The following is a 57671-nucleotide window of genomic DNA, read 5'->3' on the forward strand; positions in this document are numbered from 1 at the left end:
GCCTGGTTCATCGAGCCCTACGGGAAGACCGCAGAGCCCGGCGGGAATCCGCTCGCCGGACTGCGGGTCATGACCTCCAACGTGGAGTTCGGACGGGGGACCGCTTCACTCATCGACTCCGTACGGCGGCACAGGCCCGACATCCTGTTCGTCGAGGAGTGCGAGTACAGGTGTTCACGGGCGCTGGAGGACGCCTTCGGGGGCAGCGGGGGCGTCTATCCGTACCGGGAGGCCGTCGAGGGGGCCGGGTCCGACGGGTCGGTCGTCATGAGCCGGTTCCCGCTGAAGGGCGCCGACGGAGTACGCGGAACCATGGGGATGCCGGGCGCCGTCGCCGACGTACGGGGCCACGCCGTACGGCTGCAGCTCGCCCACCCGATGCCCCCGCTCCCGGGTCAACTGGGCGTCTGGCGGCGCGAACTGGGCGAACTGCGCGACTACGCCGCGAAGTCCCGCGAAACCACCGTTCTCGCCGGGGACTTCAACGCCTCCCAGGACCACGCCGCCTTCCGCCGCATCCTCGACACAGGACTGCGTGACAGCGCCCGGCTGGCAGGTTCCCCGCGCACCCCGAGCTGGCCCGCCCCGACCACACCGGCGTTCGGCGCGCAGATCGACCACGTCCTCGTCTCCGCCGACTTCTCCGCCGAGCGGGCCGCCTTCCTGCGGATCGGCGGCAGCGACCACCGCGCGCTCGTCGTCGATCTCACCCTCCACCAACGGGAATGATCTGGGAGCCGTCCGCGGAAACCGTCATACTCGGGACATGTCCCGCGAGTTCCCCATCGGCCTCACCCCTCCCGACTGGCTGGTCAGGAACCTCCAACCGCAGCGGGCACCCGTCAACCGGCCCGCCGCCGCACGCGCCGCCGTCGCCCTCTCGCTCCCCCTCGCCATCGGCCTCGCCTACGACCAGCCCGCGTACGGCGCCCTCGCCTCCATGGGCGCGCTGTCCGGAGTCATCGGCGACACCGCGGACGCGTACCGCATGCGGATCTTCAACATCGCCGTCCCGCAGTTCTTCGGCGCGATCGGCGTCACGATCGGCGCCGCGGTCTTCGGGCACGGCTGGGAGGCCGTCGTCGCCGTGACCGGGGTCGCCCTGATCTCCGGGATGATCTCGTCGATCGGCGCCGTCGCCTCCGTCACCGGACTGCTGCTGCTCCTCAACTGCGTGATCGGCGCCGGACTTCCCCTGCCCGGCGCCTGGTGGCTCGCCCCGCTGCTGATGTCCGGCGGCGGGCTCCTGGTCCTCGCCCTGACCCTGCTCGCCTGGCCGCTGCGCTCGGGAATGCCGGAGCGGTCCGCCGTCGCGAGCACCTACCGGACGGTCGCCGACCTGCTCGCCGCGAGCGGCACCGACGACTACGAACGCCTCCGCTTCGCCGTCACCCAGTCCCTGAACGAGTCGTACGACGTCGTCCTCGCCCGGCGCGCGTTCCACCACGGCCGCAGCCCCGACCTCGTCAGGCTCCTCGCCCAACTGAACGCCGTCACCCCCGTCGTCGAGGCCGCCCCCGCCGCCCACCAGCGGGGCGAGCCGCTGCCCGCCGAGATCCCCGCCGCCGTACGCCGGCTCGCCGAGACCGTCGAGACGGGCGGTACCGGTCCCCTGGAACTGCGCCTGCCCACCCCGGCCGACGAGACCGCGCGGGCCGTCGACCACGCCCTGCGGCACGCCGCCGATGTCGTGACGGACCGGTCGCCCGACGCGCGCGCCCTCGACGACCGCCTCGGCCGGCCCGCCGCGCTCCGTGTCCGCGCCGCCCGCGCCACCCGCAACGTCCTGCTCTCAGGGGCCTCCTGGCGCTACGGCACCCGGCTCGCCCTGTGCATCGGCCTCGGCCAGGTGCTGGTCTCGACCGTCGCGGTGCCGCGCTCGTACTGGGTCGCGCTCACCATCACCTTCGTCATGAAGCCCGACTACGGCTCCGTCTTCTCCCGGGCGCTGCTCCGCGCGATCGGCACGGTCGTCGGCCTGGTGGTCGCGGCGGCCGTCCTGACCGTGGTGCCGCGCGGCTGGTGGGACGTGCCCGTGATGATGCTGCTCGGCCCGCTCATCCCGGCCCTGACCCCCCGCGGCTACGGCTATCAGACCGCCGCCATCACCCCGGTGATCCTTCTGCTGTCCGACATCCTCAACCACCAGGGCACCGGACTCATCGTCCCCCGTCTCGTCGACTCCCTCATCGGCTGCGCGATCGCCCTGGTGGCCGGGTACCTCCTCTGGCCCGAGAGCTGGCACGCCCGCGTCGGCGACCGGCTCGCGGACGCGGTCGCCGACACCGCCGGCTATGTCGAGCTGGCCTTCGGGGACGCCGCCGAGCCCGCAGCCCGCGCCCGCAGCCGACGCCGCCTGTACCGCGACCTCTCCTCCATCCGTACGGAGTTCCAGCGCGCCCTGACCGAACCGCCGCCCAACGGGCGCCGCGCCGCCGCCTGGATGCCGCTCGTCGTCGCCGTCGAACGGATCGTGGACGCGACGACCGCCGCCCGGGTCCGTGTGAAACAGGGCGCCGCCGAGCCGTCGTCGGTCGAGATCTCCACCATCGCGCTCCAGCTGCGGGAGCTGTCCGAGGGACTGCGCGAGACGGACGTGCTCGTGGCCGTCCGTACCGACCTCACGGGCCCCTCGGGCAGCGTGCTGGAGCCGGTACGGCAGGAGGTCGCGGCGGCCAGAGCGATCGCCTCACCGCACTGACGCGCTTTACCCTCCCCTTGCGATCCCTTCACACAAGCGTGATACGAGGGAGGACGCGCGACGGAACGCAGAATTCCGACAAATGCCCGTGGTAGGAAAGTGAACCCGTGGGCGCCGTAAGGGGGTTGACGTGACCGTCGTCCGGTGTGCCGCCCCTGCCGAAGATCACCTTCTGTGGCCGCTAACCTTACGTGTCCGTCCTGGCCAGGGATTGACGGGATCAACTCACGCGAAGGGTTGCGCACATGGGCATTCTCACTCTCCTGCGGAATGCGATCGGCCGCTCACGCAAGGGTCGTGACGCCGACGCGGAGACCTCGCGAGAGGCCACCTCGACCGCGACGGTCCCGGCTCCCGCCGCGGAGCCGACGCTTTCCCCCGAGGCCGGGTCGGCCTCCACCCCCGTGCCGGAGGCCGAGCCGACCATCCCGGCTCCCGCGTCCGAGCCCAAGCCCTCCGTGGTCGACGAGCTGGTTTCGGCCGCCTTCGACAACGTGTCGGTACCGAAGCAGACCTCGTCTCCTTCCGAGGAAGAGACGCCCGCGGCGGAAAGCCCGGCCGAAGAAGCCCCGGAACCGGCCGCGGAGGCGAAGCCGGAAGCCGAGCCTGTCGCCGAGGCCGAGCCCACCGCTGAGGTCGAGGCGGAGCCGGTCGCCGAGGCGGAGCCCGTGGCCGAGGCCGAGCCCGCGGCTGAGGTCGAGGCGGAGCCGGAGCCGGTCGCCGAGGCCGAGCCCGCCGCTGAGGTCGAGGCGGAGCCGGTCGCCGAGCCCGTCGCCGAGGCGGAGCCGGAGCCGGTCGTCGAGGCCGAGCCCGTCGCCGAGGCTGAGGCTGCGGTCGAGCCCGTGGCCGAGGCCCAGGCTGAAGCTGAAGCGGAGCCCGTCGTAGAGCCGGAGCCCGTGGCCGAGGCTGAGCCTGTTACTGAGCCGGAGGCCGAGCCCGTCACCGAGGCGGAGCCTGTTGCTGAGCCGGAGCCCGTCGCCGAGGCGGAGCCGGTCGTCGAGGCCGAGCCCGTCGCCGAGGCTCAGGCTGAGGCTGACGCTACGGTCGAGCCCGAGCCGGAGGCGGAGCCCGTCGTAGAGGCCGAGCCGGTCGCCGAGCCCGAGCCCGTCGCTGAGAGAGCGGCCGAGCCGACCACCGAGGCGGAGGCGGAACCCGTCGCCGAGACGGAGCCCGAGCCGGCGCCCGTCGCCGAGGCCGACCCCGTGGTCGAGCCCGAGGCCGAGCCGGTCGCCGAGGTCGAGGCGGAGCCCGTTGCCGAGGAGGTCACTCCTGTGGCCGCGCAGGTGGACGAGCCCGCTGCCGCCGAGGACGAGGCCGATGGCGGCGTCGCCGAGGCCGCGGCCCCCGGCGAGTCCGCCGTTCCGCTGAGCCGCGTCAAGACCGAGGCTCCGGCCCTGGTCACGGCGTACAACGAAGCGGGTACCGCGCTCCAGAAGCGGGACCTCACCGGAACCCGCGCGAAGGTCTACCTCGTCCTCGACCGCTCCGCGTCGATGCGCGCGTACTACAAGGACGGCTCCGCCCAGGCCCTCGGCGAGCAGGCCCTCGCGCTCGCCGCCCACCTGGACCCGAACGCGGCCGTCCACGTCGTCTTCTTCTCCACGGAGCTGGACGGCACCGGCGTTCTCACGCTCACCGAGCACGAGAACAAGGTCGACGACCTGCACGCCGGCCTCGGCCGCATGGGTCGTACGAGCTACCACGCCGCGGTGGAGGAAGTCGTCAGCCACTACCAGAAGTCGGACACCACCGACCCGGCCCTGGTGATCTTCCAGACGGACGGCGCCCCCGACGCCAAGACCCCCGCCACCCAGTCCCTCACGGACGCGGCGAAGGACCACCCGGGCGTCTTCTTCTCCTTCGTCGCCTTCGGCGAGCTCGACAACAAGGCCTTCGACTACCTGCGGAAGCTGAAGACCGGCAACACGGCCTTCTTCCACGCGGGCCCGGCCCCGCGCGAGCTGACGGACGTCGAGGTCTACGACGGCGTCCTGGAGAACTGGCGCCCGTAACCCCCCGCACGACCGACACCCCGGCCGCCCGCTTCCCACCCCTTAAAACGGGAAGCGGGCGGCCCACCCATGTCGGCTACGATTTCAAGGTTCACCGACGACGACCCGCCGACCGCACAACGGACGCGATCGTCGCCCCACGTAGCGACCTGGGAGCAGCCCGCAATGGCTCGACACCTCATCACCAGCGCCCTTCCGTACATCAACGGGATCAAGCACCTGGGCAACATGGTGGGGTCCATGCTCCCGGCGGACGTGTACTCCCGGTACCTCCGCCAGCGCGGCCACGACGTCCTGTACATCTGCGCGACGGACGAGCACGGCACCCCTGCCGAGCTGGCGGCCAAGGAGCGCGGCCTGCCGGTCGACGAGTTCTGCGCGCAGGCGCACGACGCGCAGAAGGCCGTGTACGACGGGTTCGAGCTGGCCTTCGACTACTTCGGCCGCAGCTCCAGCCCGGAGAACCGTGAGATCACCCAGCACTTCGCGCGCCGCCTGAACGAGAACGGCTTCATCGAGGAGCGCGCGATCCGCCAGGTGTACTCGCCCACCGACGGCCGTTTCCTGCCGGACCGCTATGTCGAGGGCACCTGCCCGCACTGCGGTTACGACAAGGCCCGCGGCGACCAGTGCGAGAACTGCACGCGCGTGCTCGACCCCACGGACCTGATCAACCCGCGCTCGGCGATCTCCGGCTCGACGGACCTGGAGGTCCGCGAGACGAAGCACCTCTTCCTCCTCCAGTCGAAGCTCCAGCACGAGGTCGAGGAGTGGGTGGCCCGCCACGAGTCCGAGTGGCCGCAGCTCGCCTCCTCCATCGCCCGCAAGTGGCTGACCGAGGGCCTGCACGACCGCGCGATCACCCGTGACCTGGACTGGGGCGTCCCCGTCCCGGCCGACACCTGGCCGGAGCTGGCGGCGGAGGGCAAGGTCTTCTACGTCTGGTTCGACGCCCCGATCGAGTACATCGGCGCGACGAAGGAGTGGGCCGACCAGAACACAGAGAACCGCGACTGGAAGTCCTGGTGGTACGACGCGGACTCCGGCGAGAACCCGGTCCGCTACACGCAGTTCATGGCGAAGGACAACGTGCCCTTCCACACCGTGATGTTCCCGGCCACCGAACTGGGCGTGCGCGAGCCGTGGAAGAAGGTCGACTACGTCAAGGCCTTCAACTGGCTGACGTACTACGGCGGGAAGTTCTCCACGTCCCAGAAGCGCGGCGTCTTCACGGACCACGCCCTGGACATCCTGCCCGCCGACTACTGGCGCTACTTCCTCATCGCCAACGCCCCCGAGTCGGACGACTCGTCGTTCACCTGGGAGCACTTCACGGCCACGGTCAACAAGGACCTGGCCGACACCCTCGGCAACTTCGTCAACCGCGTCCTGTCCTTCTCCAAGAAGCGCTTCGGCGAGGAGGTCCCGGCGGGCTCGGAGGCCGGCGAGGCCGAGGCGAAGCTGGGCGAGGAGATCACGGGCCTGCTCGCGGAGTACGAGACCCAGATGGAGGCGCTCCAGTTCCGCAAGGCGGCCGCCGCGCTGCGCGCCCTGTGGTCGGCGGGCAACTCCTACCTGGAGGAGAAGGCCCCCTGGCTGGAGATCAAGACCAGCCCCGAGGGCGCGGCGCTGACGCTCCGTACGGCGATGAACCTGATCCACCTCTACTCGGTGGTCTCGGAACCCTTCATCCCGGCGTCCGCCCGCGCGATGCGCTCGGCCTTCGCCCTGGCCGACGACACGGCGACCTGGGTGACGCAGGACGAGGTCCGTGCCCTGGCCTTCGTCCCCTCCGGCACCCCCTTCACCGTTCCCCCGGTCCTCTTCGCCAAGATCACGGACGAGGACCTGGAGTCGTACAAGGAGCGCTTCGGCGGCGCGCCCGAGTAACACCCACCGCTCGACAGGAGCCCGGGAACGAACCGTTCCCGGGCTCTTCTCTGTGCACCCCCTTTCGGGCGGTATACATTGCGAAGATCATGTGAAGCCGTTGGCTTCCTGGGACACGAGTGGACCAGCGAGTCCACTGAGTGGGGGGTACATCCATGGCGCTCTTCGGAAACGCGCACACCGTCGACCCGGCCTCGGCGCAGCAGGACTTCGCTCGCCTGCTGGGCCAGAACGAGCAGGTCCACGCCGCGTACCAACTGATACGTGACACCATCCTGTTCACCGACCGCCGTCTGATCCTGGTCGACAAGCAGGGCATCACCGGCAAGAAGGTGGAGTACCACTCCATCCCGTACCGGAGCATCACCCACTTCGCGGTGGAGACGGCCGGCACCTTCGACCTCGACGCCGAGCTGAAGATCTGGGTCTCCGGCGCCTCCCTCCCCATCCAGAAGACCTTCACCAAGGGCGTCGACATCTACGAGGTCCAGGCGATCCTCACCCAGTACGTGGCGAAGTAGCCCCGCCCGCCGCAGGCCGGCCCGACCCGGCTCACCTGCGGCGATACGGCACCCTCCCCGCCAGGCCCCCTGTCAACCCCTGCTAGCATCCGCGCACTTGTGCGAGGGCGGGGGCCCTCGCGGGGAGGGACAGTTCACGTGGGCAGACACGCCCCGAGACGGCGCGGCCTTGCCGCGGCCGTCTCCGCCATAGCGGTCGCCGTGGCGGCCGCCACCATCGCCGTTCTGCCGCAGAACGGCGCCTCGGCGGACCCTGCCGCACCGGCCGGGTCCACCTCCGAGATCACCCTGACCGACCCCGCCGACACACAACCGCGCGCCGACCGCCCGCTGGTGGCCGGCGCGAGCGGCTTCCTGCACCGGCAGCTCGGGATCACCGGGCTGCTGTGGACGGACTACGCCGCCGGCACGAGCACGGTCGTCCGGACCGCCGACGGCGTGTACGCACCCACGGGCGCCTGCGCGAGTCTCGGCTCGTCGACCTGCCCCACCGCCTGGTACGGCAGCGACGCCGACCTGGTCGCGCTGCCGTCGTCCGGCTCCGTAGCCCTGTGGGACCCGGCGACCCGGACGACGACGTCGTTCACCTCGGACGAGGGCTACCGGGGGCTCGCCGGACGGACGGTCCTCACCGAGTGGTCGGTGCACGACCTCGTCGACGGCGCCTGGCGCTCCCGCGCCATCACACCGGCCGACACCCGGATCACCTCGGGCTCCGTCACCGCCGCCGACGCGCACGGCGCGCTGTTCAAGGTCGGCGGCAACCTGTACTACCTCGACCTGGCCACGGCCACCGCCACCAGGGTCTTCTCCGGCATGGACGCGCGTCCGTACACCGTCCTCAGTGACGACCGGATCGGCTGGTACGACCCGGCCGGCGGCGACCTGCGAGTCAAACCCCGCACGGACCCCGAAGCCGCCGAGCAGGTGATCGCCCTGCCCGCGCCCGGTGCCCAGCTCGACGGCGGCCCGGTGCTCTCCGGCGACTGGCTGCTGCTCCCGCTGCACACCGGCACCGGCACCAGCGAGCTGCGGGCCGTCTCCCTGAAGGACGGCTCCTCACGCACCCTGGCGGCCAAGGCGGGGGCGTACGTGCTCCGCGCGTCCGGCAGCGCCGCCCTCGTCACCGGCGGCACCGGCGCGAGCGACTGGTGGGTGGGGCGCTTCGCCGTGGCCGCCGACGGCACGCCCGGCCTGGAGCAGCTCGCCCAGATCCCGGCGACGGAGAACGCGAAGACCGGCCTGGCGCTCAGCCGCGGCAGCCTGCGCCTCGCCGAGGACGACCCGAGCGGCACCATGGACACCACCTCGCTGCGCACGCTCGCCGTGGTCGGCGGGCAGCTCAGCGCCTCCGCGCCGGAGGCAGGGGACAAGGTGCTCACGCGCTGCGCGTACACGGGCGTGGCCTGCTCGACGCTCTGGGGAAACCTCGGCAACAGCCCGCGGGACGCCTTCCTCGGCACCACCGGCACCGGTCTGACCGGTAAGGACCGGCTGGTCGCCATGCTGGACGGCTCCTCGGACTGGACCCTGGAGTTCGGCACCACGGGCGGCCACATCGTCGACGTCTCGGACAACTACGCGGTCTACGACTCCGGGGGTGCCTCACCGGAGCAATACATCGGCGAGTTCGGTCAGGGACAGAAGCTGAAGCGGTCGGTGCGCGCCGCCGCGCTGAACGGCTCGACCCTCTGGAGCGCCTCGACGACAGGCAAGCTCACCTCGTACAGCCTGACCGAGGACAAGACCCTCGCGACGGTGACCGTTCCGGGCATGTCCTGCGTGCCGGGCGAACTCCAGGCGGCGGGCCGCTGGGTGTACTGGGCGTGCGGCGACGGCTCGGCCGGCGTGTACGACTCCAAGGCCGCCACCTCCCGCACGGTGAACGGCGGCGACGTGCTGCTCGGCGACGGCTTCACCGTCCGCCACGACCGTGCCGCGGGCACCCTGGTGCTGACGGACGCGGCGACCGGCACCGGCCGTGTGCTCGCCACCGATGTCGCGGACACCGGCCTCGCCATGGACCGCCGCTTCAAGTGGACCGTGGACGAGTACACGGGCCTGGTGGCCTGGACCGACCTGTACGAGCGGACGCACATCGCCAGGACCGGTGTCACGCCGTCGGCCGTGACGGCCTTCAAGACCGAGGCAACGGACTTCGTCGGCTCCGGCACCCCCTTCCACGGCTCCTGGCTGCTGTCCCGCCCGGTCACCTCCTGGTCGGTGACCTTCACCTCCGTCCAGAGCGGCGCGCGGGGCAAGGCGACCCGCACGGTCACCGGGGGCGCGTCCACCGTCCGGGTGGCCACGGACTGGTACGGCACGACGGTCGACAACGCCCGCTTCCCCAACGGGCACTTCACCTGGACCCTCAAGGCCACCGGCACCGGCACCGCCTCGGCGGTCACCGTCGCGACCGGCAAGGGCTTCCTGCAGGGAGGCGCACCGGTCCGGCACGACTTCTCCAGCGCGGAAGGACCGGACGGCCGCGGCGACCTCCTCACCCTGAACTCGTCCGGCGACCTGACCTTCCAGTCGGGCACCGGCACCGGAAAGTTCGGCGACAAGATCAGCGGTTCCGGCTGGGCCACCAGCGTCAAGGCCGTGCCGTTCGGCGACCTCGACGGCGACCGCTGCAACGACGTCCTCGTCCGGCTGGGCAGCGGCGCCCTGCGGGCGTACAAGCCGCACTGCGGCGCCGCGGTCACCCCGAAGACGTCGTACACCACGCTCGCGAGCAGCGGCTGGACGCAGTACGACGTCCTGACCTCGCCCGGCGACGTGAGCGGTGACGGCCGTCCCGACCTGATCGCGCGCGTCGCGGCCGGCGGAACCGTCTACCTCTACAAGGGAACGAGCACGGGCACGCTGTCCGCCCGCGTGAAGCTCTACGACAGCTGGAAGAGCTACAAGAAGATCGTCGGCGCCGGTGATCTCGACGGCGACGGCATCGGCGACCTGCTCGCCCAGGACACCTCCAACACCCTCTACCGCTACCACGGCAAGGGGGACGGGACCTTCGCCGCCCGCGTGAAGGTGTTCGGCGACTGGGGCGGCTCCTACAACGCCGTCGTAGGCGTCGGTGACATCACCGACGACGGCAGGGCCGACCTGGTCTGCCGCGACAGCGGCGGCAACCTCTACCGCAACAGCGGGGACGGCAAGGGATCGTTCGGTTCGCGCACGAAGATCGCGACCGGCTGGAGCGGATACCGGTCACTCTCCTGAGGCTCCGCACCTGAAACGCATCACCTGAGGAGGGGCCCGGGACCACACGTCCCGGGCCCCTCTTCGGCGTAGCCGGGCCGCGCCCACGGAGGCCGCCGACGAGGCACCGCAGACCGGCTGGAGACCTGGTGAGGGCCCTGTGACCCCCCGCCGACGAACCGGCGACGAACCGGCGAAGAGCAGGCGACGCGCCGGGAAAAACCCCCTCTGTCCGGTCCCGCCGATCCGGAGTGGACCCCGGCTCCACAAGGCCCTCGATCACCCGTATGGTTTCCGCCATGGCAGTCCCCGAGGTCATTCCGATCGCCTACGAACCGAAGCACCGCACCGAGACAATCGGCCGGTACGCGGACGGTCAGTTTCTGGCGTCGATCACGTACGCCTTCCCCGAAGGGTTCCGTCCCGACGACGGCTGGGAAGAGCACAAACGTCTGTACACAGTGCTCCACACCTTCGACTCCGAGGGCCGCTACCGCGACTCGGAGGTCTGGTGCGCCGGCACCTGGGCCGAACAGCAACGGGACCCGCACGGCGACGACTCGGTGCTCTCGCATGCCCGTGTCCACCTGGCGAAGCTGCTGCGCAGCCTGCCCCGGCGCTCGTACACGGACATAGCGATCCGGCCGTTCCAGCTCACCGTCGACGGCGTGCTGTTCGGCCTGCTGACCGGCGTCGACGAGGGCGAGGCCTGGGCCGAGCTGTACCCGGACCGCCTCGGCTTCTCCGAACCGTGGGACGGCACGTACGACACCTGAGCAGGTGCCGCGACCGCACGATCTCGGACGTGGACCTGAACGCCCACCTCCGCATCAGCGAGCGATCATCCGGTACGGCCCACCCGGAGCCGGCACAGAAGCGCGGCCAGACCCTGCCGGGTGACGGAGACTCCGACCCGTACGGCGCGTCCCGCTGCGCGGTGTCCAACGCGGTGAACTTGCCTGCGCCCCCGGGGTCTCTCTGCCCTCGCTCACGCCCACAGCCACGACATCGACGCCATGCTGGAAGCGCTGGGCCGCGCCCTGCAAGGGATGGACCGGCAAGCCTCCGACTACTTCTACGAGTTCCTGGACGTCAATCTCGGCGAAACCCCCGCCGGAGGCCAAGGGGATTCTGCGGGTTCTGGAGGTGCGCGGGCTGGCCATCTCCGAGGACGTCCGTACGCGGATCACCACCTGCACCGACCTCGACCGGCTCGGCGACTGGCTCGACCGGGCCGGCACCGTCGCGCACGCCGAAGAACTGTTCGGCGAAGCCCCGCGCGGCCCGCAGGGCACCTCGGAACAGGGCTGATCAGGTCCCGAACGGAAAGGGGCCCGGAACCAGCGTGTTCCGGGCCCCTGCCTGTCAGGGAGTCACGAGCCCGGAACCCGTGGCGTTCCGGGCCTCTGTGGGTCAGGGGGTCACGAAGCCGAGGCCGACGCGTTCGGCTGGGTGTCCGAGCTGTCGTGGGTCTCGTCCGGGGCGACGCCCATCGTCAGGTGGGCGTGGACGCCCTTGGCGATGTGCTTCTTGGTGTACGAGAGGTACAGGAGCCCGCCCGCGTGACCGTTGTCCGGGTAGATCGTGTCCTCGTCCAGCGTCGTGCGGGTGGTCGTGTTCGTGGAGTACGGGGCCACCTCCGCCGACGCCAGGACAGACTTCTCGTCGAAGAAGAGCTGGCCGGTGTGGCAGGTGTGGCCGCCCTCGTAGCCCGCGTCGGTCCACGTGCCGTCCACATGGACCTTCACGTGGATATGGACGCAGCGACCCTGGTACCAGCCGGGGAAGACCGTCTTGAAGGTGACGTAGCCGTGCTTGTCGGTCTTCCAGGTGCCGCGCAGATACCGCTCGTCGTCGGTGGGCTCGGAGTGTCCGCCACCGGTGCCTCCGGAGGGCCCGCCGGACGGGGGTTCGCCGGTCGGCGTGCCCGAGGGGGTGCCGGACGGGACATCCGTGGGCCCGCCCGACGGACCGCCCCCGCCACCGCCGTTGCTCATCGCCTCGTAGCCGGAGTACACACCCAGCGCCGAGCAGTGCCAGATGTCCACCGCGGCGTTGCGGACCGGCTTGCAGGTCTCCGCGTCGATCACCTTGAGCTTGAGGGTCAGGGGGATGCCCTCCTCGTCCTCGGTGATGTCCTGACGGATCTTGTCCGCGTCGATGTAGTAGGGACCCTCGGTGGTCTCCGAGGTCAGCGTGTAACAGGTCTCCGCGCTCGACGCGGCCGCCGCGGCGCTGTCGGCCGTGACCTCGCCCGCAGACGCTGTCACGGCGATACCGCCGCCCACGCCCACGGCCGCCACGGCCGCTCCACCTGCGATGACGACCTTGCGCCGGGTCATGTTCCGTTTGTGCGCGGGTCCTTGGGTCTCAGTCATGTGCCGGACAGTAGGGAGCCCACCTGTCAACAGCGTGGGTGCCGACTGTGGTTTCGCACCGCACGCGAAAGTGGCCCGGAACCGTCGTCGGTTCCGGGCCACTTCAGCGTGCGAGGCCTACCTCGGCGTGCGAGGCCTACTTCGGCTGCGGCTTGCGCACCGAGAGGTGCAGCTCGCGCAGGCGGGTCTCGTCCAGCTCCGTGGGCGCGCCCATCATCAGGTCCTGCGCGTTGCCGTTGAGCGGGAACGCGATCGTCTCGCGGATGTTCGGCTCGTCCGCGAGCAGCATGACGATGCGGTCGACGCCCGGGGCGATGCCGCCGTGCGGCGGGGCGCCGAAGCGGAAGGCGCGCAGCATGCCGGCGAACTGCTCCTCGACGGTCTCCCGGTCGTAGCCCGCGATCTCGAAGGCCTTGAGCATGATCTCGGGCTCGTGGTTCCGGATCGCGCCGGAGGAGAGCTCGACGCCGTTGCAGACGATGTCGTACTGCCAGCCCAGGATGTCCAGCGGGTCCTGGGTCTCCAGGGCCTCCAGACCGCCCTGCGGCATCGAGAAGGGGTTGTGCGAGAAGTCGATCTTGCCGGTGTCCTCGTCCTTCTCGTACATCGGGAAGTCGACGATCCAGCAGAAGCGGAAGACGTTCTCCTCGAAGTTGCCCGAGCGCTTCGCGGCCTCGACCCGCACCGCGCCCATGATCTTCGAGACCTCGTCGAACTCGCCCGCGCCGAAGAACACCGCGTGACCGGCGGCCAGGGAGAGGCGCTTGGTCAGCTCGGCGACGTTCTCCTCGGTGAGGAACTTGGCGATCGGGCCGGTCAGCGAGCCGTCCTCGCCCACGCGCACCCAGGCCAGGCCCTTCGCGCCCTGCTCGACCGCGTAGTCACCGAGGCCGTCGAAGAACTTCCGCGTCTGACCGGCCACGTCCGGCACCGCCAGGGCGCGCACGTGCTTGCCCGCGAAGGCCTTGAACTCGGAGCTCTCGAAGATGTCGGTGATGTCGGTGAGCTCCAGCTGGGCCCGCAGGTCCGGCTTGTCGGAGCCGTACTTCAGCATCGACTCGCGGAACGGGATGCGCGGGAAGGGGGAGGTGACGTGACGGTCACCGCCGAACTCCTCGAACAGCTCCGTCATGAGCTTCTCGATGGGCTGGAACACGTCCTCCTGCTCGACGAAGGACATCTCGACGTCGAGCTGGTAGAACTCGCCCGGCGAACGGTCCGCGCGGGCGTCCTCGTCGCGGAAGCAGGGCGCGATCTGGAAGTAGCGGTCGAAGCCGGAGATCATCAGCAGCTGCTTGAACTGCTGCGGCGCCTGCGGGAGCGCGTAGAACTTGCCGGGGTTCAGCCGGGAGGGGACCACGAAGTCGCGCGCGCCCTCGGGGGAGGTGGCGCTGAGGATCGGGGTCGCCATCTCGTTGAAGCCCAGCGCCGTCATCTTGTGACGGATCGCGGAGATCACGGCCGTACGCAGCAGGATGTTGCGGTGCATGCGCTCGCGGCGCAGGTCGAGGAAGCGGTACTCCAGGCGCCGCTCCTCGTTGACCCCGTCCTCGGCGTTGATCGTGAACGGCAGCGGCGCGGCGGCGCCGAGCAGCTCGACCTCGCTCACCTCGACCTCGACCTCGCCGGTCGGCAGGTCCGGGTTCACGTTCTCCGTGCCGCGCGAGACGACCTTGCCGTCGACGCGGACGGTCGACTCCTTGGAGACCTTGTCCAGGGCCTCGTAGGCGGGTGTGCCGGGGCGGGCGACGAGCTGCGTGATGCCGTAGTGGTCGCGCAGATCGATGAAGAGGATGCCACCCAGGTCTCGGCGATTGTGCAGCCAGCCGCTCAGCCGGACGTCGCTGTCGACGTCAGAGGCGCGGAGCTCGCCGCAGGTGTGGGACCTGTACCGATGCATCGTCGTTCATCCAGTCTTCGCGGATTGAGGGCCTGTTTCACGTGAAACACCCCCAGGGTACCGGGCAGCCCAGGATCGCCTCCCCATCATTAACCGCTCGGCCGCCGCTCGGCGCCCTGGACAGCATCAGTGGCAAGCACCGATCACCTGTTCCTACAGTGGGCCCATGCGCACTGGTGAGCCCCTGCCCGCCGTGGGGGATGTCCTGGCCACTCTCGTGACCGGCGTGTGGCGCTGGGACAACGCCGCGGGCCTCGTCACCTTCGACGCGGAGGCCGCACGGCTCATCGGCATGCCCGCGGAGCTGACGACGCTCTCCGAGGCGGGCGCCCGCTCCCATGTCCACCCCGTCGACTGGAACGAGCTGGACGGGGTGGTGCAGCTCGCGGTCGCCGAGGGCACGCTCGCCGAGGCCCGGATGCGGATCATGGACGGACATGGCCGGGTGCTCCGCACGGTCCGCAGCCGCTCCAAGCCGCTCATCGACCCCGAGACCGGGCAGTACGAGCTGATCGGCACCCTCCAGGAGGTCAGCGAGCAGCCTCCGGGCGCCGCCGCGCGCACCCCCGTCACCGGGGACTGGCGCCGCTCGCGGGAGGCCTTCCTCCTGGACGCGGGACGGGCACTGGCCGAGGCGCGGTCCACCGCGGAGGTACTGCGGGTGGCGGCGGGGCTGTCGATGCCCGGCTTCTCACCGGACGGACTAGCCGTCTTCGGCGCGGAGGGCGACCGGCTGACGATCATCGGCCATCACGGGCACCAGCCGGGCGACGAGGGCCCCTTCAGCCATATGTCGCTGGTCACGGACTATCCGGCCGCCGAGGTCGTCCGTACCGGCCGTGCGGTCTACCTCTCCTCCCCCGAGGACTACAAGGAGCGCTACCCGGCCTCCTGGCCGCTCGCTCAGCACTTCGGGCGGCAGTCCTGGGCGTTCCTGCCGCTCACCGTCGCCGGCAGCACCATGGGCGCGTGGATGGCGGCCTTCACCTATCCCGTCACGTTCACGCCCGACGAGCGGTCGGTCCTCACGACCGTCGCCCGCATGCTCGCGCAGGCCCTCTCCCGCGCCGGGGCCGCCGAGACCGCGCGGGAGCTGACCGACGGCCTCCAGCGCTCGATGATGCCGACGCTCGGCCCGCAGATACCGGGCATGAGCGTCGCCGCACGCTACGTCCCGACCGGCGGCGGCCTCCAGGTCGGCGGCGACTGGTACGACATGATCCCGCTGCCGGCCGGCCGGTTCGCCCTGGTCATCGGCGATGTGCAGGGCCACGACGTCCGCGCCGCGGGTCTGATGGGCCAGCTCCGGATAGCCCTGCGCGCGTATGCCTCCGAGGGCCACCGCCCGGACGCGGTGCTGTCCCGGGCCTCGCGCTTTCTGTACGGGGTCACGGACTCGGTGACCTACGGATCGAGCGGCGGCGCCGACGACGGCGACGACCCGGCGGACCCGGGCGACGTGCGTTTCGCGACCTGCCTGTACGTCGAGGTCGACCCGGCGACCGGGACGCTCGACATCGCCCGCGCCGGGCATCCCGACCCCGCGATACGCATGGCGGACGGGACGGTACTGATGCGGCCCACGGCGGGCGGGCTGCCGCTCGGCATCGACCCGGACGCCGACTACCCGACCACCCGGCTCGTGCTGGAGCCGGGCGAGACCATGCTGGTCTGCACCGACGGGCTCATCGAGACCGGCGGGCACGACCTCGACACCGGCTGGCGCCGAATCCGCCGGACGCTCGAGTCCCACGACGGCGACATGGAGGGCCTCGCCGACGCGCTCGTCCAGGCCGTGCACGGGCCCTCCTCCCACCACACCACCGGTCCGCTGGCCGACCGGCGCGAGGACGACATAGCGGTGCTGCTGCTGTCCCGGCTGGAGGTGGAGGGCGGCTACGACGACACGGCCCCGACCGTACGGCCGATGGTGCGCCGCACGATGCTGACCGTGGCGCAGGCCGAGCCCGAGCGGATCGCGGACGCCCGTCAGCAGTTGCGGGAGCTCCTGCACGACTGGGCCTCCGCCGACCAGCTCGACTCCGCGGTGCTGCTCGTCTCCGAGATGGTCACCAACGTCCTCGTGCACACCGACGCCGACGCGCTGCTCGTCGCCGGGGTGACGGGTGAGCCGGGCAAGCGGCGGCTGCGGGTCGAGGTCACCGACTGCAGCGACGATCTGCCGCACCGGCGCCATCCCGGGGAGCTGGCGTCGTCCGGGCGCGGTCTGGTGCTCGTCGAAATGCTCGCGGACGCCTGGGGAGTGGACCCGCGGGGCGAGGGCAAGAGCATCTGGTTCGAGTTCTCCGAGGCGTCCGACAAGGATGCCGATGAGCCCGGGACCTCGAAGGACTCCGCGATCCAGGAGGCCTTCGACGCCTTCGGCGAGGCCGCGGACTTCGCCTAGGAGTCCTCGGAGGGACCCGGCGCCCCCGGCACTCCGGGGAATCCCGGCGCAGGCGGCCCCTCCGGAGCTTGTGGCCCTTCCGGCCCCTGTGGTCCCTGTGGCTCTTCCGGCGCGTAGCGCGCACGGAGTTCGTGCAGGACGCCGAACGCCGCCGCCGTCAGCGGTACGGCGAGCAGCATGCCGAGGACGCCCGCGACGGACGCACCCGCCGTGATCGCCAGCAGCACCACCGCCGGATGCATCTGCACCTGCCGGCTCTGGATCATCGGCTGGAGGCCGTACCCCTCCAGGAGCTGTACGGCGAGAACGACGCCGAGCACCCACAGGGCGATGACGAACCCGCGGTCCGCGAGCGCGACCAGCACGGCCACCGTTCCGGAGATGAACGCGCCGAGGTACGGGATGTACGCCCCGACGAAGACGAGCGCGCCGAGCCCCACCGCACCCGGGACACGCAGGATCAGGAGTCCGACGGTGATGCAGAGGGCGTCGATGAGCGCGATGATCGTCGTCCCGCGCATGAACCCCTCGACGGCCTCGAAGGCGCGCCGGGCCATGGCCTCGACGATGTCGGCGGTCCCCCGGGGCGCGAGCGACCGCAGGGTTCCGGCCACGCGGTGCGAATCCCGCAGGAAGAAGAAGACCAGCAGCAGGGCGAGGAAGGCCATGGCGATGGTCTCGGCCACGACGCTGACGCCACTGACGACATTGGAGGCGGCCGTGCTGCCGAACTCGGTCAGCAGATCCTTGGAGTTGGCGGCGAGGTCGTCGAGCGAGGTGCCCGCCGCGCCGAAGTGCTCGGCGACGGACCTCGCGGCCAGCCGGAGCGAGTCCACGATCTGCGCGCCGGTGTGGACGAGCGCGGCGACGACGATGTAGGCGGCGCCGCCGACCACTACGGCCACCGCGACACAGGTGAGGGCGGCGGCCGGCGACCGGTTGACCCGCGCCTTCAGCAACCGCCGGTACAGCGGCCCGAGCAGGGCGGTCCCGAGCAGCGCGAGCAGCACCGGCACCACCGCCGTACGGAACTTCCCGCACAGCAGGATTCCCACCCATCCCACGCCTGCCGCCAGCAGGATCACGGCGCACCAGGCCGCCAACCGCCGGGCACCCTCGGGGAGTAGCTGCACCCTCCCAGCTGACCATGCGTCAGCCGAACCGGCGCCCAGGAGAGGCCGAACGGGGGAGAGGCCCGCGGAGGCGTCGCTCGCCGGGCACAGCGAGAAGCCCCGTCCGGTACGGCGGACGGGGCTTCTCCGTGTTCTAGTCCGTGCTCTTCTCCGTGCTCAATCGCTCACGACGGCCTCGGAAGGCTCGGGAGGCCCCGGGGAGGGCCTACAGCCCGCCCTCGGACATCCCGTGCACCGCCGGGATCGTCCCCAGGCGGCCCTTCTGGAAGTCCTCGAAGGCCTGCTGCAGCTCGTCGCGGGTGTTCATCACGAAGGGGCCGTAGTGGGCCATCGGTTCACGGATCGGCTGACCTCCGAGGAGGACGACCTCCAGCTCCGGCGTGTTGGAGTCCTGCTTCTCGTCCGCGCGGACGGTCAGCGAGGAACCCGCGCCGAAGACGGCGGTCTGGCCGGTGTGGACCGGGCGGCGGTCCGCGCCCACGCTGCCGCGTCCCGCGAGGACGTACGCGAGACCGTTGAAGTCCTCGCGCCACGGCAGAGTGATCTCGGCGCCGGGCCGCAGCGTCGCGTGGACCATGGTGATCGGCGTGTGCGTGATGCCCGGGCCCTGGTGACCGTCGAGCTCACCGGCGATGACACGCAGGAGCGCGCCGCCGTCCGGGGTGCTGAGCAGCTGCACCGTGCCACCGCGGATGTCCTGGTACCTCGGGGCCATCATCTTGTCCTTGGCGGGCAGGTTCACCCACAGCTGGAGGCCGTGGAAGAGTCCGCCGGACATGACGAGGTGCTCCGGCGGCGCCTCGATGTGGAGCAGGCCGGACCCGGCCGTCATCCACTGGGTGTCACCGTTGGTGATCGTGCCGCCGCCACCGTTGGAGTCATGGTGGTCGAAGATGCCGTCGATGATGTAGGTCACGGTCTCGAAGCCGCGGTGGGGGTGCCAGGGGGTGCCCTTCGGCTCGCCCGGCGCGTACTCCACCTCACCCATCTGGTCCATCATGATGAACGGGTCGAGGTACTTGTAATTGATCCCGGCGAACGCGCGCCGGACCGGGAAACCCTCGCCCTCGAAGCCACCGGGCGCGGTCGTCACGGCCAGCACGGGACGCTCCACGGCGTCGGCCGACGCGGCCACTCGGGGCAGGGCCAGCGGGTTCTCGACAGTCACTGCGGGCATGTCGGTACCTCCTTGTGCTTCGAGTTTAGTTGAGGATTGAACTTTCTGCTACCCGTAACGACGGAAGCCCGGAGGGCATTCCCTCCGGGCGAAAAACATCGGTGAGGCACATCGGCCGTGCGGACGGCGGAGCACCGGCACGTCCACGGCGGCACGTCCACGGCGGCACGTCCACGGCGGCACGTCCACGGCGGCACGTCCACGGCGGCCTGTCAGCCGCCCGTCCCCTCAGCCGGACCCGCCGTACGCCTCTCAGCCGTACATACGGCGCATCGCGAAGTCCACCATCTGCTCCACGGCCTTCGCGTCGAAGACCATCCGGTGCTCGCCCTCCATGTCGATCACGAAGCCGTAGCCGGTGGGCAGCAGGTCGATCACCTCGGCGCCGGTGATCACGAAGTACTTGGACTCCTTGCCCGCGTACCGGCGCAGCTCCTTGAGCGAGGTGAACATAGGGATGACAGGCTGCTGGGTGTTGTGCAGCGCCAGGAATCCGGGGTTGTCACCGCGCGGGCAGTACACCTTCGACGTGGCGAAGACCTGCTGGAAGTCCTCGGCGGCCAGGGACCCCGTGGTGAACGCGCGGACCGCGTCCGGAAGGGACGGCGGGGACGGCTCGGGATACAGGGGCGGCTGCTGGCCGTAGCCGCCGGGCATCTGCCCGCCCGGCATCTGCCCGGGCATCTGCTGCTGCGGCGGGACGTACCCCTGCTGGGCGCCTGCGTTCTGCTCGTAGCCGTACATGCGTCAAAGAGTAGTGGGCCACATATGGCCCAATCGGGGTTGCTTCTTATTACTGGCGGGTAGCATCATCGTAGCTACTTGCTGGTACGTGAACTGGTGCGAGGAGTCAGTGCCTCGCCGATCCCTTTAACGGAGCCGTCGCCATGGGGCACTACAAGTCGAATCTCCGCGACATCGAGTTCAACCTCTTCGAGGTACTCGGGCGCGACAAGCTGTACGGCACCGGCCCGTTCGCGGAGATGGACACGGACACCGCCAAGAGCATCCTGGAGGAGCTGACCCGCCTCTCGGAGAACGAGCTGGCCGAATCCTTCACGGACGCCGACCGCAACCCGCCGGTCTTCGACCCGGAGACCAACACCGCTCCGGTCCCGGCCTCCTTCAAGAAGTCGTACCAGGCGTTCATGGACTCCGAGTACTGGCGTCTGGGCCTGCCCGAGGAGATCGGCGGCTCCACCTCGCCCCGCTCCCTGATCTGGGCGTACGCGGAGCTGATCCTCGGCGCGAACCCGGCGGTCTGGATGTACTCCTCCGGCCCCGCCTTCGCGGGCATCCTCTTCGAGGAGGGCACCGAGGTCCAGAAGCACATCGCGAAGATCGCCGTGGACAAGCAGTGGGGCTCCACCATGGTGCTCACCGAGCCGGACGCCGGCTCCGACGTGGGCGCGGGCCGCACCAAGGCGATCCAGCAGGAGGACGGCTCCTGGCACATCGAGGGCGTGAAGCGCTTCATCACGTCCGGTGAGCACGACATGTCGGAGAACATCCTTCACTACGTGCTCGCCCGTCCCGAGGGCGCCGGCCCCGGCACCAAGGGCCTGTCCCTGTTCCTCGTCCCGAAGTACCAGTTCGACTTCGAGACCGGCGAGCTGGGCGAGCGCAACGGCGCGTACGCGACGAACGTCGAGCACAAGATGGGCCTCAAGGCCTCCAACACGTGCGAGATGACCTTCGGCGACCGCCACCCCGCCAAGGGCTGGCTGATCGGCGACAAGCACGACGGCATCCGCCAGATGTTCCGCATCATCGAGTTCGCCCGCATGATGGTCGGCACGAAGGCGATCTCCACGCTGTCGACGGGCTACCTGAACGCGCTGGAGTACGCCAAGGAGCGCGTCCAGGGTCCCGACCTCGCGAACTTCATGGACAAGACCGCGCCCAAGGTCACCATCACGCACCACCCCGACGTGCGCCGCTCGCTCATGACGCAGAAGGCGTACGCGGAGGGCATGCGCGCCCTGGTGCTGCACACCGCCGCGATCCAGGACGAGATCCAGGTCAAGGAGGCCGCGGGCGAGGACGCCGCCGCCCTGGAGGCCCTGAACGACCTGCTCCTGCCGATCGTGAAGGGGTACGGCTCCGAGAAGGGCTACGAGCAGCTCGCCCAGTCGCTCCAGACCTTCGGCGGCTCCGGCTTCCTGCAGGAGTACCCGATCGAGCAGTACATCCGCGACGCCAAGATCGACACCCTGTACGAGGGCACCACCGCGATCCAGGGCCAGGACTTCTTCTTCCGGAAGATCGTCCGCAACCAGGGCGCGGCGCTGAACTCCCTCGCCGAGGACATCAAGAAGTTCCTGGCGCTCGGCACCGGCGGCGAGGAGCTGTCCGCCGCCCGCGAGCAGCTCGCGAAGGCGGCCGTCGAGCTGGAGGCCATCGTCGGCCTGATGCTGACCGACCTCGCGGCCACCGAGCAGGACGTCAAGAACATCTACAAGGTGGGCCTCAACACCACCCGCCTCCTGATGGCCTCCGGTGACGTGGTCGTCGGCTACCTGCTGCTGCGCGGTGCCGCCGTCGCCGCCGAGAAGCTGGTGACGGCCTCCGCCAAGGACAAGGCGTTCTACACCGGCAAGATCGCGGCCGCGAAGTTCTTCGCCGCGAACGTGCTGCCGGGTGTCACCGGCGCCCGCAAGCTCGCCGCGGCCGTCGAGCTGGACCTGATGGAGCTGGACGAGGCCGCCTTCTAGAGGCCGCCTCCCCGGGGTCCGCCGAAGGCCTCCACCCAAGGGGCCACCGACCCCCGCGAAGCCGGACGGACCCGGACAGACACCGATTCGGAACCTGTCCATCCAGTCAGGTGTCCCAGGTGTCCGCCCTTCACATCCCCCTTACGAAGGCCCGCTCCCATCCCCGGGAGCGGGCCCTCGTGCGTCGTTAAGGTGAACCCATGAGTGCACCCTCCCGCTTCGACCGCGGCCACACCGACGACCTCATGTCCTTCCTCGCGGCGAGCCCGACGCCGTACCACGCCGTGGCGACCGCCGCCGAGCGGCTGGAGAAGGCCGGATTCCGTCAGGTCGCCGAGACCGACGCGTGGGAGGGCACCAGCGGCGGGAAGTACGTGCTGCGCGGAGGTGCGATCGTCGCCTGGTACGTGCCGGAGGGCGCCGAGCCGCACACACCGTTCCGGATCGTGGGCGCGCACACCGACTCCCCGAACCTGCGGGTCAAGCCGCTGCCGGACACCGGGGCGCACGGCTGGCGGCAGGTGGCCGTGGAGATCTACGGCGGACCGCTGCTGAACTCCTGGCTCGACCGGGACCTGGGCCTGGCCGGACGCCTCTCGCTGCGGGACGGCTCGACCCGCCTGGTCAACATCGACCGCCCGCTGCTGCGCGTACCCCAGCTCGCCATCCACCTGGACCGCTCCGTCAGCGCCGACGGGCTCCAGCTCGACAAGCAGCGGCACCTCCAGCCCGTCTGGGGACTCGGCGATCCCCGCGAGGGCGGTCTGATCTCCTTCCTGGAGGAGGAGTCGGGGCTGCCCGCGGGCGAGGTCACCGGCTGGGACCTGATGACCCACTCCATCGAGCGACCCGCCTATCTGGGCCGCGACAAGGAACTGCTGGCGGGACCGCGCATGGACAACCTGCTGTCCGTGCACGCCGGCACGGCCGCGCTGGCCGCGGTCGCGGCGGCCGACTCCGGGCTCTCGTACATCCCGGTCCTCGCCGCCTTCGACCACGAGGAGAACGGTTCGCAGAGCGACACCGGCGCCGACGGACCGCTGCTCGGCGGTGTGCTGGAACGTTCTGTCTTCGCCCGCGGCGGCTCCTACGAGGACCGGGCGCGCGCCTTCGCCGGCACCATCTGCCTGTCCTCCGACACCGGCCACGCCGTGCACCCCAACTACGCCGAGCGGCACGACCCGACGCACCACCCGCGCGCCAACGGCGGCCCCATCCTCAAGGTGAACGTCAACAACCGCTACGCCACCGACGGTTCGGGCCGCGCGGTGTTCGCCGCCGCCTGCGACAAGGCCGGCGTTCCCGTCCAGACCTTCGTCTCCAACAACGCGATGCCCTGCGGCACCACCATCGGCCCCATCACGGCGGCCCGGCACGGCATCAAGACGATCGACATCGGCGTCGCCATCCTCTCCATGCACAGCGCCCGCGAACTCTGCGGCGCCGACGACCCGTTCCTGCTGACGAACGCGTTGGTGGCGTTTTTGGAGGGATAGTCCTCCGCCCCCTCCGGCCGTTTCCCCACGGGACGGAAACCAATGTTTTTGAACCTGTTCAAGACCGGCCCGGCCGTCGTACGATGCGGGCCGATCTTGAGTCTCGTGGGGGGACCTCGCATGAAACGCCATGTCAGAAGACAATCCCTGGTGCTCGCCTGCGCGTCGGTCGCGGCCGGGCTCCTGCTCGGGCCGGTCCCGACGGCGCACGCCGCGACGGCGCCCGTGCTCACCTACGCGACCAGCGGCGGCCCGTCGAGCGGACTCGTCGCGGTCAGCGCGCAGTCCGACAGCGCGATCACCTCGATCACCGCGCACCTGTACGCTCCCGACGCCCCGGCAGGGGCCGCCGAGGTCGCCCGCGTCACCGACTTCACCAGGACCTCTGGAAGCGACCGACAAGGCATCTGGAAGACCAGCACGCCCCTGCGCCTCGCCGACCTGGGCATCTACCGCCTCGTGCTCGACCTGACCGACGAGGACGGGGACACGACAACGGCGGAGAGCCGCTACGGCTTCGACTACTACCTCACGGCGGGCCTGACCGACTTCGAGGTCACGCCCGACCACCCGGACTATGCCCACCGGCAGGTGTCCGTCTCGGGCCGGTACACGATCACCGACCCTCGGACGGGTGACACGAGGCCCGCCCACGGCCAGGTCGACGTCCACACCGCCAATTGGGACGAGACCAAGACCGTGGACATGGACGCCGAGGGGCGCTTCGCCACGACCTACACGCATACGGACGGCTTCGGCTCCGTCAGCAGCTGGCTGCGGCTCTCGTCCCCGGAACCGATGTACCAGAACGGACCGAGCTTCCCGGTCTCACCCGTGCGGTCCGACACCCGCGTCACCCTCGACAGCACCGCCCTGAGCGTCAAGGAGGGCGAGCCGGTGAAGGTCTCCGGCCTCGCCGAGGTGCTCGTCGACGGCGCCTGGCGACCGCTCGACGGTGCGACGGTGACCGAGATGTGGTCGAGCGACATGGGCGGGGCCACGAGCCGGCCCGTCACCGGCGCGAACGGCCGTTTCACCGGCGAGCTGAAGATGTCGCGGTCGGGGACGGTGTACGTCTCGGTCGTCGACGGCACGTACCTCAACACGAGCCCGGAGCGGTCGGTCAAGGTCCAGGTCGCCCGCAAGACGTCGATCAGCGGCTTCACCGTCAGCCTCAACAAGTACGCCGAACTGACCGCGGGCGGCTACCTGCACACCGGATCGAGCACCCCCGGCGACGCGGACAACCACGTACGGCTGCAGTACTCGGCCGACGGGAAGACCGGCTGGACCACGCTGAAGACGGTCACTCCGAGCAGTGGCGACCCGGAGACCGGCAGCCACTTCAAGGGCACCTTCGACGCACCCGCGAAGGGCTACTACCGGGCCTACTTCGCCGCCACCGCCAACTGGCAGGCCTCGTACAGCAACGTGCTCCACGCCGAACGGACGAAAACGCGCATCACCGACGCGAACGCGTCGCCCGAGCCCGTCACCAAGGGCCGGACCATCACCGTCCAGGGCACCCTGCAGCACTACACGTCGTCGGCGTGGAGGACGTACTCCAGCCAGAAGGTGAAGATCCTCTTCCGACCCAAGGGCTCCAGTACCTGGTACGACAAGGGCGACACCACCACGCGCTCCAACGGCTCCTTCAGCAAGGGATTCACAGCCCAGACGGACGGCACCTGGGTCGCCGTGCTGCTCTACCCGAACAGCACCCACCTGGTGAGCTCCGGACGCGAGGACTACGTCGACGTGAGGTGACACCAGGCCGTGAGGGATCGCCTCCGCATGGCTCGCGGGGTCCCGGGTACCCGGAACGGGCCCGGAATGACTCCGCATTGCTACTTCAAGGAGGCGACACCCATGGGCCTGGGCGGATGCATCATCCTGATCGCCGCAGGGGCGATTCTCACGTTCGCGACCGACTGGGACATGCAGGGGGTCAACCTCCACGTGGTCGGCGTGATCCTCATGATCGCCGGACTGATCGGCGTGGCGACCTTCGGCAGCGTCGCCCGCCGCCGGCGGGTGGTCGTACCGCCGACGGCGACCGTCGTCGAGGCGGACCGGCCCCAGCGGAACGGCTACTCCGACGGCTACGGCGTCTGAGCCGACTCAGCCGTCCCTGCCCGCGAGGACCAGGGGCAGCCGGTCCGCACCGCCTTCGGTGAGGCGGACCGGCACACCCCAGTCCTGCTGGTGGACATGGCAGGCCGGGTGCTCTCCCCCGGTCTTCGACCGGGAGATGCCCCCAGCCGGATCGTCGTCGCAGGAGGCGGCCGTCGCGGACACATGCAGCACGCCCTCCCCGACGGCCGGGTCCAGCTCGACGGTCCGCGAGAGATGAGTGCCCGCGCCCTCCCCCGCGAGCAGCAGGCCGGGCGGAGTGGCGGAGACGAGAAGCCGGGTCGAGGGGCCGCCGTACCGGGAGTCCAGCTTCTGCCCGGCCGGGGCCCGGAAGATGACGTCCAACCGCACGGAGCCCGGGGCGACATCGATGACCGCGCGCTGGGTGCGATGGGCGGCCGACTCCCCCCGTACGACCTCCTCGGGCAACCGCAGCCGGGTCAGCCGGTGGCGGGCGGACTCCACCACCACGATGTCGTCCCCGACGAGCACGGCATCGCTCGGCTCCCGCAGATCCGTGGCCAGCGTGGTCACTTCACCCGTCGCCGGGTCGTAACGACGCAGCGCGTGGTTGTACGTGTCGCTGACCGCGACCGACCCGTCGGGCAGCGCGGTGACACCCAACGGGTGCTGGAGCAGCGCCTGTTCGGCGGCCCCGTCACGGTGTCCGAAGTCGAAGAGCCCGGTGCCGACGGCGGTGTGCACGGTCCCGTCCGGGTCGACCCAGCGCAGCGCCGAGGTCTCGGAGTCGGCCAGCCAGAGCCGGTCGGCGGTGGCGGCGAGCCCCGACGGCTGCGCGAACCAGGCCTCGGGCCCCGGCCCGTCGACCAGCCCCTCGTTGGTCGTGCCCGCGGCGACCGCGACGGTCTCCGACTCCGGGTCGCACGTCCACAGCTGGTGCACACCGGCCATGGCGATCCAGACCTTCCCGCCGAAGAGGGCCACGTCCCACGGCGAGGACAGATCGACCTCACGCGCCGGACCGGTCGTCGGCGACCCCCGCCACCACTGACGGCCGGTACCCGCGAGGGTGCCGACCGCGCCGGTCGCGAGATCGACCCGGCGCAGGGCGTGGTTCACGGTGTCCGCGACGACGACGGTGCCCTCGTCGAGCAGGGCGAGCCCCTGCGGCTCGCTGAACCCCGCCGCTTCGGCGGTGCCGTCCACACATCCCCGAACGCCGGATCCGATCCGTCGTACGACCGTCTCGGCGTCCTCCGCCAGCTCCACCAGTTGATGCCGGGTCGTGTCGCTGACCAGGAGATTGCCGTTCGGCAGGGCGAGCGCCCTGCCCGGGAAGCGCAACACGGTCGGCTCGGGCTCGGGCGCCACGTACGGCCCGTCGCCGCGCCGCAGGGTGCCCTTCGCCGCGTGCTCGGCCTCCAGCTCCTCGACCAGCCGCTCGATGGCGTGAGCATGTCCCTCACCCGAGTGCTGCGCGACGACGTACCCCTCGGGGTCGATCACCACGAGCGTCGGCCAGGCGCGTACGGCGTACTGCTTCCAGGTCGCGAGCTCAGGGTCGTCGAGGACCGGATGCTCCACCCCGTACCGCTCCACGGCGTCGACGACCGCCCGGTGGTCCGCCTCGTGCGCGAACTTCGGCGAGTGGACGCCGACGACAACCACGGTGTCCCGGTGCCTCTCCTCCAACTCCCGCAGCTCGTCGAGGACGTGCAGGCAGTTGATGCAGCAGAAGGTCCAAAAATCTACAACGACACACATACCTCGCAAGTCCGCAAGCGTCAGGGCCTTGCCGCCTGTGTTGAGCCATCCGCCCTTGCCGATGAGCTCGGGAGCACGGACGCGGACACGGCGTGGGACACGAGGAGCAGCGTTCATGTGATCGAGGGTGCCACCACGGAGGAACGCCCACCCAAGGTGGCACGACAGACGCCGCAGCCAGCGCCCTGCGACACGCCGCGCAGGATGCTCGGTCATACGCGGACACCCGCGCCGTTTACGCGGAAAGCCTGGCCCACTGGATCTGAATACGCTGCTCAGGGATGATCCGCCGACCACGCTTGCCCTTGCTGATTTCCACACGGTCGATGGCGAGCGAAAGCCGGTCACGCCGGTCGTCGTCCGTGCCGTCCTTCCACGCTTGCCTCAGGAGGAGACTGTCGAGCATGGGCGACACGTCCATGGAGGGCACCGAGAGTTTGCCGAGATCACCACGCAGACCGTCGATGCGGCCCCGCAGCCGCTCCGTCAGTTGGTTGTAGCGGCCGATCGCGGCAGCCCCGTTGAACTCACCGCGCACATATCGGGCGTCTTCAAGATCGGCCAACCGGGCCTCCTCATCGCGGATTTCGGAATCGATGGCGTCACGCTTCGCGAACGTCTCCGGATCGGCACGGTGCGCCCAACGATCCGTGATCGTGACAAGCAGCGGGTCGCCAGGTTCCAGCGCTGGAAGCTTGGTAAGGAACCTCTCGGCCACGTAGGCATCCACGGCATCGGACAGCGCGGACGCGCCGACGCACGTATTGCCCGAGCGGTGTGACGCGCATTGGTAGCTGACGCCCACGCGATGCATACGGCTTCCGCACCCCGGCACCCCGCAGAACACCAGGCCCGTGAGCAGTGCCGTGCCCTGTGTCTTCGGCCGGCGTTTGCCCGCGTACGCAAAAGTACGTGCCTCGAATTGGCGGATGATGCCGTCTCGTTCGGCAACCGTAATGATGCCCTCGCCGATCTCCACAGTGTCGAGCGTCGCGGGATCGCGATAAGGAAAGACCCGCCCCGTGTACTTCTTTTCCCCGTCGTCCGTCTCAACGGTTTCCGTCTCCGGCATGAGACCGGCGAAGGCCGGAGAACGCAGAAGCTGCATGATGCTCGCCGCGTTCCACTGGCCACCGCGCGACGAAGGGATCTCGTACTCGTTGAGCAACCGTGCGATCTTGACAAGGGAGGTGCCCGTCAGCGCCTCGTCCGCGATCAGTCGGGCGTACACGGCGCACTCAGGATCATGGACGAGCTTCTTGGACGTCGGGTCCACCCTGAGCCCGTAAGGCGGCTGTCCGCCGATCCACCGGCCTTTGCTACGAAGGTACTTCTTCGCGTGGCCCACACGCGTGCCAAGATCCTTGGACTCCGATCGCGCAAGTTCCGCGAGCGTGGCGACGATCATGCGGGCGGAGTCGTTCGAAGTGTCCAGCCCTTCGATGACGGACACGAGACGACCACCCACCGCCTCGATGCCGTCGAGCACCTTACCGACCTGGCCGATGCCTTTGCGGGAGAGTCGGTCCAGCTTCCAGACGATCAGCGTGCCGACGACTCCGGCGGTGACCGCTGCGAGCGCGGCGTCGAATCCCTTGCGCTCAACCGTCTTGTAGCCAGAACGCCCCCTGTCTATGTGGACCTTGCGGACAGTGAGTCCGTTGCTCTGGGCCCACGCACGGCAGTCGGTGAACTTCCTGAAATCCAGGATCAACATGTGGCCTCACAAGTCGGCGACACGCAGTTCCTCGCCGCCCTTGGCGGTCTGACCGGGCGCCTGACAGGGGCTCGGCAGTGGGCGGGTGTCAGTCCAGGGCGTGTCCCGTCGTGGCGTCCACGTGGGCCGGGATCTCATCGTGCCGGTCGCCGACGGTGAGGGTGCCGGTGGGTTCGAAGAGGAGGATCGCGGCGCCGCCGGGGGCGAAGGGCTTGTGCTCGGTTCCGCGCGGGACGGTGTAGACGGAGCCCTTGGGGAGAACGACGGTCCGCTCGCCGGCCGGCTCCCGGAGCGCGATGGTCAGCTCGCCCTCCAGGACCAGGAAGAACTCGTCCGTGTGGTCGTGCACGTGCCAGACGTGCTCGCCCTCGACCTTCGCGACGCGCACGTCGTAGTCGTTGACGGCCGTCACGATGCGGGGACTCCACAGGTCGGTGAAGGAGGCGAGGGCGGCGGAGAGGGAGACGGGTTCGCCGCGTCGGGCGGATGCGCTGGTCATGCGCTCATCGTCGGCGCTCCGCGGAACGCCCGCGAGTGCTAGAAATCGCGTATGCCGCAAGGATCCTCGCATCTACCGCCCGCTCAGGAGCCCAGCACCGTGACCGGGCGGCGGGAACCGCCGTCGCCCCGGCCGCATCGCGTCGCCGTGATCGTCGACGAAGGGACGAATCCCTTCGAGGTCGGCGTCGCGACGGAGCTGTTCGGACTTCCCCGGCCCGAGCTGGGGCGAGCGGAGCCGCTCTACGAACTGACCCTGTGCACCCCCACGCCCGGCGTCCGGATGAACCACGGGTTCTTCACCCTGAGCGGAGTGCCCGGCCTCGACGCGGTGGACGACGCCGACACCCTCGTCGTCCCCGGCCGCCCCGACAACGTCGTACCGCGCCGGGCCGCCGTCCGGGACGCCATCCGGCGCGGTCACGCGCGCGGGGCCCGTGTGGTGAGCTTCTGCACCGGAGCCTTCGCGCTCGCCGAGGCGGGGCTGCTCGACGGGCGGCGGGCCACCACCCACTGGCGCTGGGCGGACACCTTCCGCGAGCTGCATCCGAAGGTCCTGCTGGAGCCGGACGTGCTCTTCGTGGACGAGGGGGACGTGCTGACGGCGGCGGGCAGTGCGGCCGCGCTCGATCTCGGGCTGCACCTAGTGCGGCGCGACCATGGCGCGGAGATCGCCAACGCGGTGTCCCGCCGGCTGGTCTTCGCCGCGCACCGCGACGGGGGCCAGCGCCAGTTCGTGGAACGGCCGCTGCCCGACGTGCCCGACGAGTCGCTGGCACCCCTGCTGGCCTGGGCGCAGGAGCGGCTCGGTGCGCCGCTGACGGTCGCGGACCTGGCGGCGCGCGCCGCGGTCAGCCCGGCGACACTGCACCGCCGCTTCCGCGGCCAGCTCGGCACGACACCGCTGGCGTGGCTGACGGCGGAGCGGGTCGCCCTGGCCTGCCGGCTCATCGAGCGCGGCGAGATGCGGCTCGACGTGGTGGCGGCCCGCAGCGGACTCGGGACCGCCGCGAACCTGCGCGAGCGGGTGCGCCGGGAGACCGGACTCAGCCCGTCGGCCTACCGGCGGCGTTTCGGACCACCCGCCGGGGAACCGGTGACGGCATGAGATACCTCGTACGCGACCGGCTGCTCGGCTTCGGTGACGACTACTGGATCGAGGACGACCACGGCAACAGGGTCTTCCTCGTCGACGGCAAGGCCATGCGGCTGCGGGACACCTTCGAGCTGAAGGACACCAGCGGGCGCGTCCTCGTCGACATCCACCAGAAGATGCTCGCGCTGCGCGACACGATGATCATCGAGCGGGACGGCGATCCGCTCGCGACCATCAAGCGCAAACGTCTGTCGCTGCTCCGCAACCACTACCGCGTGTCCCTGGTCGACGGCACCGAACTCGACGTCAGCGGCAAGATCCTCGACCACGAGTTCGCCATCGACTACGACAACGAACTCCTCGCTCAGATCTCCCGCCGCTGGCTCCACCTCCGCGACACCTACGGCGTCGACGTCGTACGGGAGGACGCCGATCCGGCGCTGCTGATCGCGGTGGCGGTGTGCGTGATCCATCTGGCGGAGAAGGAACGGGGGGACGACTGACAGCGGGGACGACTGACAGCGGGGACGGCCGGCCGCGCGGGCGGGCCGAGCCCGCATCCGGTCAGCGGCCGGGGGCTCGCCACCGGTCAGCGGCGAGGGGTCTCCAGGCCGAGCAGCCGGTCCTTCAGGGCCGGGAACTGTTCCCGCGTGGTCACGACCTTCGCCGGGTCGAAGTCCACCGTGAGGATCTCCTCGTCCGAGCCCGCCTCGGCGAGGACCTCCCCCCACGGGTCGACCACGATCGAGTGACCGGCCTGGGGAACTCCCGCGTGCGTACCGGCCGTTCCGCAGGCGAGGACGTACGCCTGGTTCTCGACGGCGCGTGCCTGGGCGAGCAGGGTCCAGTGGGAGCGGCGCCGCTCGGGCCAGCCGGCCGGGACGACGAAGGTCTGCGCCCCCGCGTCGACGAGCCCGCGGAAGAGCTCGGGGAACCGGAGGTCGTAGCAGGTGGCCACACCGAGGACGGTCTCCGGGAGCGGCACCGTCACCAGTTCCGAGCCCGCGCCCATCAGCACGGCCTCGCCCTTGTCGAAGCCGAAGCGGTGGATCTTCCGGTAGGCGGCGACGAGTTCACCGGCGGGGGAGAAGACGAGGGAGGTGTTGTAGAGGGGAGCCTCGGTCGCGGAGCCGGCCACGGACGCGGCGCGCTCGGGAATCGAGCCCGCGTGCAGCCATACGCCCGCGTCGCTCGCCGCCTTGGCCATCGCCTCGTGGGTCGGCCCGTCCAGCGGCTCGGCCTGCGCCGCGAACTCGTCGTAGGCGAAAGCGCCGGTGGTCCACAGCTCGGGGAGCACGACGAGATCGACTCCGGCTTGATTCCGTACCAGATCCGCGACGCGGCGTCTGCGGGCAGCGACCGATTCGTCGTCGTTTACGTCGATCTGGAGGAGCGAGGCGCGCACACTACCACCGTCCTGGCATTCGAGCCGTCGATACGGGCCTACGATCGTCACACGAAAGCACTGCCGGGGTGCCTCACAGCAGCGTAACTTAGCGTCCCAAGACACCCGCTGCCTGTGCACTGCCCGCGTCCAACCGCCCGAGGGGTCCCGTTCCGTGAGTCTGCATCCGAGTCTTCAGTCCTACGCCGACGCCTGGGCCCACTCGATCGAAGCGATATCCGAGCTGGTGCAGCCGCTTGTGGAGGGCGAGTGGAACCGGCGGACTCCGTGTCCCGGCTGGTCGGTCCGCGACATCGTCTCGCACGTCATCGGGCTGGACTGCGAGATGCTCGGCGATCCCCGGCCGATCCACACACTCCCCCGCGACCTCTACCACGTGACGAACGAGCACCAGCGGTACATGGAGATGCAGGTCGACGTGCGCCGCCACCACACGGCACCGGAGATGACCTCCGAGCTGGAGTACACGGTCATCCGCCGCAACCGGCAGCTGCGGAACGAGACGCGGCAGCGCGACGCCAAGGTGCGCGGTCCTCTCGGTACCGAGGTCACCCTCGAACAGGCGATGCGAAACCGTGCGTTCGACGTATGGGTGCACGAGCAGGACCTGCGGGCCACGCTGGGCCGGCCGGGGAACCTCGACTCCCCCGGTTCGCAGATCGTGCGGGACGATCTGCTGGCCGCGCTGCCGAAGGTCGTCGCCAAGGACGCGGGGGCGCCGGCGAACTCGGCGGTCGTCTTCGACGTGCACGGCCCCGTCGAGTTCCTCCGTACCGTCCGCATCGACGCCGACGGGCGCGGCTCGATAGACGGTGCGCCGTCTCTCGGTCCCGCCGCGAGCCTCTCCCTCGACTGGGAGACCTTCGTCCGGCTCGCCTGTGGCCGCGTCCACCCCGACGCCGTGGCCGACCGCATCAAGGCCGAGGGCGACCCGGAGCTGACGGCGGCGATCCTGCGCAACTTCACCGTCACGCCGTAACGGAGCGGGGCGGGGCGGTTTCCCGCCCCGCCACCGGAGCGGCGTCGGGACGGAGCCCCAGGTCAGGACGGGCAGGTGCGGAGGGGCATGCCCTTCGGCGGCTACGCCGGTACGTGCACCGTCTCCACCCGGCTGGCCACCAGCCGCTCCCGCTCCCGACGGGCCGCCTGCTTCCTCAGCCGGAAGATCTGGCTCAGCCCGGCCGCCTGGAGCACGAAAACGGCGGCGAAGGCGACACGGTAGTTGTCGTCGGTGGCGTCGAGCAGCACACCGATGGCCAGCAGCGTCGTCATCGAGGCGACGAAACCACCCATGTTGGTGATCCCGGACGCGGTCCCCTGACGCTCCGGCGGATTCGCGGGCCGCGCGAAGTCGAAGCCGAGCATCGAGGCCGGTCCGCAGGCCCCGAGCACGGTGCACAGCACGACCAGCACCCACATCGGCGCGTGCTCGCCGGGGTACACCAGCACCCCCGCCCACACGAACGCCGTCGCCGCGACCGTGCCCAGCGCCAGCGGCAGCCGTGCCGTGTGGTGCCGGGCGACGATCTGCCCGTACACCAGTCCGATGACCATGTTGGACAGGACGACGAGCGTCAGCAGCTCACCGGCCGTGGCCCGCGAAAGACCCTGCGCCTGGACGAGGAACGGCAGCCCCCACAGCAGCAGGAACACCATCGCCGGGAACTGGGTGGTGAAGTGCACCCACAGACCGAGCCGGGTGCCGGGTTCCCGCCAGGACGCGGCGATCTGCCGACGGACGTACGCGGCGCCCCGGTGCGGGAACGGCTCCGGCTCGTGTCCCTCGGGGTGGTCCTTCAGGAAGAGCAGCAGGAGAACGAGGACGAGCACACCGGCGGCCGCGCTGCCGGCGAACGCGGAGGTCCAGCCCACGCCGTGCAGCAACCGGGCGATCACGAGCGTCGAGACGAGGTTGCCCGCCATGCCGACCAGGCCCGCGAGTTGCGCGACGAGCGGTCCGCGCCGGGCGGGGAACCACCGCGTGCCGAGCCGCAGCACGCTGATGAACGTCATCGCGTCGCCGCAGCCCAGGAGGGCGCGCGAGGCGAGCGCCATGCCGTACGACGAGGAGAACGCGAAGCCCAGCTGACCGGCCGTGAACAGCACCACGCCGATCGTCAGCACCTTCTTGGTGCCGAGCCGGTCGACCAGCAGCCCCACCGGTATCTGCATGCCCGCGTACACGAGGAGCTGGAGGATGGAGAAGGTGGACAGGGCGGAGGCGCCCACGTGGAATCGGTCCGCCGCGTCGAGTCCGGCCACCCCCAATGACGTACGGAAGATGACCGCGACGAAGTAGACGGAGACGCCGATTCCCCAGACGGCGATCGCGCGCCGGCCGCCGGGCGGGTCGCCGGGCAGCGTGGCCGAGGAACTCATCGGACCTCGCCCCGCGCCAGGTTGGAGAACCAGCTGACGTGTCCGTGGATGAGGTCGACGACCGCGTCGGCGTCGCCGGAGCGCAGCGCCTGGAGGATCTGCTCGTGCTCGACGAGGGTCTTGGTGATCCGGTCGGGGTGGGCGTGCATCACGGCGACTCCCATCCTCAACTGCCGGTCGCGGAGCTGGTCGTAGAGCCGGGAGAGGATCTCGTTGCCGCCGCTGCGGACGATCTCGGCGTGGAAGCAGCGGTCGGTGACGGCGGCGCCGGACAGGTCCCCGGCGGCGGCCTGCTCCTTCTGCTGGGCGAGCAGCTCTTCGAGGCGGGCCAGAAGCTGCGGCGATGCCGGTACGGCCTTGCGCGCGGCGTGCTCCTCGACGAGCTGGCGGGTCTCGACCACGTCCGCGATCTCCTGGGCGGAGACCGGCAGGACGAGCGCGCCCTTCTTCGGATAGAGCCTGATCAGTCCTTCGGCTTCCAGCCGGAGCAGCGCCTCACGGACCGGGGTGCGCGAGACGCCCACCGCGTCGGCGAGTTCGCCCTCGGTCAGCAGGGACCCGCCCTCGTAACGGCGCTCCAGGACACCCTGTTTGACGTGTGCGTAGACGCGGTCGGCGGCGGGCGGCTGCTTCACGGGAGGTCGCATCGGCGCGGGTGGGGCTGTAGGCATGCGCACATCATAGATACAACACGTACGCATGCCCGGAGTGATGTCAGCATGCGGACCTCAACCCACCCCAGGTGTAACCCAGGTCACATGATTTCCACTCGTTCGCCGTACATCCCTTTGCCCGCCCCGCGAGTCCGAACGTGAGACGGCACTGCCATGTGTCGTTCTCCCAGGGGCATTTCGCGCATACGGAGCGTTCATTTTGATTACCGGCATTAAGGGCACGCGTTTCCGCAGGGCCGCCGCTGTGACCCTCACGACCGGCGCCGTGCTGGCTGCCGGAGCCTTCGGCGCCGCGCCCGCGGGCGCCGTGGCCACGCCCACGATCGCCGCCAAGGGCGGCTATGTCATGAACAATGGCACCGGCACGACCCTCTACACCAAGGCGGCGGACACCCCGCTGTCCACCGGCTCCACCACGAAGATCATGACGGCCAAGGTGGTGCTGGCTCAGCCGAACCTGAACCTGGACGCCAAGGTCACGGTCGCGAAGGCCTACAGCGACTACATCGTCGCCAACACCGCCTCCTCGGCCCACCTGATCGTCGGCGACAAGGTCACCGTCCGTCAGCTCCTCTACGGGCTGATGCTGCCGTCCGGCTGCGACGCCGCCTACGCGCTCGCCGACAAGTTCGGCTCGGGCACGACGCGCGCCGCCCGCGTGAAGTCGTTCATCGGCAAGATGAACTCCGCCGCGACGAGCCTGCACCTCGCGCACACGCACTTCGACTCGTTCGACGGCATCGGTAACGGCAACAACTACTCGACGCCGCGCGACCTGACGAAGATCGCCAGCAGCGCCATGAAGAGCTCGACGTTCAAGACGATCGTCAAGACCGTGTCCACCAAGCAGAAGGTGACGACCGCGAGTGGCGGCTACCGCTACTACACGTGGGAGAACACCAACAAGCCCCTGCTGACCGGCTACACCGGCACGATCGGCGTCAAGACCGGTTCGGGCCCCGAGGCGAAGTACTGCCTCGTCTTCGCCGCCACCCGCAACGGCAAGACGGTCATCGGCACGGTGCTCGCCTCCACGTCGATCGACGCCCGCACGTCGGACGCCAAGAAGCTGATGAGCTACGGCTTCGCCAAGTAGGCACGCAGTCGTGAAAGGGGCCTGCCGCGCGGTGCGCGGCAGGCCCCTTTCACGTTGTGCGGGCCGGTCGGGATCCCGGCTCGAAACGCCGAGGGCGCCTCTCCTGTGAGAAGAGGCGCCCTCGGCGCATACGGCATCCCTGTCAGGGCGGCCGGCGGGACTCACATCCCCCGGCCGATCGGCTCACGCCCAGGTGATCAGCCGCTTGGGCTGCTCCAGGACGGCGGCCGTGTCGGCGAGGACCCGGGAACCGAGCTCGCCGTCGACCAGACGGTGGTCGAAGGACAGCGCCAGCGTGGTGACCTGACGGGGCTTGACCTTGCCCTTGTGGACCCAGGGCTGGAGCTTGATCGCGCCTACCGCGAGGATCGCGGACTCGCCGGGGTTGAGGATCGGCGTGCCCGTGTCGACGCCGAAGACGCCGACGTTGGTGATCGTCACCGTGCCGCCCTGCATCGCGGCCGGCGAGGTCTTGCCGTCGCGGGCCGTGGCCACCAGCTCGCCCAGCGACTCGGCCAGCTGCGGCAGGGTCTTGGTGTGGGCGTCCTTGATGTTCGGCACGATCAGGCCGCGCGGGGTGGCGGCGGCGATGCCCAGGTTCACATAGTGCTTCTGGACGATCTCCTGGTTGGCCTCGTCCCAGGACGCGTTGACGGCGGGGTTGCGCTTGATCGCGACCAGCAGGGCCTTGGCGACGAGCAGCAGCGGATTGACCCGCAGCCCCTGCATGTCCTTGTCCTGCTTGAGCTCCTCGACCAGGCGCATCGTGCGCGTCACGTCGAGGGTCACGAACTCGGTGACGTGCGGCGCGGTGAACGCCGAGCCCACCATCGCGGTGGCGATCGCCTTGCGGACACCCTTGACCGGGACACGGGTCTCCCGCGCGCCGTCGTACGACGCGGCCGGGGCCTGCGGCTGGACGCGGACCGGGGCCTCCTGCGGAGCCGGAGCCGGAACAACGGCCGGAGCCGGTGCCTGCGCCGGGGCGGCCGCCGCGTGGACGTCCTCCCGCGTGATGATGCCGTCCGGGCCCGACGGGGTGACCGTCGCCAGGTCGACCCCGAGGTCCTTGGCGAGCTTGCGGACCGGGGGCTTGGCGAGGGGCCGCTGCTGGGCGGCGGTGTGCCCGTGGCCGTTGAGCTCGCCCTGGATCGCGGTGGCCGCGTAGAGCGTCTCGCTCTCCTGGGCCGGGACCTCGACTCCCTTGCGGGGGCGCCGCTTGGTGGAGGACTCCGCCACGCCGTACCCGACGAGGACCGGCTTGCGGCCCTCGGGCTTGGCCTCCTCGGCGGGGGCCGACTCCGCCACCGGGGCGGCGGGAGCAGCGGGAACGGCAGCAGCGACGGGCGCCTGCCCGGCGGCCGGGGCCGCTTGCGCGGGCGCCGTCCCACCGGACACGTCCACCGCGATGATCACCTGGCCGACGTCCACCGTCGTGCCCTCGGGGAAGTGGAGCTCGGCCACCACACCGTTGAACGGGATCGGCAGTTCGACCGCGGCCTTGGCGGTCTCGACCTCGCAGACGACCTGGCCGTCGGTGACGGTGTCACCGGGCTGGACGTACCACTTGAGGATCTCCGCCTCGGTGAGTCCCTCGCCCACATCGGGCATCTTGAACTCGCGGAGTCCCGACGCGTTCTCAGTCATCGTCGTCACGACTCTCTCCTCAGTACGCCAGCGAGCGGTCGACGGCGTCGAGCACCCGGTCCAGGCCCGGAAGGTACTCGTCCTCCAGGCGGGCCGGCGGGTACGGGGCGTGATAGCCGCCGACCCGCAGAACGGGTGCCTCCAGGTGGTAGAAGCACCGCTCGGTGATGCGGGCCGCGATCTCCGCGCCCGTCCCGAGGAACACCGGGGCCTCGTGCACCACGACCAGGCGGCGGGTCTTCTCGACCGAGGCCTGGATGGAGTCGAAGTCGATCGGGGACATCGAGCGCAGGTCCAGGACCTCGATCGACTTGCCCTCCTCCTGGGCGGCCGCGGCGGCCTCCACGCAGACCTTCACCATCGGGCCGTACGCGACCAGGGTGAGGTCGCTGCCCTCGCGCGCCACCCGCGCCTTGTGCAGCGGGCCGGGGATGGCGTCCTTGTTGACCTCGGCCTTGTCCCAGTAGCGCCGCTTCGGCTCGAAGAAGATCACCGGGTCGTCGCTCTGGATGGCCTGCTGCATCATCCAGTAGGCGTCGCCGGCGTTCGACGGGGAGACCACCTTCAGGCCCGCCACGTGCGCGAAGAGCGCCTCGGGGGACTCCGAGTGGTGCTCGACGGCGCCGATGCCGCCGCCGTACGGAATGCGGATGACGACGGGGAGCTTGATCTTGCCCAGGGCCCGCGCGTGCATCTTCGCGAGCTGGGTGACGATCTGGTCGTACGCGGGGAAGACGAAGCCGTCGAACTGGATCTCCACGACCGGGCGGTAGCCGCGCAGGGCCAGGCCGATCGCGGTGCCGACGATGCCGGACTCGGCGAGCGGGGTGTCGATGACCCGCTCCTCGCCGAAGTCCTTCTGGAGCCCGTCGGTGACCCGGAAGACACCGCCGAGCTTGCCGACGTCCTCGCCCATGATGAGGACCTTGGGGTCGGCGTCGAGCGCCGTGCGCAGCGATTCGTTGATCGCCTTGGCCAGCGCCATCTTTTCCGTCGCCATGGCTACTTGCCCTCCCCTGCGTCCGCGAACGACGCCTGGTAGGCGGCGAACTGGGCGCGCTCCTCGTCGACGAGCGTGTGCCCGTCCGCGTACACGTTCTCGAAGATGGCCATGTGATCCGGGTCCGGCATGGCCCGTACGACTTCGCGTACTCGCTTGCCCAACGCTTCGCTCTCGGTCTCGAGTTCCGCGAAGAATGCCTCGTCCGCGAGGTTTGTCTCCTCGAGGTACGCGCGCAGGCGCAGGATCGGGTCCTTCGCCTCCCACGCCTCGCGCTCCTCGTCGGCCCGGTACTTGGTCGGGTCGTCGGAGGTGGTGTGCGCGCCCATGCGGTAGGTGTACGCCTCCACCAGGGTGGGGCCCTCGCCGCTGCGGGCCCGCTCCAGCGCCCACTTGGTGACCGCCAGGCAGGCGAGGACGTCGTTGCCGTCGACACGGACGCCGGGGAAGCCGAAGCCCTGCGCGCGCTGGTAGAGCGGCACGCGCATCTGGCGCTCGGTCGGCTCGGAGATCGCCCACTGGTTGTTCTGGCAGAAGAACACCACGGGAGCGTTGTAGACCGCCCCGAAGTTGAAGGCCTCCAGGACGTCGCCCTGGCTGGAGGCGCCGTCACCGAAGTACGCGATCACGGCCGAGTCGGCGCCGTCCTTGGCGATGCCCATGGCATAGCCGGTGGCGTGCAGCGTCTGCGAGCCGATGACGATCGTGTACAGGTGGAAGTTGTTGGTGTTCGGGTCCCAGCCGCCGTTGTTCACACCCCGGAACATGCCGAGCAGGTTGGTCGGGTCGACGCCGCGGCACCAGGCGACGCCGTGCTCGCGGTAGGTCGGGAAGACGTAGTCGTCGTCGCGGGTGGCCCGGCCCGAACCGATCTGGGCGGCCTCCTGGCCGAGCATCGAGGCCCACAGGCCCAGCTCGCCCTGGCGCTGCAGGGAGGTGGCCTCCGCGTCGAAGCGGCGGCTCAGGACCATGTCCCGGTACAGACCGCGCAGGTCCTCGGGGGTGATGTCGGCGACGTACGGGTCGTACGTGGCGTCCTTGACCCGCTTGCCTTCCGGGGTCAGCAGCTGAATGAGCTCCGGCTCGCCGCCCGTCGCCCCGGGCGACTTCTTGGCGGCCGCGCCCGCGCTCCTGCTCGCGGCGCTCTTGGTACCGGTCGTACTGGCGCTCGCGGCGCTTTTCGTACCGGCGCTGCGTCGCGGCTTGCGCGCGGCAGTGCTCTCCACGGTCACGTGTGCTCCTCCGTCGGTCCGGCCCCCGGGGTTGCCGGCAGGCTGGGGTCCCCCTCGCTCGCGGTTTGAGCTCGGGGGAGCGGCTCGCCTGTTCCGGCACCCGTGCACGGGGTGGGTGCCACTCGGCCGGGAACAGGCGTGACAGGTGCCCCGGCGAGCGCCCTGCAACAGTCACGTTACCCAGTGCTTCACAATTCTGTGAAACCCCTCCTGACCTGCGATTTTGATAGGAAATCCAAGTACTTGGATACGTGGATTTCCTACTAGATCGAGCAGATCGGGAACAGTCGCTGGTCACAGCACTGGTCACAGCCTTGCAGGGGGCCGGAACACCGGCACGTTATCCCGGCCACCCCGGGCTCGGGAAGAGTTCACCTGGGGCAATGCCCATGATCGTGTGTGACACTGACAGCGTGCGTGAAAACGGGAAAATCACCGTATTCCTCCTTGATGACCACGAAGTGGTCCGCCGCGGAGTCCACGAACTGCTCTCGGTCGAGGACGACATCGAAGTCGTGGGGGAGGCCGGTACGGCGGCCGACGCACTGGTCCGGATCCCGGCCACCCGTCCGGACGTGGCCGTCCTGGACGTGCGCCTCCCGGACGGCAGCGGCGTGGAGGTCTGCCGCGAGATCCGCTCCGGGAACGCGGACATCAAGTGCCTGATGCTGACCTCGTACGCCGACGACGAGGCCCTGTTCGACGCGATCATGGCCGGCGCCTCGGGCTATGTCCTCAAGGACATCCGCGGCACCGAGCTGCTCGCGGCCGTACGCGATGTCGCGGCCGGAAAATCCCTGCTCGACCCGGTGGCCACCGCCCGCGTCCTGGAGCGGCTGCGGGACGGAGGCGGCGCCAGGAGCGACGACCGGCTCGCGCGTCTCACCGACCAGGAACGCAGGATTCTCGATCTGATCGGCGAAGGGCTCACCAATCGCGTCATCGGCGAGCGACTGCACCTCGCCGAGAAAACGATCAAGAATTACGTGTCGAGCCTGTTGTCCAAGCTGGGAATGCAGCGCCGGTCGCAGGCGGCGGCCTATGTGGCCCGCATTCAGGCGGAACAACAGCACCACTGAACGATTCGGGACTTATGGCCCCTCTTCGGGGGGCGGGTGCCTCTTTTTTCGCGCACCCTCGGTGCCGGACATTGAACGGTATGCCCACCGACGAACGCTCGACGACCGAGCGGCCCGCCGACGTGCAGCTCGCCGTGGAACTGATCGGCCGCACCGACCACGGCCGGGTCGCCACCAGCATGCGCGCGCTGCCCTTCCTGGCCTTCGCCCGCCACATCGTGGTCGACGGCCGCATCCTGCTGCGCATGCCCCGCAGCTGCGGATACCACCACGCCTGCGCCGGGAGCGTCGTCGCGTACGGCACCGACAACCTGAGCTCCGCGGGGCGGGGCGAGAGCCTGTGGTCCGTGCAGGTCGTCGGCCGGTGCGAGCCCATCGAGCCGACCGCCGCCGAGGTGGAGCTCTTCGGCCCCGCGCCGCGGCTCGTGGACGGCGAGCCGTTCGAGCCGGTCTATCTCGGCATCGCGCCCCGGTTCTCCAGCGTGCACTCGACGGACGGCGGCCTGGAGCGGCGGTTCCAGCACCTCCTGTGACAGACAGGACACCCAACGCCACGCGCGCGTGAAGCCCGTTGTGGGCCGCACGCGCGCGTGGAAGGTGTTCCCGGCGGGTTCCGTTCGGAGCCTGCCCTATGCGGTCAGCCCAGGACCCCGGCGGCGGGGCTCTCGGTGCCGCCCGCCGGATCGCTCGGCGTCGGCTCCTCGGTCGGAGGGGTCGGCTCCTCCGTCGGATCCTCCGTGGTCGGTGCCGTCTTCGTCGGCTTGTCGGTCGGCTCGTACGACGGCGGCTGGCTGGTGACGCTCTGGGACGGCTCGTACGACGGCGGGTAGTCCGTGTCGTCGCCGGTGTTGGTCGAGTCGTCCGACGTGTCGTCCGTGGAGTCGTCCGTCGCCTCGTCGCTCGGCTTCTTGGTGGACTCGTCGTCCTTGTCGGACTGCTTGCTGGTCGGCGACTGCGTGGTGCTGCTCCCCGTGCCCCCACCGCCACCGGTGTTGTTGAGCGCCAGCGCGACACCCGCCGCGATCGCGATCACGGCGAAGACCGCCAGGATCCACAGCCTGCCGCGGCCGCCGCCCTTGTTGCCGTGCCCCTCGAAGCCGCCGTCGTCACCGCCGCCACGGTAGGGCGGGATGAGCGGCGCCGGGATCTGCGTGGTTCCGGAGTCACCGGGGTGCGGCAGCGCGGCGGTGCCGGCGAAGCCGGACGCCGGGGTGTGCAGCCCCTCGTGCAGGGTGACCGGGCCGGTGTTCCAGGTGCCGGTGTGGCTGCCCTGGTCGTACAGCATCTGCAGCCCGTACTGGACGAGGCCGCGCATCTCCTCGGCGGTCTGGAACCGGTCGTCCGGATCCTTCGCGAGGGCGCGCATGACGAGCCCGTCGAGCTCCGGCGGCGCCCCGTCCGCGACCTCGGACGGAGGCACCGGGATGTCCTGGACGTGCTGGTAGACCACCGACAGCGGCGTCTCCCCGGTGAACGGGGGCCGCAGCGCGAGAAGTTCGTAGAGCAGACAGCCGGTCGCGTACAGGTCGGAGCGGTGGTCGACGGCCTTGCCGAGCGCCTGCTCCGGGGAGAGGTACTGCGGTGTGCCCATGACCATGCCGGTCTGGGTCATCGTCGACTGCGCGCCGTGCAGTGCGCGCGCGATGCCGAAGTCCATCACCTTGACCGCGCCGGTCTCCGTGATGATGACGTTCGCCGGCTTGATGTCGCGGTGCACGATGCCGTGCTGGTGCGAGTAGGCGAGCGCCTCCAGAACACCGGAGACGATGATCAGCGCCTGCTCGGGCCCGGGGGCCTCGGCGTTGATCAGCAGATCGCGGATCGTGTGGCCTTCGACGATCTCCATCACGATGTACGGGACGACGCCGTGGCCGACCACGTCCTCGCCCGAGTCGTACACGGCGACGACCGCATGGTGGTTGAGGCCCGCGACCGACTGGGCCTCGCGCGTGAAGCGCGCCTTGGAAACGGGGTCCTCGGCCAGGTCGGAACGGAGCAGCTTCACCGCCACGGTCCGCCCGAGACGCACGTCCTCGGCGGCGAACACCTCGGCCATACCGCCCCGGCCGAGTCTGCGGGTCAGCCGATATCGTCCGTCGCCGACCAGCCCGCCGTTACCCCACATCTCCGGCGCATCTGACATACCGCCGCCAGTCGCCTCGGGGTCGGACGGGCCCTGAGCGCGCTGCTGCTGTGCCATCAGTCCTCGCCGTCGTTTCTGCCCGCGGTCTGCGCGGTGGTTGTTACGGTCTCCGTCGGGCCACGCTACAGGCTCTGCGCATGGCGTCGGCCCGAGATGAGCGTGAGATGGACCGGCCATCAAACCCGTCACAGGTCCGTGTGTGCAAATTCCGTGTACCGGCCGTACGCCACCTGTAACGCTTCCGCGACGCTTCTTTCGCAGACGGTCACGGAACGGGCACCGAGCTTGACGTGTCCGTGCCCTCGGGCAGACTTGGCCCGGAATAAGCCAATCGATCACCAAGGCCGCGGGGGACGCAGAAAATGAGCCAGGACGGCGCACAGGGCCGGTACGCGGGGCGTGCGGTCGCCGGCGGCCGCTACCAGCTGCGCGATCTGCTCGGCGAGGGCGGTATGGCCTCGGTGCATCTCGCGTACGACTCGGTGCTCGACCGTCAGGTCGCGATCAAGACCCTGCACACCGAACTCGGCCGCGAGCAGGCCTTCCGCGAGCGCTTCCGCCGCGAGGCCCAGTCGGTGGCCAAGCTCACCCACACGAACATCGTCTCGGTCTTCGACACCGGCGAGGACGACCTCGACGGCATGACGACGCCGTACATCGTCATGGAGTACATCGAGGGCAAGCCGCTCGGCTCGGTCCTCGACGCGGACATCCAGCAGTACGGCGCGATGCCCGCCGACAAGGCTCTGAAGATCACCGCGGACGTGCTGGCGGCCCTGGAGATCAGCCACGAGATGGGCCTGGTCCACCGGGACATCAAGCCGGGCAACGTGATGATGACGAAGCGCAACGTCGTCAAGGTCATGGACTTCGGCATCGCCCGCGCCATGCAGTCCGGTGTCACCTCCATGACGCAGACCGGCATGGTCGTCGGCACCCCGCAGTACCTCTCCCCGGAGCAGGCTCTCGGCCGGGGCGTCGACGCCCGGTCCGACCTGTACTCGGTCGGCATCATGCTGTTCCAACTGGTCACCGGGCGGCTGCCGTTCGAGGCGGACTCCCCGCTGGCCATCGCCTACGCGCACGTCCAGGAGGAGCCGGTCGCGCCCTCCTCGGTCAACCGCTCGCTGCCCCCGGCGGTGGACGCGCTGATCGCCCGCGCGCTGAAGAAGAACCCGAACGAGCGCTTCCCGAGCGCCGAGATCATGCGGGACGAGTGCCTGCGGGTCGCACAGTCGTTCCAGGCCGCCGCGCCGAACATCGTGCCGGGCGCCCAGACGCCGAGCGGCTCGGGCGTCGGTTCCGCCGTCTTCCCGCCGGTCGATCAGGGCACCCCCGCCCCGGGCCCCGTACAGACTCCGTACCAGCCGGGACCGTACGGCGCGCACACCCCCGCACCCGCGTACGGCTACCCGCAGCAGGGCGGTTACCCGAACCCGCCGCAGACCGCCGCGTACTCCCAGCAGCACGGCACGTCGACCCCGCCGCCGTACAACCTCGCACCCCAGCCGGCCACCGGCGGCTCGGGCGGGGGCAAGAGCAACAAGTCGGTCGTGATCGGCTCCGTCCTGGTCGCGCTCATCGCGATCGGCGGCCTGCTCACGGCGCTCAGCATGAACGGCGGAAGCGGCGACGGCGGCAAGGGCGGCGGCGACGCCAGCAAGTCCCCCACCGTGGTGGCGGGGCACAAGGGTCCGGACACGTCGAAGACGATCGACACCGAGAAGTGCACGGACCCGCAGGAGTCGTACAACGACCCGGACAAGATCGAGATCCCGAACTTCCGCTTCAAGAACCTCACCTCGGTGAAGTCCTGCTTCCAGGCCGCCGGCTGGCAGATGAAGATCACGCGTGTGGACGAGAACACGTACGGCGAGGACACGATCATGGACCAGTTCCCCTCCGCCGGCACGGACGTCGCCCCCAAGAACATGCCCGAGATCGAGCTCAAGGTGTCCTCGGGCGACCCCTCCTGACGGGCCGCCGGGCGATCGGAGCGGTCCGGAAGCGCTCGGCAGCGGATTCGGGAACGGGCCCGGCACTTCGGTGCCGGGCCCGTTCCGGTCGGGGTGACCTCGGGTGCTGGGGTGACTGGGGTGGTTCGGTGACCTGCGTGGTTACAGGTACGGTCCGCCCGAGCGGCCTCCTGTGCGGGGGTCCTCGTCGCCCTCCAGGCCGCCGACACCCGGCGGAAGGGCTCGGCGCATCTGCTCCAACTGCGCCCTGGCCGCCATCTGCTGGGCGAACAGGGTCGTCTGGATCCCGTGGAAGAGTCCCTCCAGCCAGCCCACCAGCTGAGCCTGCGCGATCCGCAGTTCCGCGTCGCTGGGCGTCTGATCGTCCGTGAAGGGCAGGGAGAGCCGCTCCAGTTCCTCCACGAGCTCGGGGGCCAGACCGTCCTCCAGCTCCTTCACCGAACTCGCGTGGATCTCCTTGAGCCTGACGCGGCTGGCCTCGTCCAGAGGTGCGGCGCGCACCTCCTCCAGCAGCTGCTTGATCATGCTGCCGATACGCATCACCTTGGCGGGCTGTTCCACCATCTCCGTCACCGGGATCTCGCGGGAGTCCTGGTCCCCGGTGCCACCGAGAGCCATTCCGTCCTGGCCGACAACCAGGATCTGAGGGTTCTCCGGCGACCGTTCGTTCCTCGGCATCTCCATGCCGCCATTCTCTCGCACCCACGTACTCCATCACGGTGGTGCCCCCCGTACACGGTGATCCACCACGTCCGACGGCACAGTTCGCCATGGGACGGGGCTCGACGGCCCCTGAACTGCGCGCATGCGGTCACTTTCCGTCGAGATGCCGGGATCACGGGGTCATGTGAGGCTTGTTCCGTCGATCACGGCACCCGTCTTGGCGAACCGCACCGGGAGGGGGTCACCGGCGTGACTCCATGGCTCCGCACGCTGCCCACGGCCGGACTGCTGGCGGCCGCCCTGCTCAACGGCGCCGGCCACCCTGCGAACGCCGCCCCCACGCGCTCCGCGGCCCCCTCCTACGCCGCCGCGCCGGTACCGTCCGCCGAAGGGACCGCTGCCGAAGGGACCTCTGTCGCGGACATGGGCAGCCCCGCCGCCTCGGATCCCACCAGGCCCACCCCCACGGCGGACTCCTCCCGTGCGGGCAGCATCGCGGGCGAGGGACGCGTGCGGCCCGGCCGGCCGGAGCCGGCCCCCCGCGACGACGCGGACACCCCGGACCTCCAGGACCCGGACCCCGACGGCGCCGCGGACGCCGGGCTCACCGGGGTGAGCGTGGCCCCCGAGCCCTCGCGGAACGACGTGGTCCCCGTCCAGCAGAGCGTCGTGGGCCCCGGCTCCACCCCCGAGCCGGTCCTGCAGATCCTGCCGCTGGGCAGCGGCCTGATCCTCATCGGCCTCGGACTGGGGCTGGCCTTCGTGGCCCTGCGGGTACGACGCGGCTGAGGCGCACCGCAGGGAAGCGGCGCGCCTCATCACACTGTCGTGCTCATCGCCCTGTCTCCTCGGGCGCACGGCACACCGAGGGTCCGATTGCGCCCTCGGCGCCGTGGCGCGCCCAGGAAGCAGGCCGGGCGCTAGGGCCTGTCCGGCGGATCAAGTCGGAGGAAACCTGCGGCGCCTGATCAGCGCACGTGAGCGGGGCCTGGTGCGTGCAACTGCAAGGCGGAGGAGGGCGTCGATGCGAAGCATCGGCAACCGACGACAACGCCGCTGGGGGTCCCCCCTGCTCGAAGAGCTTGGGGGAGGGCGTGCCAGGCCCCGCGTCTCCGGCATGATCCGCCGGACAGGTTTTAGGGAGCGACCAGCAGCACCTTTCCGATGTGGCTGCTCTCCTCCAGCACCCGGTGTGCCCCCGCCGCGTCGCTCATGGGCAGCTCGCGGTCGATGACCGGACGTACATGGCCGGAGTCGATCAGCGGCCAGACGTGCTCCCGCACGGCCGCCACGATCGCCGCCTTCTCGCTGAGCGGCCGGGCACGCAGCGAGGTCGCGCTGACGGCGGCGCGCTTGTTCAGGAGGGTGGCGATGTTCAGCTCCGCCTGGATGCCGCCCTGCATGCCGATGATGGCCAGCCGTCCGTTGACGGCGAGGGCGCGCACGTTCGGGTCGAGGTACTTGGCTCCCATGTTGTCGAGGATGACATCGGCACCCGCCCCGCCGGTGGCCCGCTTGATCTCCTCGACGAAGTCCTGCTCGCGGTAGTTGATCAGAATGTCCGCGCCAAGTTCCGCGCAGAAGTCGAGCTTCTTCTTGGTGCCCGCCGTGACCGCGACCTTCGCGCCGACGGCCTTCGCCAGCTGGATCGCCATGGTGCCGATGCCGCTGGAGCCGCCGTGCACGAGCAGGGTCTCGCCGGGGCGCAGGTGGGCGACCATGAAGACGTTCGACCAGACGGTGCACGTCACCTCGGGCAGCGCCGCCGCCTGCTTGACGTCCAGGCCGGCGGGCACGGGCAGCAGCTGCCCGGCCGGGACGGCGACCTTCTGCGCGTATCCGCCGCCCGCGAGCAGCGCGCACACCTCGTCGCCGACCGCCCAGCCCAGGACGCCCGGGCCGACCTCGGCGATCCGCCCCGAGCATTCGAGTCCGGGGTAGGGGGAGGCCCCGGGCGGCGGGTTGTACAGGCCCTGCCGCTGCAGCAGATCCGCACGGTTGACGGCGCTGGCCCCCACCTCGACCAGCACTTCGCCCTCGGCCGGCACCGGATCGGGGACTTCGTCCCACACCAGCGCCTCGGGCCCACCAGGTTCAGGAATCGTGATCGCGTACATGAGGGGGACGCTACTCCTGAGCGGCGTCGGCTAGTCCTGCGGCAGGGGCCGGATGCCCGGTGTCACCTGGGTGTTCCGCGTGACGCGCGCGATGGTGATCAGCCGGTCCGTCAACTGCAGCGTGCCGACGTCCGGATCGTCGTATCCGAGCACGCGATGCCCCCGTACGACGCTGACCACCAGGTCGGTGGTCTCGCGGACGCCCATGCCCACCTCGGCCTTTATGACGGGCCGTTCGACGATGTCGAGCCCGCTGCCCTGATGGATCAGGTCCTCCATCACCATGCCCGCTGCGGGGCTGAGCACCGAGAGCCCGAGCAGCCTGCCGGCCGCGCTGGCGCTGGTGATGACCGCGTCGGCGCCGGACTGCTTGAGCAGCGGCGCGTTCTCCTCCTCACGCACGGCGGCGACGATCTTCGCACCGCGGTTGAGCTGCCGGGCCGTCAGCGTGACCAGGACCGCGGTGTCGTCCCGCTGGGTGGCGATGATGATCTGCCGCGCCTTGTGAACCTCGGCGCGGATCAGCACATCGCTGCGCGTGGCGTCCCCGATCACACCCGCGTACCCGTCGGCCGTCGCCGCGTCGACCACCCTGGGGCTCGGGTCGACGACCACGACCTGTTCCTTCTTGAGCCCGGTCGCGCAGACGGTCTCGACGGCCGACCGTCCCTTGGTTCCGAAGCCGACAACGACGGTGTGATCCCTCAAAGCCGCCCTCCAGCGGTTCAGGCGCCACTCCTCACGGGTGCGTTCCGTGAGGACCTCCAGCGTGGTGCCGACCAGGATGATCAGGAAGAGCACCCGCAGCGGCGTGATGACCAGGATGTTGATGAGCCGGGCGATGTCGCTGGTCGGGGTGACGTCGCCGTATCCGGTGGTGGAGAGGGTGACCGTCGCGTAGTAGAAGGCGTCGAGAAAATCGACGCTGCCGTCCGAGCTGTCGTTGTAGCCGTCCCGGTCGAACCAGACGATGAGCGCGGTGGCGACGAGCACCAGCAGGGCCATCGCCAGCCGCTTGGCGACCTGCCGGATCGGACGTTCCACGACCTTCCGCGGCAGCTTCACGCGATGGGTCACGAGATGCTCGTCCGCCTGGCGGGCGATCGCATCCTGGCCCGGAAGTTTCACGTGAAACACACCCCGTTCGGATTCATACCGCTCCCGCCCTCGACCCGGCTCAGAGGAAGCACGCGTCGATCCCCGCGGTGGCCCACGGCAGATCGATGAGTTCCAGCTCCTGGCCGGCTCTCGCACCGCCCGGCGGTACGACCGCGAGCGCGTCGGAGGCGGCGATGCCCCGCAGCATCGCCGGGCCGTTGTAATGCAGCGGCGCGGCACGGTCGCCACGTAGCGAGACGGGGATGAGCCGGGTGTCGTACGGGTGGCCCTGCACGGATTCCTTCAGGGGCAGCGTGTACGACTCTGGGGCCGCGCGTCCGGCCAGGGTGCGCAGCAGCGGCTCGGCGAGCGTGAGGAGCCCGGAGACGGCGGCGAGGGGGTTGCCGGGCAGGCCGACGAGGTGCTGGTTCTCCTGGGTGCGGGCCAGCAGCATCGGATGTCCCGGCCGCACCTTGACGCCGTCCACCAGCAGTTCGGCGCCGATACGGCTCAGCGTGGGGTGGACGTGGTCGACCGGGCCCGACGCGGTGCCGCCGGTGGTGACGATCAGGTCGGCCCGGGAGTTGGTGATCGCCTTGTGCAGCGCCTTGGCGTCGTCGCCGAGCCTGCGCACCGCGACGACCTCGGCGCCGAGCGCCCGCAGCCACGGCGGCAGCATGGGACCGAGTGCGTCCCGGATGAGCCCGTCCTGGGGCAGTCCCTCGGTGAGCAACTCGTCGCCGAGCACGAGAACTTCGGCGCGCGGGCGGGGAACGACGGCGAGCGTGTCGTAGCCGGAGGCCGCCGCGAGGCCCAGCACGGCCGGGGTGACCAGCGCTCCGAGCGGCAAAAGCTGGTCGCCGCTGCGGCACTCCTGGCCGCGCGGGCGGATGTCCTGCCCGTGCGCGACCGCGAGGCTCCCCCGTGGCCGGGCGGAACCGGGCGTCTGCGCGTCACTCGCGTGCAGCCGCCCCTTGTCGTCGAGGCGGCCGTGCTCGCTGCGCAGGACGGCGGTCGCGTCCCGCGGGACCCGCGCCCCGGTGGCGATCCGGACCGCCTCGCCGTCGGTGAGCCGCTCCGGGGCCGCGTGCCCGGCGAGTACGTCGTCCTCCCGTACCTCCCAGGGCCCGGGTCCGGCGACCGCCCAGCCGTCCATGGCGGAGGTGTCGAAGGAGGGGAGGTCCGTGAGTGCGGTCAGGGGCGCGGCGAGGACGAGGCCGAGGGAGGCGTCGAGGGGGACCGAGACGGGGGTGCGGCGGGGCACGGAGCGGGCGGCCCGCTCGGCGACGGCCCGGGCCTCGGGCCATGGAGTGGACCTGTGATGGGCGTGCTTGCCGTGGCCGCTGTCCTGGGCCGTGGGCGCGGGGACCGCTGCCGTGTCCGTTCCCTGGGGGCCCGGTGCGGCGCTGTCCGCCCGGCCTGGCGCGCCGGGCTCGCGGGTGGCGGCCTCCTTGACCAGGGCGAGCGCCTCCTCGACATCGAAGTCGTCGGCGTCCTGGCTGTCCCGGGTGGAGCGGGCGGCCGTCATCAGGCGTCCGGTTCGGCGGCGGTGGTGGGCGGCGCGGTGTCGGCGACGCCCGGTTCGGCGGCGGCGTCCTCGTCGGCCCAGCGGAGCGCGAGCGCCGCGGCCTTGCGGGCTGCCTCGGCGACCGCCTCCGGTCCTCCGCCGGCCCGTGCGGCCGCGTATCCGACGAGGAACGTGGTCAGCGGGGCGGCGGGCCTGGCCACCCCGTGCGCGGCGTCGCGGGCCAGGTCGAGCAGAACGCCGGTGTCGACGTCCAGGTCGATGCCCAGCTCGTCCTTGACTGCGGAAATCCATTCATCCAACACGTGCCCATGCTCCCTGATGCGTGCCCGAGCGGCGGCGATGTCGTCCCAGGTGTCGCAGTCGAAGGACGCGACGGGGTCGGAGAGACGAGTGAGGTCGAGGGCGGCGACGAGCCGTCGTAGCGGCAGCCCGCCGAGTCCCCCGTGCGTGGACGCGAGGACGGCCAGCTCACGGCGCAGCGCGTCCGCGCGGTAGACGGCCACAAGGGGCTGGTCGCGCCCGTCGGGGTCGGTGAGGAGAACGCCGTCGGGCGGTACGCCGTGTCCGTACCGGGCCGGGCTGTCGTCCTGGGAATCGGGCGTGGGCTTGTGCGTGTCGCCCGCCCGAAGGGTGTCCAGCAGGCGCCGTACCGTCCCCTCCTCCAGGAAGGGCAGGTCGGCCGAGAGCACGACGACGCGGGGCGCCGTGGTGTGCCGCAGCCCGGCGTCCAGGGCGGCGAGCGGTCCCCCGCCCGGCGGGTCCTCGCGGGCCCACTCCACGGGGCGTGCGGTGGCCCTGGGTTCGGCCACGACCACGGTGCGGGTGGCGCCGGCGCACGCGGCCAGCACCCGGTCCAGCAGCGCCCGGCCGCCCACCCTCACTCCGGGCTTGTCCGCGCCGCCGAGCCGCCGGGCCGCCCCGCCCGCGAGCACGACGGCGTCGTACACGGCATCGGCACCGGGAGTGCCCGGCGGGCCGGAGCCGCCCGATCGCCCGGTCGCGCCCTGGGGCTCGTACGCGGTCATGCCCCGAGTATGGGCGCCCGAAGGATCATTGCCACCCCCGGGGCACGGCACGCGGCCGGGGGTGACAGGACCGCCGGGGCTACAGGGTCCGCAGCAGCACCGCCGGCTGCTCCACGCAGTCCGCCACATACCGCAGGAAACCGCCCGCCGTACCGCCGTCGCACACCCGGTGGTCGAAGGTGAGCGAGAGCTGGACGACCTGGCGCACCGCCAACTCGCCCTGGTGCACCCAGGGCTTGGGGATGATGCGGCCGACGCCGAGCATGGCCGCCTCGGGGTGATTGATGATCGGCGTGGAGCCGTCGACGCCGAACACCCCGTAATTGTTCAGCGTGAAGGTGCCGCCCGTGAGGTCCGCGGGGGTCAGCCTCCCGGTCCGCGCCGCCTCGGTCAGCCGGCCGAACTCCGCGCTCAGCCCCTCGGCGTTCCGCGTGTGCGCGTCCCGCACGACGGGGACCACGAGCCCCCGTTCGGTCTGCGCCGCGAAACCCAGGTGCACCTGGTCGAGCCGGACGATCTCGCGGGCGTCCATGTCGACCGTCGAGTTGAGCTCGGGGAAACGGGCCAGCGCGGCGGTGCAGATCCTGGCCAGCAGGGCGAGCAGGGAGATCTTCGGGTCGCCGGCCGCGTTCATCGCCCTGCGCGCCTGCATGAGCTCCGTCGCGTCGGCGTCCACCCAGCAGGTCGCGTCGGGGATCTCGCGCCGACTGCGCGAGAGCTTGTCGGCGACCGCGCCGCGGACACCCCGGAGGGGGACACGGACACCCTGGGGGGTGGTGCCCCGGGAGACGTCGGCCGCACCGGGCACGACCGAGGCGATGTCCGCGTACGAGGCCGACGCGCGGCCGGACGAAGGCGCCACGACGGACGCGTCGGGCGATCGCAGCCGGCCGGTCGCCGCCGCACGCAGCGCGTACTCGACGTCGGCCCGCAGGATGAGTCCCTCGGGGCCGGAGCCCTCCAGTTCCCGCAGATCCACGCCGTTCTCCCGGGCGAGCCGTCGCACGATGGGCGAGATGACCGGCACGGGGCCCTCACTTCGCGTCGCGGTGACGCCGTTCCGGGCGGTCCGCGCCTGGCTTCCGGCCTCGGGCCGTGCGGCGCCTACGGGCTCGGGGAGGCCCGGCTCACGCCGGTAGGCCGGGGCGCCCGTGCCCGCCGGGGCCGGTGTCCGCGCCGGCGCACCGGCCGCTCGTCGGCCACCGGCCGCGGTGCCGTCCGAGGGGCGCACCCTCCGGCGTCGCGCCGGGGGCGCACCCGTGCCGTAACCCACCAGCACGTTCCCGGAGCCCTCGTCGCCCAGGTCGTCCTGGTCGCCGTCGGTGTCCTCGCCGGTGGCCGGCGCGCCCACGGCGACGGTCAGCAGCGGTGCCCCCACGGGCAGTTCCGTGCCCTCCTCGCCGAAGCGGGCGGTGACCACGCCGCCGTAGGGACAGGGGACCTCCACCATCGCCTTGGCCGTCTCGACCTCGACGACGGGCTGGTCGATGGCGACGACATCGCCGACCTCCACCAGCCAGCGGACGATCTCCGCCTCGGTGAGTCCCTCCCCGAGGTCGGGGAGCTTGAACTCCAGAACCTGTGCCATCAGCTGTCCGCCTCCCACTGCAGACGCCCCACGGCGTCCAGGATCCGGTCGACGCCGGGCAGGTGGTGCCGCTCCAGCATCGGCGGCGGATACGGGATGTCGAAGCCGGCGACGCGCAGCACCGGCGCCTCCAGGTGGTGGAAGCAGCGCTCCGTGACGCGGGCCGCGATCTCCCCGCCCGGGCCGCCGAACCCGCCCGACTCGTGCACGACGACCGCTCGTCCGGTCCGCCGCACCGATGCCGAGACCGTCTCGTCGTCGAACGGCACCAGCGAGCGCAGGTCGACGACTTCGAGGTCCCAGCCCTCGGCCCGCGCCGCCTCGGCGGCTTCGAGGCAGACGGGCACGGACGGCCCGTACGTGATGAGCGTGGCGCTCCGGCCCGAGCGCCGCACCACCGCGCGGCCTATCGGCTCAACGGCCGGCGGCTCGTCCGGGTTCCAGGAATCCTTCGACCAGTACAGCCTCTTGGGCTCCAGGAAGACGACCGGGTCGTCGGAGGCGATGGCTTCGCGCAGCAGCCCGTAGGCGTCGGAGACGGTCGCGGGCATGACGACATGGAGACCCGGAGTCGCCATGTAGTACGCCTCGGAGGAGTCGCTGTGGTGCTCGACGCCGCCGATGCCGCCGCCGTAGGGGACACGGATCGTGATCGGCATGGGCATGGCGCCCCGCGTGCGGTTCCGCATCTTCGCCACATGCGAGATCAGCTGCTCGAACGCCGGGTAGGCGAACGCGTCGAACTGCATCTCCACGACCGGTCGCAGGCCGTACATGGCCATGCCGACCGCCGCGCCGAGGATGCCCGCCTCGGCGAGGGGGGTGTCCGTGCAGCGGTCGTCGCCGAACTCCTTGGCGAGCCCGTCGGTGACCCGGAAGACTCCGCCGAGGGTGCCGACGTCCTCACCCATGACATGGACGGCCGGGTCGGCGGCCATGGCGTCGCGCAGGGCGCGTCCGAGCGCCTGCGCCATGGTGGCCGGTTTGAGGGCAACGGTCGTCATCGCCCGGCTCCTTCCGGGCCGTGCGGGCCCGCTCCGTGCGAGCCGTCCGCCTCGGCGTCCAGCTCCGCTCTCAGCTGGCTCTCCTGCTCAAGCAGTTGAGTAGTGGGTTGGGCATACACATGGGCGAACAGGTCCATGGGGTCGAGCACCGGGTCCTGGTTCATGCGCTCGCGCAGATCCGCGGCCATCGTCTCGGCGTCGTCGCGCACCGCCTGCCGGGCGGCGTCGTCGAGCAGACCGCGCTCGGTCAGCTCGCGCTCGAGAAGCGCGATGGGGTCGTGCCCGCGCCAGGTCTCGACCTCGGAGTCGCCTCGGTAGCGGGTGGCGTCGTCGGCGTTGGTGTGGGCGTCGATGCGGTACGTCACGGCCTCGACGAGCGTGGGACCGCCGCCGGCGCGCGCGTGGGCGATGGCCTCGCTCAGGACCTGGTGCACGGCCAGCGCGTCGTTGCCGTCGACCAGGCGGCCGGGCATCCCGTAGCCGACGGCCTTGTGGGCCAGCGACGGGGCGGCGGTCTGCTTGGCGAGCGGCACGGAGATGGCGAATCCGTTGTTCTGCACGAGGAAGACGACCGGCGCCTGCCACACCGCGGCGAAGTTCAGCGCCTCGTGGAAGTCGCCCTCGCTGGTGCCGCCGTCGCCGACCAGGGCGAGCGCGACCACGTCGTCGCCCTTGAGGCGGACGGCGTGCGCGAGGCCCACGGCGTGCGGGAGCTGGGTCGCGAGGGGGGTGCACAGGGGCGCGATGCGGTGCTCGCGCGGGTCGTAGCCGGTGTGCCAGTCGCCGCGCAGGAGCGTGAGGGCCTGGACGGGGTCGAGGCCTCGGGCGACGGCGGCGAGGGTGTCGCGGTAGCTGGGGAAGAGCCAGTCGCGCTCCTCCAGCACGAGCGCGGCGGCGACCTCGCAGGCCTCCTGTCCGGTGCTGGAGGGGTACACGGCGAGACGGCCCTGCTTGGTGAGCGCGGTGGCCTGCGTGTTGTAGCGGCGGCCACGCACCAGCTCCGCGTACAGACGGTGCAGCAGCGCCGGGTCGACCTGCGCGGCTGCCTCGGTGCCGAGGACACGGTGGGGCAGCGCGTCGGGCAGCAACGGCGCGGGGTCGGTGCGGGGCTGCCAGGCGGGCGGCGGCGTGGGCCGGTAGGCCCCTCGCTGCTCCATGACCGTCATGACGGCACCTCCTCGTGGGAGCGGCTTCAGGCGCGTCACGGGTGTGATGCGCCCCACCTACCGATTGTTCGGTCGTCGGCACATTTTGGCTACAGGCACCGCCAGGCTGTGGACAAACGGTTCTGCAGAGCCTGAGATGGACGCAGTACGTCCATGGTAGGGAGGCGGGGGGACATGGCACCTGAACAAATGGCCGAGCCGCCGGAGGCCGGCACGGTCGCGCCGCCCGCCCGTCCGCTCGACGCGATCGACCAGGACATCCTGCACATGCTCCAGGCGGACGGCCGCGCCTCCATACGCTCCGTGGCCGAACGGGTCCATGTGTCGCGGGCCAACGCCTACGCGCGGATCAACCGCCTCATCGAGGACGGCGTGATCCGCGGCTTCGGCGCGCGGGTCGACCACGAACGTGCCGGGCAGGGCACATCGGCGTACATCACCCTCAAGATCGTGCAGAACTCCTGGCGGACGGTGCGGGAGCGGCTGAGGGTGCTCCCGGGGGCCTCGCACATCGCTCTGGTGGGCGGCGACTTCGACGTCCTTCTGCTGGTGCACACGCCGGACAACCGGGCGCTGCGCGAGCTGGTGCTCACCCGTCTCCAGTCCATCCCGGAGGTGCTCAGCAGCCGGACGCTGCTGGTCTTCGAGGAGGAGGACCTGGAGCCGGAGGGCTGACCTCCCCGGGCTCCCGGGCTCCCGGGCTCCCGGGGCTCCCGGGGCTCCCGGGACCCACGGCTCCCGTCCGAGCCCGCGCCCCCGCCGGACTCCGAGGGCCGCGCACGGCTGCCGCCGGAGCCTGAACCTGCCGGGGCCCGACCGCCGGAGCCCGACCCCGCCGGACTCCCTGAGCCCCGCTACTCCCGCCGGAGCCCTCCGAAGACCAGCACGACCACGGCGTCGGCCACTTCCCGCGCGCCCATGCCCCGCGCGTCGGGCCGGTACCACTCCACGAGCGAGTTGATCATTCCGAAGACCAGCCGGGTCGCGAGCCGGACCTCCACGTCGCCGCGTACGTCCCCGTCGGCGGCAGCGGCCTTCAGGAGCTCGGCGACCCGGTGGTCGAAGTCGCGGCGCCGCTCCAGGGCCCAGCGCTCGGTGGCCGTGTTGCCGCGCACCCGCAGCAGCAGCGTCACGTAGGGCAGCTCGGAGGTGAGCACCTCGACCATGCGCCGTACGACGTACTCCAGGCGCTCCACGGCACGCCCCACGCGCGCGTGCTCCTCGTCGAGGATCCCGAAGAGGCCGTCCAGCGCCCGGCTCACGGCGCGCCGCAGCAGCTCCTCCTTGCCCGAGACGTGGTGGTAGATCGACGACTTGGAGATGCCGGCCGCCTTGGAGAGGTGCTCCATGGAGGTTCCGTCGTAGCCGCGGTCGTTGAAGACCCGGACGGCGACGGAGAGCAGCGTCTCGGGGGTGTACGTGTCCCGCTTGGCGGTGGTCACTGGGTGCCCTCCCGCTTCCCGGTGGCGTACGCCTGGCGGTAGAGCGCCAGCGACGGCGCGTAGCGCCCGGAGGGGTCGCGTACGTGCAGCTCGTCCAGGACGTCGTAGGACCAGCTCGTACCGAGCCTGCGGCTCCATTCGAAGGGGCCGAGGGGGTAGTTGACGCCGAGGCGCATCGCGGTGTCGATGTCCTCCTCGGTGGCCACGCCCTTGGCGACCGCGTCGTGGGCGAGGTCGACGATCCGGGCCACGGTGCGGGCGACGATCATGCCGGGGCAGTCCCCGATCACGCTGACGTCCTTGCCGAGCGCCTGGAAGAGACCGATGGCCTCGGAGAGCGTCTGGGGAGCGGTGTCCTGGGACGCCGACAGGGCGATCCGGGTGGCCTTGCGGTAGTCGAGGGCGAGGTCGAAGTAGACGACGTCGCGGAACTCGCCCGAGGTCTGGCCGTCGGCGAGGACCAGCTGGCCGCCGCTCGGAAGCACCAGGCGGGTGCCGTGGTCCTCCTCGTCCTCCCTGACCTGGATACCCGCCTCGCGGATCAGACCGAGGACATCGGCGGCGGGGCCCAGGTCGCCCTCGGCGACGACGTACGCGGGCGGCTGCGCCTTCTCCGCGGTGTGCGGTTCGGCCCGCTCGGCGTCGTCCCCGTGGTCGTACCAGCCGTGTCCCGTCTTGCGGCCGAGCCGGCCCGACTCGACGAG

General features: G+C 70.7%; 47 protein-coding genes (2 of these 47 running past the window's edge). 22 read left to right on the top strand and 25 right to left on the bottom strand.

What is annotated here, in order from left to right:
- The 8 genes from ABZX90_RS13415 to ABZX90_RS13450 all read left to right on the top strand — a co-directional run.
- Positions 1 to 729, top strand: the 3' portion of a protein-coding gene (locus tag ABZX90_RS13415; protein WP_351123992.1) for an endonuclease/exonuclease/phosphatase family protein. The gene continues 258 nt to the left of window position 1, outside the view; the window shows 729 of its 987 coding nt (coding positions 259–987); its start codon lies off the left edge, out of view; it ends in the stop codon at positions 727 to 729.
- 37 nt (positions 730 to 766) lie between these two features.
- A complete protein-coding gene (locus ABZX90_RS13420) occupies positions 767 to 2701 on the top strand; it encodes an FUSC family protein (protein WP_355204441.1) in 1935 nt (644 codons plus the stop codon).
- Positions 2702 to 2946: 245 nt separating this feature from the next.
- Positions 2947 to 4713, top strand: a complete 1767-nt coding sequence (locus ABZX90_RS13425) for a VWA domain-containing protein (RefSeq protein WP_355204444.1) — start codon at positions 2947 to 2949, stop codon at positions 4711 to 4713.
- Positions 4714 to 4878: 165 nt separating this feature from the next.
- Positions 4879 to 6603 carry a methionine--tRNA ligase gene (metG, locus tag ABZX90_RS13430; protein ID WP_355204446.1) on the top strand — a complete coding sequence of 575 codons (1725 nt, stop codon included), beginning with the start codon at positions 4879 to 4881 and terminating at the stop codon, positions 6601 to 6603.
- A 155-nt stretch (positions 6604 to 6758) separates the two neighbouring features.
- Positions 6759 to 7124, top strand: a complete 366-nt coding sequence (locus tag ABZX90_RS13435) for a PH domain-containing protein (RefSeq protein ID WP_351124001.1) — start codon at positions 6759 to 6761, stop codon at positions 7122 to 7124.
- Positions 7125 to 7262: 138 nt separating this feature from the next.
- On the top strand, positions 7263 to 10352 hold the full coding sequence (locus ABZX90_RS13440; protein WP_355204449.1) for a VCBS repeat-containing protein: 3090 nt from the start codon (positions 7263 to 7265) through the stop codon (positions 10350 to 10352).
- Positions 10353 to 10630: 278 nt separating this feature from the next.
- Positions 10631 to 11107: a hypothetical protein gene (locus ABZX90_RS13445; RefSeq protein WP_355204452.1), complete on the top strand. Its 477-nt coding sequence runs from the start codon at positions 10631 to 10633 to the stop codon at positions 11105 to 11107.
- Between the two features lie 370 nt (positions 11108 to 11477).
- Positions 11478 to 11642, top strand: coding sequence for a hypothetical protein (locus tag ABZX90_RS13450; RefSeq protein ID WP_355204454.1), 165 nt, complete (start codon positions 11478 to 11480; stop codon positions 11640 to 11642).
- 110 nt (positions 11643 to 11752) lie between these two features.
- Here ABZX90_RS13450 and ABZX90_RS13455 read toward each other — a convergent pair whose 3' ends face one another.
- On the bottom strand, positions 11753 to 12709 hold the full coding sequence (locus tag ABZX90_RS13455; protein ID WP_351124013.1) for an intradiol ring-cleavage dioxygenase: 957 nt from the start codon (positions 12707 to 12709) through the stop codon (positions 11753 to 11755).
- A 136-nt stretch (positions 12710 to 12845) separates the two neighbouring features.
- Positions 12846 to 14609, bottom strand: coding sequence for an aspartate--tRNA ligase (aspS, locus tag ABZX90_RS13460; RefSeq protein WP_355204457.1), 1764 nt, complete (start codon positions 14607 to 14609; stop codon positions 12846 to 12848).
- A gap of 166 nt (positions 14610 to 14775) precedes the next feature.
- Between aspS and ABZX90_RS13465 the strand changes: the two genes are divergently transcribed.
- Complete coding sequence (locus ABZX90_RS13465) at positions 14776 to 17016, top strand: SpoIIE family protein phosphatase (RefSeq protein ID WP_351124018.1); 2241 nt, start codon at positions 14776 to 14778, stop codon at positions 17014 to 17016.
- Here ABZX90_RS13465 and ABZX90_RS13470 read toward each other — a convergent pair.
- The 3 genes from ABZX90_RS13470 to ABZX90_RS13480 all read right to left on the bottom strand — a co-directional run bounded on the left by ABZX90_RS13470 (position 17013) and on the right by ABZX90_RS13480 (position 20070).
- Positions 17013 to 18149, bottom strand: coding sequence for an AI-2E family transporter (locus ABZX90_RS13470; protein ID WP_351124021.1), 1137 nt, complete (start codon positions 18147 to 18149; stop codon positions 17013 to 17015). The two genes, ABZX90_RS13465 and ABZX90_RS13470, sit on opposite strands and share 4 nt — an antisense overlap.
- 205 nt (positions 18150 to 18354) lie before the next feature.
- Positions 18355 to 19326, bottom strand: coding sequence for a pirin family protein (locus tag ABZX90_RS13475; protein WP_351124022.1), 972 nt, complete (start codon positions 19324 to 19326; stop codon positions 18355 to 18357).
- A gap of 252 nt (positions 19327 to 19578) precedes the next feature.
- Positions 19579 to 20070 (bottom strand): SseB family protein, encoded by a 492-nt coding sequence (locus tag ABZX90_RS13480; RefSeq protein ID WP_351124024.1) that lies wholly within the window; start codon positions 20068 to 20070, stop codon positions 19579 to 19581.
- Between the two features lie 143 nt (positions 20071 to 20213).
- On the opposite strand from ABZX90_RS13480, the gene ABZX90_RS13485 reads away from it, so the two are divergent.
- From ABZX90_RS13485 to ABZX90_RS13500, 4 genes are all read left to right on the top strand, one after another.
- The gene (locus ABZX90_RS13485; protein WP_355204462.1) at positions 20214 to 22040 is read left to right on the top strand and encodes an acyl-CoA dehydrogenase; all 1827 of its coding nucleotides are present in this window, start codon (positions 20214 to 20216) and stop codon (positions 22038 to 22040) included.
- 200 nt (positions 22041 to 22240) lie between these two features.
- Positions 22241 to 23536 carry a M18 family aminopeptidase gene (locus tag ABZX90_RS13490; protein WP_351124030.1) on the top strand — a complete coding sequence of 432 codons (1296 nt, stop codon included), beginning with the start codon at positions 22241 to 22243 and terminating at the stop codon, positions 23534 to 23536.
- 120 nt (positions 23537 to 23656) lie between these two features.
- Positions 23657 to 25303: a hypothetical protein gene (locus tag ABZX90_RS13495; protein ID WP_355204465.1), complete on the top strand. Its 1647-nt coding sequence runs from the start codon at positions 23657 to 23659 to the stop codon at positions 25301 to 25303.
- A gap of 102 nt (positions 25304 to 25405) precedes the next feature.
- The gene (locus ABZX90_RS13500) at positions 25406 to 25651 is read left to right on the top strand and encodes a DUF6458 family protein (RefSeq protein ID WP_351124039.1); all 246 of its coding nucleotides are present in this window, start codon (positions 25406 to 25408) and stop codon (positions 25649 to 25651) included.
- 6 nt (positions 25652 to 25657) lie between these two features.
- Here the strand turns inward: ABZX90_RS13500 and ABZX90_RS13505 are convergent, their stop codons facing one another.
- The 3 genes from ABZX90_RS13505 to ABZX90_RS13515 form a co-directional block, all read right to left on the bottom strand.
- Positions 25658 to 27511 carry an NHL domain-containing thioredoxin family protein gene (locus ABZX90_RS13505; protein ID WP_355204468.1) on the bottom strand — a complete coding sequence of 618 codons (1854 nt, stop codon included), beginning with the start codon at positions 27509 to 27511 and terminating at the stop codon, positions 25658 to 25660.
- A gap of 118 nt (positions 27512 to 27629) precedes the next feature.
- Positions 27630 to 29111: a recombinase family protein gene (locus ABZX90_RS13510; RefSeq protein ID WP_355204471.1), complete on the bottom strand. Its 1482-nt coding sequence runs from the start codon at positions 29109 to 29111 to the stop codon at positions 27630 to 27632.
- Positions 29112 to 29199: 88 nt separating this feature from the next.
- Positions 29200 to 29610 (bottom strand): cupin domain-containing protein, encoded by a 411-nt coding sequence (locus ABZX90_RS13515; RefSeq protein WP_351124048.1) that lies wholly within the window; start codon positions 29608 to 29610, stop codon positions 29200 to 29202.
- A gap of 51 nt (positions 29611 to 29661) precedes the next feature.
- Between ABZX90_RS13515 and ABZX90_RS13520 the strand changes: the two genes are divergently transcribed.
- Together ABZX90_RS13520 and ABZX90_RS13525 are read left to right on the top strand one after the other, a co-directional pair.
- Positions 29662 to 30717 carry a helix-turn-helix domain-containing protein gene (locus ABZX90_RS13520; protein ID WP_355204474.1) on the top strand — a complete coding sequence of 352 codons (1056 nt, stop codon included), beginning with the start codon at positions 29662 to 29664 and terminating at the stop codon, positions 30715 to 30717.
- Positions 30714 to 31208, top strand: a complete 495-nt coding sequence (locus tag ABZX90_RS13525; protein ID WP_351124054.1) for an LURP-one-related family protein — start codon at positions 30714 to 30716, stop codon at positions 31206 to 31208. Before ABZX90_RS13520 ends, ABZX90_RS13525 begins: the two co-directional genes overlap by 4 nt.
- Positions 31209 to 31294: 86 nt before the next feature.
- Here the strand turns inward: ABZX90_RS13525 and ABZX90_RS13530 are convergent, their stop codons facing one another.
- Complete coding sequence (locus tag ABZX90_RS13530; RefSeq protein WP_355204478.1) at positions 31295 to 32110, bottom strand: carbon-nitrogen family hydrolase; 816 nt, start codon at positions 32108 to 32110, stop codon at positions 31295 to 31297.
- 154 nt (positions 32111 to 32264) lie between these two features.
- Between ABZX90_RS13530 and ABZX90_RS13535 the strand changes: the two genes are divergently transcribed.
- The gene (locus ABZX90_RS13535) at positions 32265 to 33089 is read left to right on the top strand and encodes a maleylpyruvate isomerase family mycothiol-dependent enzyme (RefSeq protein ID WP_351124060.1); all 825 of its coding nucleotides are present in this window, start codon (positions 32265 to 32267) and stop codon (positions 33087 to 33089) included.
- A gap of 101 nt (positions 33090 to 33190) precedes the next feature.
- Here ABZX90_RS13535 and ABZX90_RS13540 read toward each other — a convergent pair whose 3' ends face one another.
- Both ABZX90_RS13540 and ABZX90_RS13545 read right to left on the bottom strand, forming a co-directional pair.
- Complete coding sequence (locus ABZX90_RS13540; RefSeq protein ID WP_355204481.1) at positions 33191 to 34489, bottom strand: MFS transporter; 1299 nt, start codon at positions 34487 to 34489, stop codon at positions 33191 to 33193.
- Positions 34486 to 35160, bottom strand: a complete 675-nt coding sequence (locus ABZX90_RS13545) for a GntR family transcriptional regulator (RefSeq protein WP_351124066.1) — start codon at positions 35158 to 35160, stop codon at positions 34486 to 34488. Before ABZX90_RS13545 ends, ABZX90_RS13540 begins: the two co-directional genes overlap by 4 nt.
- 202 nt (positions 35161 to 35362) lie before the next feature.
- Between ABZX90_RS13545 and ABZX90_RS13550 the strand changes: the two genes are divergently transcribed.
- Complete coding sequence (locus ABZX90_RS13550) at positions 35363 to 36259, top strand: D-alanyl-D-alanine carboxypeptidase (protein ID WP_351124069.1); 897 nt, start codon at positions 35363 to 35365, stop codon at positions 36257 to 36259.
- Between the two features lie 183 nt (positions 36260 to 36442).
- On the opposite strand, the gene ABZX90_RS13555 is transcribed toward ABZX90_RS13550, so the two are convergent.
- From ABZX90_RS13555 to pdhA (ABZX90_RS13565), 3 genes are read right to left on the bottom strand one after another with little or no spacing between them, the layout of a single operon-like run.
- Positions 36443 to 37915, bottom strand: a complete 1473-nt coding sequence (locus tag ABZX90_RS13555; protein ID WP_355204484.1) for a dihydrolipoamide acetyltransferase family protein — start codon at positions 37913 to 37915, stop codon at positions 36443 to 36445.
- A gap of 10 nt (positions 37916 to 37925) precedes the next feature.
- Positions 37926 to 38906 (bottom strand): alpha-ketoacid dehydrogenase subunit beta, encoded by a 981-nt coding sequence (locus ABZX90_RS13560; RefSeq protein WP_351124074.1) that lies wholly within the window; start codon positions 38904 to 38906, stop codon positions 37926 to 37928.
- Between the two features lie 2 nt (positions 38907 to 38908).
- Positions 38909 to 40138: a pyruvate dehydrogenase (acetyl-transferring) E1 component subunit alpha gene (gene pdhA, locus ABZX90_RS13565; protein ID WP_351124077.1), complete on the bottom strand. Its 1230-nt coding sequence runs from the start codon at positions 40136 to 40138 to the stop codon at positions 38909 to 38911.
- Positions 40139 to 40551: 413 nt separating this feature from the next.
- Between pdhA (ABZX90_RS13565) and ABZX90_RS13570 the strand changes: the two genes are divergently transcribed.
- Complete coding sequence (locus ABZX90_RS13570) at positions 40552 to 41217, top strand: response regulator transcription factor (RefSeq protein ID WP_351124080.1); 666 nt, start codon at positions 40552 to 40554, stop codon at positions 41215 to 41217.
- 80 nt (positions 41218 to 41297) lie between these two features.
- Complete coding sequence (locus tag ABZX90_RS13575; RefSeq protein WP_355204488.1) at positions 41298 to 41750, top strand: pyridoxamine 5'-phosphate oxidase family protein; 453 nt, start codon at positions 41298 to 41300, stop codon at positions 41748 to 41750.
- A 104-nt stretch (positions 41751 to 41854) separates the two neighbouring features.
- Here ABZX90_RS13575 and ABZX90_RS13580 read toward each other — a convergent pair whose 3' ends face one another.
- Positions 41855 to 43417, bottom strand: a complete 1563-nt coding sequence (locus ABZX90_RS13580) for a protein kinase (RefSeq protein WP_351124086.1) — start codon at positions 43415 to 43417, stop codon at positions 41855 to 41857.
- Positions 43418 to 43722: 305 nt separating this feature from the next.
- On the opposite strand from ABZX90_RS13580, the gene ABZX90_RS13585 reads away from it, so the two are divergent.
- The gene (locus ABZX90_RS13585; RefSeq protein ID WP_355204493.1) at positions 43723 to 45336 is read left to right on the top strand and encodes a protein kinase; all 1614 of its coding nucleotides are present in this window, start codon (positions 43723 to 43725) and stop codon (positions 45334 to 45336) included.
- 141 nt (positions 45337 to 45477) lie between these two features.
- On the opposite strand, the gene ABZX90_RS13590 is transcribed toward ABZX90_RS13585, so the two are convergent.
- On the bottom strand, positions 45478 to 46020 hold the full coding sequence (locus ABZX90_RS13590; protein WP_355204496.1) for a bacterial proteasome activator family protein: 543 nt from the start codon (positions 46018 to 46020) through the stop codon (positions 45478 to 45480).
- Between the two features lie 228 nt (positions 46021 to 46248).
- On the opposite strand from ABZX90_RS13590, the gene ABZX90_RS13595 reads away from it, so the two are divergent.
- Positions 46249 to 46788, top strand: coding sequence for a hypothetical protein (locus ABZX90_RS13595; protein ID WP_351124095.1), 540 nt, complete (start codon positions 46249 to 46251; stop codon positions 46786 to 46788).
- A gap of 347 nt (positions 46789 to 47135) precedes the next feature.
- Here ABZX90_RS13595 and ABZX90_RS13600 read toward each other — a convergent pair whose 3' ends face one another.
- The 7 genes from ABZX90_RS13600 to pdhA (ABZX90_RS13630) form a co-directional block, all read right to left on the bottom strand.
- Positions 47136 to 48116 (bottom strand): NAD(P)H-quinone oxidoreductase, encoded by a 981-nt coding sequence (locus ABZX90_RS13600; RefSeq protein WP_351124098.1) that lies wholly within the window; start codon positions 48114 to 48116, stop codon positions 47136 to 47138.
- 30 nt (positions 48117 to 48146) lie between these two features.
- The gene (locus ABZX90_RS13605; protein ID WP_351124101.1) at positions 48147 to 49244 is read right to left on the bottom strand and encodes a potassium channel family protein; all 1098 of its coding nucleotides are present in this window, start codon (positions 49242 to 49244) and stop codon (positions 48147 to 48149) included.
- 49 nt (positions 49245 to 49293) lie between these two features.
- Positions 49294 to 50742, bottom strand: a complete 1449-nt coding sequence (locus tag ABZX90_RS13610; RefSeq protein WP_351124104.1) for a molybdopterin molybdotransferase MoeA — start codon at positions 50740 to 50742, stop codon at positions 49294 to 49296.
- Entirely contained in the window at positions 50742 to 51767 is a 1026-nt protein-coding gene (locus ABZX90_RS13615; protein WP_355204501.1) for a DUF6457 domain-containing protein, read from the bottom strand. The genes ABZX90_RS13610 and ABZX90_RS13615 overlap by 1 nt, the downstream gene beginning before the upstream one ends.
- A gap of 79 nt (positions 51768 to 51846) precedes the next feature.
- Positions 51847 to 53355 carry a dihydrolipoamide acetyltransferase family protein gene (locus tag ABZX90_RS13620; RefSeq protein WP_355204503.1) on the bottom strand — a complete coding sequence of 503 codons (1509 nt, stop codon included), beginning with the start codon at positions 53353 to 53355 and terminating at the stop codon, positions 51847 to 51849.
- The gene (locus ABZX90_RS13625; protein ID WP_351124113.1) at positions 53355 to 54359 is read right to left on the bottom strand and encodes an alpha-ketoacid dehydrogenase subunit beta; all 1005 of its coding nucleotides are present in this window, start codon (positions 54357 to 54359) and stop codon (positions 53355 to 53357) included. The genes ABZX90_RS13620 and ABZX90_RS13625 overlap by 1 nt, the downstream gene beginning before the upstream one ends.
- Positions 54356 to 55525, bottom strand: a complete 1170-nt coding sequence (pdhA, locus tag ABZX90_RS13630) for a pyruvate dehydrogenase (acetyl-transferring) E1 component subunit alpha (protein ID WP_355204506.1) — start codon at positions 55523 to 55525, stop codon at positions 54356 to 54358. Before pdhA (ABZX90_RS13630) ends, ABZX90_RS13625 begins: the two co-directional genes overlap by 4 nt.
- Positions 55526 to 55699: 174 nt before the next feature.
- Here pdhA (ABZX90_RS13630) and ABZX90_RS13635 point away from each other — a divergent pair, with 174 nt between their 5' ends.
- On the top strand, positions 55700 to 56200 hold the full coding sequence (locus ABZX90_RS13635; RefSeq protein ID WP_351124119.1) for an Lrp/AsnC family transcriptional regulator: 501 nt from the start codon (positions 55700 to 55702) through the stop codon (positions 56198 to 56200).
- A 179-nt stretch (positions 56201 to 56379) separates the two neighbouring features.
- Here the strand turns inward: ABZX90_RS13635 and ABZX90_RS13640 are convergent, their stop codons facing one another.
- Positions 56380 to 56967, bottom strand: coding sequence for a TetR/AcrR family transcriptional regulator (locus ABZX90_RS13640; protein ID WP_351124121.1), 588 nt, complete (start codon positions 56965 to 56967; stop codon positions 56380 to 56382).
- On the bottom strand, positions 56964 to 57671 hold the 3' end of the coding sequence (locus tag ABZX90_RS13645) for a 3-hydroxyacyl-CoA dehydrogenase (protein WP_355204510.1). The gene runs 807 nt beyond the window's last position; 708 of the gene's 1515 nt are visible here — the last part of the coding sequence; its start codon lies off the right edge, out of view; the stop codon is at positions 56964 to 56966. The genes ABZX90_RS13640 and ABZX90_RS13645 overlap by 4 nt, the downstream gene beginning before the upstream one ends.

Source organism: Streptomyces sp. NPDC002935, from assembly GCF_040611295.1.
Classification (GTDB): Bacteria; Actinomycetota; Actinomycetes; order Streptomycetales; family Streptomycetaceae; genus Streptomyces.

What these genes read in the sequence shown, in the direction of transcription:
- ABZX90_RS13485 (WP_355204462.1), top strand. Translation starts at nt 20,214, where the DNA reads ATGGGGCACTACAAGTCGAATCTCCGCGACATCGAGTTCAACCTCTTC.
- ABZX90_RS13580 (WP_351124086.1), bottom strand. Translation starts at nt 43,417, where the DNA reads ATGGCACAGCAGCAGCGCGCTCAGGGCCCGTCCGACCCCGAGGCGACT.
- ABZX90_RS13475 (WP_351124022.1), bottom strand. Translation starts at nt 19,326, where the DNA reads ATGCCCGCAGTGACTGTCGAGAACCCGCTGGCCCTGCCCCGAGTGGCC.
- ABZX90_RS13560 (WP_351124074.1), bottom strand. Translation starts at nt 38,906, where the DNA reads ATGGCGACGGAAAAGATGGCGCTGGCCAAGGCGATCAACGAATCGCTG.
- ABZX90_RS13455 (WP_351124013.1), bottom strand. Translation starts at nt 12,709, where the DNA reads ATGACTGAGACCCAAGGACCCGCGCACAAACGGAACATGACCCGGCGC.
- pdhA (WP_355204506.1), bottom strand. Translation starts at nt 55,525, where the DNA reads ATGACGGTCATGGAGCAGCGAGGGGCCTACCGGCCCACGCCGCCGCCC.
- aspS (WP_355204457.1), bottom strand. Translation starts at nt 14,609, where the DNA reads ATGCATCGGTACAGGTCCCACACCTGCGGCGAGCTCCGCGCCTCTGAC.
- ABZX90_RS13525 (WP_351124054.1), top strand. Translation starts at nt 30,714, where the DNA reads ATGAGATACCTCGTACGCGACCGGCTGCTCGGCTTCGGTGACGACTAC.
- ABZX90_RS13480 (WP_351124024.1), bottom strand. Translation starts at nt 20,070, where the DNA reads ATGTACGGCTACGAGCAGAACGCAGGCGCCCAGCAGGGGTACGTCCCG.
- ABZX90_RS13620 (WP_355204503.1), bottom strand. Translation starts at nt 53,355, where the DNA reads ATGGCACAGGTTCTGGAGTTCAAGCTCCCCGACCTCGGGGAGGGACTC.
- ABZX90_RS13540 (WP_355204481.1), bottom strand. Translation starts at nt 34,489, where the DNA reads ATGAGTTCCTCGGCCACGCTGCCCGGCGACCCGCCCGGCGGCCGGCGC.
- ABZX90_RS13590 (WP_355204496.1), bottom strand. Translation starts at nt 46,020, where the DNA reads ATGGAGATGCCGAGGAACGAACGGTCGCCGGAGAACCCTCAGATCCTG.
- ABZX90_RS13615 (WP_355204501.1), bottom strand. Translation starts at nt 51,767, where the DNA reads ATGACCGCGTACGAGCCCCAGGGCGCGACCGGGCGATCGGGCGGCTCC.
- ABZX90_RS13500 (WP_351124039.1), top strand. Translation starts at nt 25,406, where the DNA reads ATGGGCCTGGGCGGATGCATCATCCTGATCGCCGCAGGGGCGATTCTC.
- ABZX90_RS13600 (WP_351124098.1), bottom strand. Translation starts at nt 48,116, where the DNA reads ATGTACGCGATCACGATTCCTGAACCTGGTGGGCCCGAGGCGCTGGTG.
- ABZX90_RS13505 (WP_355204468.1), bottom strand. Translation starts at nt 27,511, where the DNA reads ATGAACGCTGCTCCTCGTGTCCCACGCCGTGTCCGCGTCCGTGCTCCC.
- ABZX90_RS13490 (WP_351124030.1), top strand. Translation starts at nt 22,241, where the DNA reads ATGAGTGCACCCTCCCGCTTCGACCGCGGCCACACCGACGACCTCATG.
- ABZX90_RS13625 (WP_351124113.1), bottom strand. Translation starts at nt 54,359, where the DNA reads ATGACGACCGTTGCCCTCAAACCGGCCACCATGGCGCAGGCGCTCGGA.
- ABZX90_RS13445 (WP_355204452.1), top strand. Translation starts at nt 10,631, where the DNA reads ATGGCAGTCCCCGAGGTCATTCCGATCGCCTACGAACCGAAGCACCGC.
- ABZX90_RS13510 (WP_355204471.1), bottom strand. Translation starts at nt 29,111, where the DNA reads ATGTTGATCCTGGATTTCAGGAAGTTCACCGACTGCCGTGCGTGGGCC.
- ABZX90_RS13515 (WP_351124048.1), bottom strand. Translation starts at nt 29,610, where the DNA reads ATGACCAGCGCATCCGCCCGACGCGGCGAACCCGTCTCCCTCTCCGCC.
- ABZX90_RS13425 (WP_355204444.1), top strand. Translation starts at nt 2,947, where the DNA reads ATGGGCATTCTCACTCTCCTGCGGAATGCGATCGGCCGCTCACGCAAG.
- ABZX90_RS13435 (WP_351124001.1), top strand. Translation starts at nt 6,759, where the DNA reads ATGGCGCTCTTCGGAAACGCGCACACCGTCGACCCGGCCTCGGCGCAG.
- ABZX90_RS13585 (WP_355204493.1), top strand. Translation starts at nt 43,723, where the DNA reads ATGAGCCAGGACGGCGCACAGGGCCGGTACGCGGGGCGTGCGGTCGCC.
- ABZX90_RS13545 (WP_351124066.1), bottom strand. Translation starts at nt 35,160, where the DNA reads ATGCCTACAGCCCCACCCGCGCCGATGCGACCTCCCGTGAAGCAGCCG.
- ABZX90_RS13575 (WP_355204488.1), top strand. Translation starts at nt 41,298, where the DNA reads ATGCCCACCGACGAACGCTCGACGACCGAGCGGCCCGCCGACGTGCAG.
- ABZX90_RS13520 (WP_355204474.1), top strand. Translation starts at nt 29,662, where the DNA reads ATGCCGCAAGGATCCTCGCATCTACCGCCCGCTCAGGAGCCCAGCACC.
- ABZX90_RS13610 (WP_351124104.1), bottom strand. Translation starts at nt 50,742, where the DNA reads ATGACGGCCGCCCGCTCCACCCGGGACAGCCAGGACGCCGACGACTTC.
- metG (WP_355204446.1), top strand. Translation starts at nt 4,879, where the DNA reads ATGGCTCGACACCTCATCACCAGCGCCCTTCCGTACATCAACGGGATC.
- ABZX90_RS13465 (WP_351124018.1), top strand. Translation starts at nt 14,776, where the DNA reads ATGCGCACTGGTGAGCCCCTGCCCGCCGTGGGGGATGTCCTGGCCACT.
- ABZX90_RS13495 (WP_355204465.1), top strand. Translation starts at nt 23,657, where the DNA reads ATGAAACGCCATGTCAGAAGACAATCCCTGGTGCTCGCCTGCGCGTCG.
- ABZX90_RS13635 (WP_351124119.1), top strand. Translation starts at nt 55,700, where the DNA reads ATGGCACCTGAACAAATGGCCGAGCCGCCGGAGGCCGGCACGGTCGCG.
- ABZX90_RS13420 (WP_355204441.1), top strand. Translation starts at nt 767, where the DNA reads ATGTCCCGCGAGTTCCCCATCGGCCTCACCCCTCCCGACTGGCTGGTC.